48 protein-coding genes, 1 rRNA gene and 3 pseudogenes (1 of these 52 running past the window's edge) are annotated in these 45,888 nt (G+C 40.6%); 38 read left to right on the top strand and 14 right to left on the bottom strand.

The window, feature by feature from the left end; genetic code table 11:
• Positions 1 to 607 carry the end of an ABC transporter ATP-binding protein gene (locus IC619_RS11875; protein ID WP_191140249.1) on the top strand. The gene continues 1,133 nt to the left of window position 1, outside the view, so 607 of the gene's 1,740 nt are visible here — the last part of the coding sequence; its start codon lies beyond the left edge, outside the window; its stop codon occupies positions 605 to 607.
• A gap of 426 nt (positions 608 to 1,033) precedes the next feature.
• Here the strand turns inward: IC619_RS11875 and IC619_RS11880 are convergent, their stop codons facing one another.
• Complete coding sequence (locus IC619_RS11880) at positions 1,034 to 2,389, bottom strand: helix-turn-helix domain-containing protein (RefSeq protein ID WP_191140248.1); 1,356 nt, start codon at positions 2,387 to 2,389, stop codon at positions 1,034 to 1,036.
• Positions 2,390 to 2,653: 264 nt separating this feature from the next.
• On the opposite strand from IC619_RS11880, the gene IC619_RS11885 reads away from it, so the two are divergent.
• Genes IC619_RS11885 through IC619_RS11895 form a run of 3 tightly spaced genes read left to right on the top strand, consistent with a single transcriptional unit; the run spans position 2,654 to position 3,767 of the window.
• Positions 2,654 to 2,812 carry a hypothetical protein gene (locus IC619_RS11885; RefSeq protein ID WP_191140247.1) on the top strand — a complete coding sequence of 53 codons (159 nt, stop codon included), beginning with the start codon at positions 2,654 to 2,656 and terminating at the stop codon, positions 2,810 to 2,812.
• Positions 2,813 to 2,829: 17 nt separating this feature from the next.
• Complete coding sequence (locus tag IC619_RS11890; RefSeq protein ID WP_191140246.1) at positions 2,830 to 3,072, top strand: hypothetical protein; 243 nt, start codon at positions 2,830 to 2,832, stop codon at positions 3,070 to 3,072.
• A gap of 2 nt (positions 3,073 to 3,074) precedes the next feature.
• Complete coding sequence (locus IC619_RS11895; protein WP_191140245.1) at positions 3,075 to 3,767, top strand: hypothetical protein; 693 nt, start codon at positions 3,075 to 3,077, stop codon at positions 3,765 to 3,767.
• A 144-nt stretch (positions 3,768 to 3,911) separates the two neighbouring features.
• Here the strand turns inward: IC619_RS11895 and IC619_RS11900 are convergent, their stop codons facing one another.
• A complete protein-coding gene (locus IC619_RS11900; RefSeq protein ID WP_191140244.1) occupies positions 3,912 to 4,886 on the bottom strand; it encodes an NAD(P)-dependent alcohol dehydrogenase in 975 nt (324 codons plus the stop codon).
• A gap of 148 nt (positions 4,887 to 5,034) precedes the next feature.
• On the opposite strand from IC619_RS11900, the gene IC619_RS11905 reads away from it, so the two are divergent.
• The 5 genes from IC619_RS11905 to queF all read left to right on the top strand — a co-directional run bounded on the left by IC619_RS11905 (position 5,035) and on the right by queF (position 8,105).
• On the top strand, positions 5,035 to 5,649 hold the full coding sequence (locus IC619_RS11905) for a TetR/AcrR family transcriptional regulator (RefSeq protein WP_191140243.1): 615 nt from the start codon (positions 5,035 to 5,037) through the stop codon (positions 5,647 to 5,649).
• A 162-nt stretch (positions 5,650 to 5,811) separates the two neighbouring features.
• Entirely contained in the window at positions 5,812 to 6,504 is a 693-nt protein-coding gene (locus IC619_RS11910) for a 7-carboxy-7-deazaguanine synthase QueE (RefSeq protein ID WP_191140242.1), read from the top strand.
• A gap of 18 nt (positions 6,505 to 6,522) precedes the next feature.
• On the top strand, positions 6,523 to 7,203 hold the full coding sequence (gene queC / locus IC619_RS11915) for a 7-cyano-7-deazaguanine synthase QueC (protein WP_191140241.1): 681 nt from the start codon (positions 6,523 to 6,525) through the stop codon (positions 7,201 to 7,203).
• Positions 7,204 to 7,218: 15 nt separating this feature from the next.
• Complete coding sequence (locus tag IC619_RS11920; RefSeq protein ID WP_191140240.1) at positions 7,219 to 7,611, top strand: 6-pyruvoyl trahydropterin synthase family protein; 393 nt, start codon at positions 7,219 to 7,221, stop codon at positions 7,609 to 7,611.
• Complete coding sequence (gene queF / locus IC619_RS11925) at positions 7,611 to 8,105, top strand: preQ(1) synthase (RefSeq protein ID WP_191140239.1); 495 nt, start codon at positions 7,611 to 7,613, stop codon at positions 8,103 to 8,105. The genes IC619_RS11920 and queF overlap by 1 nt, the downstream gene beginning before the upstream one ends.
• Before the next feature lie 179 nt (positions 8,106 to 8,284).
• Here the strand turns inward: queF and IC619_RS11930 are convergent, their stop codons facing one another.
• Positions 8,285 to 8,725, bottom strand: coding sequence for a hypothetical protein (locus IC619_RS11930; protein ID WP_191140238.1), 441 nt, complete (start codon positions 8,723 to 8,725; stop codon positions 8,285 to 8,287).
• A 224-nt stretch (positions 8,726 to 8,949) separates the two neighbouring features.
• On the opposite strand from IC619_RS11930, the gene IC619_RS11935 reads away from it, so the two are divergent.
• A complete protein-coding gene (locus IC619_RS11935) occupies positions 8,950 to 9,948 on the top strand; it encodes a Gfo/Idh/MocA family protein (protein WP_191140237.1) in 999 nt (332 codons plus the stop codon).
• Positions 9,949 to 10,032: 84 nt separating this feature from the next.
• On the opposite strand, the gene IC619_RS11940 is transcribed toward IC619_RS11935, so the two are convergent.
• Together IC619_RS11940 and IC619_RS11945 are read right to left on the bottom strand one after the other, a co-directional pair.
• Positions 10,033 to 11,097 (bottom strand): cytochrome D1 domain-containing protein, encoded by a 1,065-nt coding sequence (locus tag IC619_RS11940; RefSeq protein ID WP_191140236.1) that lies wholly within the window; start codon positions 11,095 to 11,097, stop codon positions 10,033 to 10,035.
• A 175-nt stretch (positions 11,098 to 11,272) separates the two neighbouring features.
• A complete protein-coding gene (locus IC619_RS11945) occupies positions 11,273 to 12,004 on the bottom strand; it encodes a hypothetical protein (RefSeq protein ID WP_191140235.1) in 732 nt (243 codons plus the stop codon).
• Positions 12,005 to 12,283: 279 nt separating this feature from the next.
• Here IC619_RS11945 and IC619_RS11950 point away from each other — a divergent pair, with 279 nt between their 5' ends.
• The 5 genes and pseudogenes from IC619_RS11950 to IC619_RS11970 all read left to right on the top strand — a co-directional run bounded on the left by IC619_RS11950 (position 12,284) and on the right by IC619_RS11970 (position 16,552).
• Positions 12,284 to 13,780 carry a lytic polysaccharide monooxygenase gene (locus tag IC619_RS11950; RefSeq protein ID WP_191140234.1) on the top strand — a complete coding sequence of 499 codons (1,497 nt, stop codon included), beginning with the start codon at positions 12,284 to 12,286 and terminating at the stop codon, positions 13,778 to 13,780.
• A 187-nt stretch (positions 13,781 to 13,967) separates the two neighbouring features.
• The gene (locus IC619_RS11955; protein ID WP_191140233.1) at positions 13,968 to 15,014 is read left to right on the top strand and encodes a DUF6687 family protein; all 1,047 of its coding nucleotides are present in this window, start codon (positions 13,968 to 13,970) and stop codon (positions 15,012 to 15,014) included.
• Between the two features lie 191 nt (positions 15,015 to 15,205).
• Positions 15,206 to 15,550, top strand: a complete 345-nt coding sequence (gene tnpA, locus IC619_RS11960; protein ID WP_191140395.1) for an IS200/IS605 family transposase — start codon at positions 15,206 to 15,208, stop codon at positions 15,548 to 15,550.
• A 12-nt stretch (positions 15,551 to 15,562) separates the two neighbouring features.
• A pseudogene (locus tag IC619_RS11965) lies at positions 15,563 to 15,912 on the top strand (helix-turn-helix domain-containing protein); the annotation flags it as partial.
• Positions 15,913 to 16,072: 160 nt separating this feature from the next.
• A complete protein-coding gene (locus tag IC619_RS11970; RefSeq protein ID WP_191140231.1) occupies positions 16,073 to 16,552 on the top strand; it encodes a hypothetical protein in 480 nt (159 codons plus the stop codon).
• Positions 16,553 to 16,879: 327 nt separating this feature from the next.
• On the opposite strand, the pseudogene IC619_RS11975 reads toward IC619_RS11970, so the two are convergent.
• Together IC619_RS11975 and IC619_RS11980 are read right to left on the bottom strand one after the other, a co-directional pair.
• Positions 16,880 to 18,156, bottom strand: a pseudogene (locus tag IC619_RS11975) (heavy metal translocating P-type ATPase); the annotation flags it as partial.
• Positions 18,157 to 18,218: 62 nt separating this feature from the next.
• A pseudogene (locus IC619_RS11980) lies at positions 18,219 to 18,426 on the bottom strand (IS3-like element IS655 family transposase); the annotation flags it as partial.
• Between the two features lie 80 nt (positions 18,427 to 18,506).
• On the opposite strand from IC619_RS11980, the gene IC619_RS17370 reads away from it, so the two are divergent.
• From IC619_RS17370 to IC619_RS12000, 4 genes are read left to right on the top strand one after another with little or no spacing between them, the layout of a single operon-like run.
• On the top strand, positions 18,507 to 18,584 hold the full coding sequence (locus tag IC619_RS17370) for an XkdX family protein (protein WP_191140394.1): 78 nt from the start codon (positions 18,507 to 18,509) through the stop codon (positions 18,582 to 18,584).
• Positions 18,585 to 18,623: 39 nt separating this feature from the next.
• Entirely contained in the window at positions 18,624 to 19,061 is a 438-nt protein-coding gene (locus IC619_RS11990; protein ID WP_191140230.1) for a phage holin family protein, read from the top strand.
• A 44-nt stretch (positions 19,062 to 19,105) separates the two neighbouring features.
• A complete protein-coding gene (locus IC619_RS11995) occupies positions 19,106 to 19,501 on the top strand; it encodes a peptidoglycan recognition protein family protein (RefSeq protein WP_191140229.1) in 396 nt (131 codons plus the stop codon).
• Positions 19,482 to 19,658, top strand: coding sequence for a peptidoglycan-binding domain-containing protein (locus IC619_RS12000; protein ID WP_347239792.1), 177 nt, complete (start codon positions 19,482 to 19,484; stop codon positions 19,656 to 19,658). The genes IC619_RS11995 and IC619_RS12000 overlap by 20 nt, the downstream gene beginning before the upstream one ends.
• 247 nt (positions 19,659 to 19,905) lie before the next feature.
• Here the strand turns inward: IC619_RS12000 and IC619_RS12005 are convergent, their stop codons facing one another.
• Positions 19,906 to 20,466: a DDE-type integrase/transposase/recombinase gene (locus IC619_RS12005; protein ID WP_191140228.1), complete on the bottom strand. Its 561-nt coding sequence runs from the start codon at positions 20,464 to 20,466 to the stop codon at positions 19,906 to 19,908.
• 507 nt (positions 20,467 to 20,973) lie between these two features.
• Here IC619_RS12005 and IC619_RS12010 point away from each other — a divergent pair.
• The gene (locus IC619_RS12010; RefSeq protein WP_191140227.1) at positions 20,974 to 22,401 is read left to right on the top strand and encodes an RtcB family protein; all 1,428 of its coding nucleotides are present in this window, start codon (positions 20,974 to 20,976) and stop codon (positions 22,399 to 22,401) included.
• Between the two features lie 151 nt (positions 22,402 to 22,552).
• On the opposite strand, the gene IC619_RS12015 is transcribed toward IC619_RS12010, so the two are convergent.
• The 3 genes from IC619_RS12015 to IC619_RS12025 are packed head-to-tail and all read right to left on the bottom strand — an operon-like array spanning position 22,553 to position 24,234.
• Positions 22,553 to 23,365, bottom strand: coding sequence for a DUF4097 family beta strand repeat-containing protein (locus tag IC619_RS12015; RefSeq protein WP_191140226.1), 813 nt, complete (start codon positions 23,363 to 23,365; stop codon positions 22,553 to 22,555).
• The gene (locus IC619_RS12020) at positions 23,358 to 23,918 is read right to left on the bottom strand and encodes an HAAS signaling domain-containing protein (protein ID WP_191140225.1); all 561 of its coding nucleotides are present in this window, start codon (positions 23,916 to 23,918) and stop codon (positions 23,358 to 23,360) included. The genes IC619_RS12015 and IC619_RS12020 overlap by 8 nt, the downstream gene beginning before the upstream one ends.
• Positions 23,911 to 24,234 carry a PadR family transcriptional regulator gene (locus IC619_RS12025; protein WP_191140224.1) on the bottom strand — a complete coding sequence of 108 codons (324 nt, stop codon included), beginning with the start codon at positions 24,232 to 24,234 and terminating at the stop codon, positions 23,911 to 23,913. Before IC619_RS12025 ends, IC619_RS12020 begins: the two co-directional genes overlap by 8 nt.
• A gap of 232 nt (positions 24,235 to 24,466) precedes the next feature.
• On the opposite strand from IC619_RS12025, the gene IC619_RS12030 reads away from it, so the two are divergent.
• Both IC619_RS12030 and IC619_RS12035 read left to right on the top strand, forming a co-directional pair.
• Positions 24,467 to 24,910, top strand: a complete 444-nt coding sequence (locus IC619_RS12030) for a BrxA/BrxB family bacilliredoxin (RefSeq protein WP_191140223.1) — start codon at positions 24,467 to 24,469, stop codon at positions 24,908 to 24,910.
• Positions 24,911 to 25,015: 105 nt separating this feature from the next.
• Positions 25,016 to 25,846: a hypothetical protein gene (locus IC619_RS12035; RefSeq protein WP_213260906.1), complete on the top strand. Its 831-nt coding sequence runs from the start codon at positions 25,016 to 25,018 to the stop codon at positions 25,844 to 25,846.
• A 29-nt stretch (positions 25,847 to 25,875) separates the two neighbouring features.
• Here IC619_RS12035 and IC619_RS12040 read toward each other — a convergent pair whose 3' ends face one another.
• A complete protein-coding gene (locus IC619_RS12040; protein WP_191140221.1) occupies positions 25,876 to 26,601 on the bottom strand; it encodes an alpha/beta hydrolase in 726 nt (241 codons plus the stop codon).
• A 228-nt stretch (positions 26,602 to 26,829) separates the two neighbouring features.
• Here IC619_RS12040 and IC619_RS12045 point away from each other — a divergent pair, with 228 nt between their 5' ends.
• From IC619_RS12045 to IC619_RS12090, 10 genes are all read left to right on the top strand, one after another.
• Positions 26,830 to 28,788, top strand: coding sequence for an AMP-binding protein (locus tag IC619_RS12045; RefSeq protein ID WP_347239793.1), 1,959 nt, complete (start codon positions 26,830 to 26,832; stop codon positions 28,786 to 28,788).
• A gap of 348 nt (positions 28,789 to 29,136) precedes the next feature.
• On the top strand, positions 29,137 to 29,844 hold the full coding sequence (locus IC619_RS12050; protein WP_191140220.1) for a sigma-70 family RNA polymerase sigma factor: 708 nt from the start codon (positions 29,137 to 29,139) through the stop codon (positions 29,842 to 29,844).
• A 24-nt stretch (positions 29,845 to 29,868) separates the two neighbouring features.
• The gene (locus IC619_RS12055; protein WP_191140219.1) at positions 29,869 to 31,017 is read left to right on the top strand and encodes an anti-sigma factor domain-containing protein; all 1,149 of its coding nucleotides are present in this window, start codon (positions 29,869 to 29,871) and stop codon (positions 31,015 to 31,017) included.
• 95 nt (positions 31,018 to 31,112) lie between these two features.
• The gene (locus IC619_RS17375) at positions 31,113 to 31,340 is read left to right on the top strand and encodes an AbrB/MazE/SpoVT family DNA-binding domain-containing protein (RefSeq protein WP_224749774.1); all 228 of its coding nucleotides are present in this window, start codon (positions 31,113 to 31,115) and stop codon (positions 31,338 to 31,340) included.
• 143 nt (positions 31,341 to 31,483) lie between these two features.
• Positions 31,484 to 32,257: an enoyl-CoA hydratase-related protein gene (locus IC619_RS12065; protein WP_191140217.1), complete on the top strand. Its 774-nt coding sequence runs from the start codon at positions 31,484 to 31,486 to the stop codon at positions 32,255 to 32,257.
• Between the two features lie 14 nt (positions 32,258 to 32,271).
• Positions 32,272 to 33,063: an enoyl-CoA hydratase/isomerase family protein gene (locus IC619_RS12070; RefSeq protein WP_191140216.1), complete on the top strand. Its 792-nt coding sequence runs from the start codon at positions 32,272 to 32,274 to the stop codon at positions 33,061 to 33,063.
• A gap of 310 nt (positions 33,064 to 33,373) precedes the next feature.
• The gene (locus IC619_RS12075; RefSeq protein WP_249669844.1) at positions 33,374 to 34,513 is read left to right on the top strand and encodes a Leu/Phe/Val dehydrogenase; all 1,140 of its coding nucleotides are present in this window, start codon (positions 33,374 to 33,376) and stop codon (positions 34,511 to 34,513) included.
• 20 nt (positions 34,514 to 34,533) lie between these two features.
• Positions 34,534 to 35,601, top strand: a complete 1,068-nt coding sequence (pdhA, locus tag IC619_RS12080) for a pyruvate dehydrogenase (acetyl-transferring) E1 component subunit alpha (RefSeq protein ID WP_191140215.1) — start codon at positions 34,534 to 34,536, stop codon at positions 35,599 to 35,601.
• A complete protein-coding gene (locus IC619_RS12085; RefSeq protein WP_191140214.1) occupies positions 35,602 to 36,579 on the top strand; it encodes an alpha-ketoacid dehydrogenase subunit beta in 978 nt (325 codons plus the stop codon).
• Positions 36,580 to 36,594: 15 nt separating this feature from the next.
• Positions 36,595 to 37,722, top strand: coding sequence for a 2-oxo acid dehydrogenase subunit E2 (locus IC619_RS12090; RefSeq protein WP_191140213.1), 1,128 nt, complete (start codon positions 36,595 to 36,597; stop codon positions 37,720 to 37,722).
• A 12-nt stretch (positions 37,723 to 37,734) separates the two neighbouring features.
• On the opposite strand, the gene IC619_RS12095 is transcribed toward IC619_RS12090, so the two are convergent.
• Positions 37,735 to 38,556: a CPBP family intramembrane glutamic endopeptidase gene (locus tag IC619_RS12095; protein ID WP_191140212.1), complete on the bottom strand. Its 822-nt coding sequence runs from the start codon at positions 38,554 to 38,556 to the stop codon at positions 37,735 to 37,737.
• A gap of 142 nt (positions 38,557 to 38,698) precedes the next feature.
• On the bottom strand, positions 38,699 to 40,654 hold the full coding sequence (locus IC619_RS12100; protein WP_191140211.1) for an alkaline phosphatase D family protein: 1,956 nt from the start codon (positions 40,652 to 40,654) through the stop codon (positions 38,699 to 38,701).
• A 354-nt stretch (positions 40,655 to 41,008) separates the two neighbouring features.
• Here IC619_RS12100 and IC619_RS12105 point away from each other — a divergent pair, with 354 nt between their 5' ends.
• From IC619_RS12105 to IC619_RS12130, 6 genes are all read left to right on the top strand, one after another.
• Positions 41,009 to 41,743 carry an SDR family NAD(P)-dependent oxidoreductase gene (locus tag IC619_RS12105; protein ID WP_191140210.1) on the top strand — a complete coding sequence of 245 codons (735 nt, stop codon included), beginning with the start codon at positions 41,009 to 41,011 and terminating at the stop codon, positions 41,741 to 41,743.
• A complete protein-coding gene (locus IC619_RS12110; RefSeq protein WP_191140209.1) occupies positions 41,740 to 42,777 on the top strand; it encodes an S-adenosylmethionine:tRNA ribosyltransferase-isomerase in 1,038 nt (345 codons plus the stop codon). Before IC619_RS12105 ends, IC619_RS12110 begins: the two co-directional genes overlap by 4 nt.
• 11 nt (positions 42,778 to 42,788) lie before the next feature.
• Positions 42,789 to 43,136, top strand: coding sequence for a VOC family protein (locus IC619_RS12115; RefSeq protein WP_191140208.1), 348 nt, complete (start codon positions 42,789 to 42,791; stop codon positions 43,134 to 43,136).
• A 68-nt stretch (positions 43,137 to 43,204) separates the two neighbouring features.
• The gene (locus IC619_RS12120; protein WP_191140207.1) at positions 43,205 to 44,557 is read left to right on the top strand and encodes a cytochrome ubiquinol oxidase subunit I; all 1,353 of its coding nucleotides are present in this window, start codon (positions 43,205 to 43,207) and stop codon (positions 44,555 to 44,557) included.
• Between the two features lies 1 nt (position 44,558).
• Complete coding sequence (locus IC619_RS12125) at positions 44,559 to 45,581, top strand: cytochrome d ubiquinol oxidase subunit II (RefSeq protein WP_347239794.1); 1,023 nt, start codon at positions 44,559 to 44,561, stop codon at positions 45,579 to 45,581.
• A gap of 183 nt (positions 45,582 to 45,764) precedes the next feature.
• Positions 45,765 to 45,888: ribosomal RNA gene (locus IC619_RS12130) — 23S ribosomal RNA — on the top strand; the annotation flags it as partial.

The raw sequence follows: 45,888 nt of genomic DNA on the forward strand, positions 1-45,888 counted from the left end.
ACTTTTCGAACTTATTCTTCGATTTTATGAACCGAGTAGCGGGCGAATTTTGCTTTATGGAAATGATCTGTCATCCTATTCCAGTCAAGAAATTCGGTGTGGAATAACGATTGTCACCCAAGAACCCTTTATCTGGAATCGATCGATCCGTGATAACTTAAGATATGTGAAACCGGAAGTAACTGATCAAGAATTGATACATGCTTGTCAAATTGCTCAATTATCTGATTTCTTGACACGATTACCATATGGATTGGATACGATTTTGGGTGAGAAAGGTGTTAAGTTATCAGGGGGAGAGAAACAACGAATAGGAATTGCTAGAGCCATTTTACGTGACCCAACGATTTTGCTAATGGATGAACCGACATCGGCATTAGATGCTAAAACGGAAGCATTGTTTCAAGAGCAACTGAAGCAAACTTTTCATGGTAAAACCATACTGGTCATTGCACACCGCCTTGCCACAGTAAAAGATGCTGATCGGATAATCGTTGTCAAAGATGGGAGAATCGATGATATCGGGAGTCATCAAGAATTGATGAGGCGTGGTGGAGAATACAGCCAGCTTTACAATGAGCAATTTGGAGAAAAAGAAGCGCCCTAAGTGTGTTGATAGATATTGAGGAGAGTCGACACCCTTCACTTTTTGTGAGGGGTTTTTGGTGTGTAAGAGGGGCTATTGTGTGGAAAGGCATTATAATCACCCATATGCTCCATACGTTACAATTGCTTAATGGAAAAGTTCTATTGCGTGAATGGAACACAAATGGGTGATTTACTATATTCTAGCTTTCTGGGGGATCACCAGCTACAAATGAGCGAACATTATTTCTCTTCAATCTTTACACCTCCTTCCGAGTTGTGTAGTAGGGTTACAAGGCGCATGTGTATCTTTTAAGTTTACAATCACTTCATTTATTCAAATTGTATAAACCAATTAAACACTAACAATCATACATTAATGTAGGAGCATTGGCGATATAATAGACTTTAAGTTTCTGGAGGATCACCACCTACAAATAAGCGAACATTATTTCTCTTCAATCTTTACACCCCCTTCCAAGTCATGCATGAGGGATACTAGGTGCTTGTGCATATTTTGTAGGTATTTCTTATGTATCCCTGTATGGTCCATCTGCTCAATACAATAGCATATTTTCCAGGTTAAATCACGCTCTTGAATGGTCATCTTACGTGTTTTTATTGTTTCTAATGCAGTTTGATAATGGGAGAGTGCATTGTCCAAATCCAATTTATAGACATAGCAATCAGCTAGGGCGATATGCGTTTGAATTAAGCGGGTCTCATCTTTACGTCTACTTCCATATTTAACGGCTACTTTAAGCTGTTTGATCGCTTCACTTATATGGTCATTTCGAAGTTTGATTCGTCCTAATTCTGTGTAGGCATCGATTAAAAGGCTTGAATTTGTAATCGCTTCCCTCATCTCTAGGGCGGAATTAATTGCAATCATGGCATCCGAATACTGCCCAAGATAATCATAAATTTGACCTGCTGAAATCCATAGTTCAAACGCACGATCGGTAAGTTCGTTCCGCCTGGCCTTTTCGATTCCTTCTAATACAAAATCAATCGCTTCATTGTGTAAATTCATTTTAATTAGTAAGGACGCACGCTTATCATACATATTGACAATAAGTCGCATATCGTCGATTTGGTCCATGTATTGCCAGACTTCGACAAGTGTTTTTAGTGCCTCACCATGACGTTCCAATTTTTCGAGACAGAATACCTTCAGTATAGGCAGGTTATACTGTGTAAACTCTCTTCCATCATTCTTAACAAAGGCATTAGTCCCCATTTCAATCTGAGTTAGTGCCTGTTCATATTCATTTTCATAAAAATAGGACCTTCCTAATTCGTAATACGTAGATGATTCAATATTGTAATAATTCCAATCCGGATTGAGTCCAATGGCTCGGATGGCTTGTTGCAATGCGGTTTTGGCTTTGAACCAGCTTTGTAGTCGGATGAGACATTTGCCCCGTATATATTGTGCAGTTGGAAAGAGGGGATCGGTTTTGGAAAGGGAAAGCTCGTCCAACATTTTTAGTCCTTTTTTGGCCCCACTTTTGGCGTGGACAATGATGCTTTCAATTGCCCGTAGTTTAGCCTGTTTGAGTTCGAACTCCGTATCAATCTTTTGAATGGATTCAAACATTTTCTCCATATCGATGTTTAGTTTCTGACAGTAGGTTTCAATAGATGCTTGACTAACGGTAACGACACCTCGTTCTATATTGCTGATGGTAGCGGCAGATAGTCCTTTCTCCATCAGGCTTCCAATCTTGTAGCCTTTTTCTCCCCGGATCGCACGAATGTATTTTCCCATTTCCACCCGATCTAAGTGGTCGAATGCCGACATGAATATCACCTCGATCACAGTATATAATAAATATTCATTATTTTCATATGTTGTTTTGGAGTAAATTTGACCACTTCACTGAAAAACATTCGATTCAGATGAAATATCACCAGAAAGGAGTAAGTGGATTCAAAATCGCATAGAAAAACACCGAAATAGGCCCATTTATCGTAAAAATATAAATATTGTACATCTAATTGATGCAACATACAATGACTTCAAGAGCACATCACTACTAAATTTAAGGAAATGAGGTGGTGTATGATGACCGAAAAGGTGGAGTTTACAGATGTTTATCCTGTGGTGACGCTATACTTTCCCAATCACGAGCAAGTAAGCATCCCTTTCTTAGCATGTATGGTGGTAGAGATTGAGGAAGGAAGGCATATCATTGCGGGGAAAGTGTATGATATTTTTGCTTAAACAAGAGGTGATTACACATGGAGATTAAGTTTTGGTATGACCAGTACGAGCAGAAATTAGTCGTGTGTCATCTGAAGACGGGGAATTACAAGGAGATTACTAAACAAGCGAAAATGGATACATTTCTACGCGCGCATGCGATTACATTAGAAGAATGTCAGTATCCAGTAGAAACAATGGATTGTATAGGTTTATTTCAGAAAAAAAGCACATTTCAGATGATAAAAGAGTGGATGACCCATAAAAATAGGAGTGAATAAAGGTGTTAGAGATCGGCAGAGAAGCATTGCATCAGCTGTATGTGGTAGAAGAGCAAAGTATACGCGCTTGTGCTAGTAAGTTGTATTGCCAGCCCAGTAAGGTGAGAAAATATTTGGAACTGAATCAAATTCCTATCCAAAAGAAAAAAGGGGGGCGAGTGAGGGTAGAAGAGCGGCTCAAAGCAGAACTGCACATGGATGATACCCAGTTCAAAGAATACCTGCTGCATCTACGCTTTTTTCAAATGCTTACTTATGCGCAGCTCGCAAAGCGATTTAAGTGCTCATCTGCTTCTGCCCAGATGGTGTATAAGCGATATGGGATTGAGACGAAGCAGCGATATAATCGGCTCCTAACGGAATCGCGGTTGTACGAGCTATATGTACTGAAAAACAAGACGATTATCGAATGTGCGGATATCCTGGATTGCTCACATACATTAGTCCGCTATTACCTGCTGAAGTACAAGATCCCCTCACGATCAGCAGGTGCCAAGCGAATCGAAGTACATATCAAGAGTCGCTTAGGCATGAGTGACCTCCAGTTACGCCAATACCTGACGGAGTTGGCAAAGACTTATACCATGGATGAGCTAGTGCACCAATTAGCGCATAGTAAAAGCAGTATCCGATTGATGTACAAGCGCTTGGGGATCAAGAAGAATTGGAAAAAAAAGAAGACCTCAAAAGAGTAGTGGATGCCGTAAGCTGTACATATAGGCATGAAAATTGCCACCTATTTCATTTTTTTGATTACGCATGTTTTTACAAACGAGTATTTGCTCTCCTCATCTTAAAATGAATCAGGTGGAGTAACGTCTCCACCTGATTCAACGCGTCTAAACCATAGTTATGACTACCTTTCCGCGCGCGCGCCCCGTTTCAAGATAGCGAATGGCATCTGCAGTTTGACTTAAGGGATAACGTTTATCAATCACAGGGGTAACTTTGCCAGCTTCAACAAGCTCTTTTATAAATTGAAGGTCTTCTTTGTTCATACTCGCCATCATCATGCCTATTTTCTTATGACTTGTTCGTGAAATCCATTTTCCCATCCACATGACTTGAAAGGCCAGAAACAGATTTGTAATGCCAACTACTGTACAAATTCCATGAGGTCGCAATGACCTTGCTAAGTCTAATACGGAACGATTTCCAACTGCATCGTAGATCAAATCATATTGCACGCCTGTTCGAGTAAAATCCTCCTTTGTATAATCAATGACATGTTTAGCGCCAATTGAGCTTACAAGCTCTAGGTTTTGCGTACTACACACCCCCGTCACCTCTGCTCCAAATGCTTTTGCAATTTGTACAGCGAACGTGCCTACCCCACCAGATGCTCCATTCACCAAGACTTTTTGTCCAGCTTGAATTTGTCCTTCATGACGAAGTCCTTGTAAGGCAGTCAAGGCAGCGACGGGAACGGCTGCTGATTCTATAAAAGACAAGTTGCTTGGTTTTAAAACTAATGCATGCTCAGGCACAGTCACATATTCAGCAAATCCTCCCGATCCTACCTCACATATATCTCCAAACACGCCATCCCCTGGTTTAAACTGTGTGACGTTTTTTCCTACTGCGATCACACGTCCTGCTATATCTGCACCTGGTCGTGTGTTTTTTGGTTTGAAAAGCCCGTTTCCTAGACGCGTAATAAAAGGGTCAGCTCTCATCTTGTGCCAATCAAGTGGATTGGCAGAAGCGACATACACTTGCACCAGTACTTCTTCTTCATTTGGAATCGGTTGTTCCACATCTTTTAACTGCAAAACATCGGGTGAACCGTATTTCGTATACACAATAGCTTTCATAGCGTTCTCCCTTTATGAATGACATAATGTTTTGGAGACTTGAACTTAACCTGCTCTAATGTATACTATACAGTGTAGTATAAAAATGTTCAATATATTTACACTATACTGTATAGTATATTAAAATAAAGAAAAGTGAGCTGATGCTATGCGTGAAGAGAAAAAAACAACGGATAAATCCAAAAAGCGTGAAGAAATTATGGATGGAGCAATTAAAGCATTTGAAATAGAAGGATATGAAAAAGCATCGATGGATCGAATTGCTCATCACGCAGGAACGACTAAACGAACGGTTTATAATCATTTCGCTAGCAAAGGAGAACTGTTTCAAGCGGTTTTTGAAAGATTTCTATCGGAACAGAGTGTTTTAAGAGCGATCAAATACGATTCGGATCAATCACTAACCGAACAGCTTGTGAGGTTTGTTGATGCTGAATTGTATCTGAGTACCGACTCTAGTCGACTGGCAATAAGTCAGGTACTGATCACACAATTTATGCAAGATCCTCATGTTGCGCTGGAAGCAAGAGCGAAATATGGTTCTTCTCATACCCATTTTGTGACTTGGATAGAAGCCGCGATTGAAGATGAACGAATTGAAGCAACGGATCCCAATTTAGCGGCCCTCATCTTTTATTCCATGATCGAAGGCGGTCTCACTTGGCCCATTCTTTGCCAAACAGAGAAGCCACCCGTATCTTTCAAAGATGAATTAATCAAAACCTTTTTATGTCGTTTTGAAAAATCTCCCGTTTCTGGTTAAGCAGTAACCAATTAGGTCATAACGAGACACCCAATAGAGAAATTTCTACATCCTTCTTCATTTGAAGGGTGTTTTTTGTTAAAATCATAAGGTTAGTTATAGCGAGTGATGACAGCGACTACTTTAATATAGATGAGTTCGTGTTAGAAATGAGGTGAAATCATGTCCGAAAAGATACCGATGGTTGAAGTGTTTCAAACCGTAGAAGGGGAAGGGACGAATGCTGGGTATCCGACTACTTTCGTACGGGTGTTCAACTGTAACTTGCGCTGTACGTGGTGTGATACACCTTATAGTTATGCGCCTGCGAAGCCAGAATACCTGGCGACGATTCCGGAAATTGTAGAGCAGGTAAAGCAGTATCCCAGTCGTTATATTTGCCTGACTGGTGGGGAGCCGCTTATTCATGGAGAAAAGTCAGCGAAACTGATCGAAGCTTTGGCAGCTATTCCTTATGTAAAAGATATTCATATCGAGACCAATGGAGCGATTCATCTGAAGCCATTTCAGGAAATGCGTGAGCAATATGATGATATCGCGCAAAAGGTTCGCTTTGTCATTGACTATAAATTGCCGGCTAGTGGCGAGAATGACAAGATGATCCATGAAAACTTTGATATACTACAAGCTCAAGATGAGATTAAATTTGTGATAGCAGACGATGCAGATTTTCTGTTTGCCAAACAAATTGTTGCACAATATATTCAAAAAGGGACCCCGCTCTTTAGTCCGGTCTGGGAAACGATGCCACCAGCTAAGTTAGTCGAACGCTTACTTGAGCATCAGCTGATGGATGTAAAGTTAAATCTACAAATTCACAAGGTGATTTGGGATCCAGACCAAAGAGGTGTGTAAAAAGGAGGAAATCTCGCAATGAAAAAAGCAGTCATCGTATTAAGTGGCGGTTTAGATAGCACGACATGTATGGGAATGGCACAAGCGGAAGGCTTTGAGCTGTACCCGATCACTTTCCATTATAATCAGAGGCATGATCGTGAAGTGGAGCAAGCCCAAAAAGTAGCAGCACATTATGGTGTGACGGATAAGCACCGGATTGTAGATGTCTCTTTTTTGGGGCAGATCGGTGGTAGTGCCTTAACGGATCAAAATATAGAGGTGCGTACTTCTGGTGTAGCAGAAGACATTCCAGAAACGTATGTACCCGCTCGTAACTTGATCTTTTTATCCTTAGCGGCTGCATATGCCGAGGTGATCGGGGCTACTTCCATTTACACAGGCGTGAACGCGGTAGATTATAGTGGCTATCCCGATTGTCGCCCTGAATTTATTGAATCGATGACGGAAACGATTAATCGGGCGACGAAGATGGGGGTTACCTCTGCCGATCAACTAAAAATCGAGACCCCGCTTATTTTTTTAACAAAAGGACAAATTATTGAAGAAGGATTAAAATTAGGAGTCCCGTATGCACTGACCACATCATGCTATCTCGGGGAAGAAGAAGCATGCGGGAAGTGTGATAGTTGTGTGCTACGCCTCAAAGGATTTGAAGAAAATCAAACGGAAGACCCCATTCCATATCAAACCAGATAAGCCAGGTGAAGACGAATGCTTGGGAAATATACCTTAGTGAAACATTTTTGGATGTCATGCGCGCACAGTGTACCAGGTGCGGGCAAATGCGAACGAATTCATGGTCATAATTACAAAGTCACGTTTTGTGTAGAAGGCACTAAGTTAGATGAAAATCAGATGTTGATTGACTTCCGCTATGTAAAGCATGCATTAGAAAAAAAGTACGACCATCATCTATTAAATGATTTTCCAGAGTTTGACCCAAAGCGTGGTGGGCATGCACCGTCTACGGAAAAAGTAGCAGAAGTTTTTTTCCGTACGATTGACGAGCTGTGTCAGCAGAAAGAAAATCAACCGATTTTAAAGTGGATTGAAGTACAGGAAACAGACGAAGCATATGCACGTTTTGAACGGGAGGTATTATGATGTCAAAAGAACAAGAACAAGCAGCACTCGGGCTACACACATTAGGTAGTGACACCCCATACACATTTGAATATGATCCATCAATCCTTGAGGTGTTTGATAATCGGCACCCGGATACGGATTACTATGTCAAGTTTAACTGTCCAGAGTTTACCAGTCTCTGCCCAATCACATCCCAGCCCGACTTTGCGACGATCTATATCAGCTATGTTCCTGATATGAAATTGGTCGAAAGCAAATCGCTTAAACTATATCTATTTAGCTATCGCAACCATGGGGATTTTCATGAGAATTGTATTGTTACGATTATGAAAGACCTTATCGAAAAAATGGATCCTAAATATATTGAGGTGACGGGTAAATTTCTGCCTCGTGGCGGGATTAGTATCGACCCTTATGCCAATTATGGAAAGAAAGGCACTAAGTGGGAAAGGATTGCTGAGCAGCGCTTAGCACAGCATGATCTGATTTTAGAAAAAGTGGATAACCGATAGGTGAGAAGGGCAGTGCTACAGCGCTGTCCTTCTCTTGTGTTTGTAGGGAAGAGGATAAGCTTCACTGGTGAATCCATATCAAATCATAAGCTATATCGATATACACTTTATGAATAAATAGTCCTTTTCTTTTTTTGCATTAAAATAGGCCCGACTATGGGGTCTACGGTTTGTTCAAATTATGGTGTGATCAAAAGCGCAGTCATATCGGTGGTCGATGTAGCAGTAAAGTTTGCTATAGAGGCGCCGCCGCCTAGCCATTGAATCGTTGCTATGATTTGATAAGTGGCTGTAACGGCTCCTGGCTTATCCACTACGGAGAAACTGGGAAAAAAGTTTGTATTTGAATTATTAGGTGTTTGGATCGCCGTGGATTGCGTGACTTGACGTACCGTGGTGGTAATTCCACCAGCGAATCTTTGTAGTTGAAATAATATATTAAAATCTAGATTGTTATCAGAATTTACCTTTGTATTTAAAAACACAGTGGCATTGATCTGCACTTCTTGCGTACTTGAAACTGAAAAGGTTGGAAGCGTCGCAAGTGTAGTTGTTTGGCTCAGATTTGTATTTAATGTCACAGATGAATCATCAGAAAATAAACCATCTAAAGAAGCCATATAATCACCTCCTTATGCTTTTAATCTATTATATGCCCTTTATCCCTATGAAGTTCCTTTCTACAATTCTTTTTTCACAGAAATATATACGGATAAGCAAGATGATGGCTATTTATATGAATGTGACTAAGGTGTGTTCATCTACCTATTAAGGCAAATACGAAATGTAACACGTAATTATGGTATCCTGTTCTTATTTGTAATATAAAATTGAGGTGACTCGTTTGCAGAATGTAAAACTTTGCTTTATCGGTGCGGGCTTTCATGCGACAACGAATATCTTTCCAGCGGTTGTAGCCGCGGGTGCAGAGATTGGAGCAGTGGCTACGCGCAATATCGAAAATGCGGCATCTACACTGAAACAATTTGGAAGTGGAGGTACGGCTTATGGTGATTACCATAAGATGCTAGCTCATGAGGCATGTGACGGTGTGGTGGTAATCGCACAACCTCAAGACCAACTGGCCATTGTGTTGGATTGCATAGCCGCTGGGAAAAATGTGTATGTGGAAAAACCACTTGGAATGAATGAAAGCGATGCGAAGCAAGCAGCCCGAGCAGCTGAACAAGCTAGAGTGGTGCTGATGGTTGGATTTATGAAGCGATATGCGCCGATCTATACACAACTGGCTGCTCTGGTGAATGAAAGAACATTGGGAGAGGTACGTTCGTTTCAAGCTACTTTTGCTGTAGATAGTACGCCATTTTGTGCGGATGATGAAGCTTTTTTAAAACTGGCTGCGATTCACTTTGTGGATTTAATCCGTTTTTTATTTGGTGAAGTGGCTACTGTAACCGGTGTGGCTAACAGTAGAGACAACCATATTTCACAAAGCTTATCTGTACAGTTTGAAAATGGGATTATTGGGAGTATTTACTTTGCGGGGATGACTGCGTGGTCTCGAGAAAGTGAGCATATCACGGTAACATTTGATCATGGATTTGCCATCGCCGCTGAGATGAACAAGCTTACTGTTCATCCCACGCTTCAGCAGGAACAAGGGCAGTTGCCATGGCAATCATTAGCCGAAGTAGATACCGTTTATACGCCTTCAGGGACAGTGATGTCAGGCGCTTACCGTGATTTATACTTACGCGGGTATATAGGAGAGATACAGCACTTTATGAACTGCTGTAAGCAAGGACATTCACCTTCGTCTAGCGGTAGGGATAATGTACACACAATGGCTTTATGTGATCAGATATTATCGCGTCTAAAGTAAGTGTCAAACCCCTATTTTTAAATAAGTACCCAGCTTGCTTCTGGTGGAATGATGTAAACCACTAATTATCCGTACATGTTCAGTTTATTGTATCCATTTCCAATTCAAACAAGGTGTGATCGTAATAGCGGAGGGGTTACTCCCTACTTGAACAGTTGCGATGATCGACTGCGTTTTAACTTCAATGACCGATACAATCCCTCTCTGATTTAAATCACTCATTACATAAACAAATTGACTATCCGGTGTAATGACTAAATCTGAGGGGGAATTATCAACCTGAAGCAGAGCAATAACAGCATGTGTTTTGACATCCATGACGATAACACTAGCGGAAGCCCCGTCCAGTATGTATCCAAATTGCCCATTCGGAGTAATCGCTATTTTGGCGGTTCCTATCCCAACTGGAACTCTTGCTATGAGCGTATGCGTTTTCACGTCAATGATAGATGCTATACCTGTATTTACATCTGTCACATATACCAATTGGCTGTCTGGCGTAAAGACAACATTTTCAATCCCTCCTCCGAGTGTTAGGGTAGCGATGACGGATTGCGCTTTTGTATCAATCACCGTGATACCTTCGTCTATAGAGGCCACATACACAAATCTTCCATTGGGCGTAACGGCTAACCTTATTGGAGCATCTTCTGTCTTTATCGTCGCTATAATACGATTTGACTTCGTATCGATCACTGATACCGTATTTTCATCACTAATTCCACCTGGTGCATAGATGAATTTCCCATCAGGTGTAAGGGCAAATGATTCTGCTATATCCAAATTAATGGCTATATTAGCAATCGATCGATTTTTTTTGCTATCTATTACGTTGATTTCTTCCTCTGTAAACACATAAACAAATTGACTATCGGGTGAAATGACCAAATACCGTGGTTGATAGTCCAACTTAATTGTAGCTACTTGGGCATTCGATTTCACGTCAATGACAGCAATAGACTGCTGATCAGATAGGATATTCACATCACCTATATAAGCATATTGTCCGTTAGGTGTAATGGCAATCGTCTGAGGCGATGTATTCATTCTGATCGTTGAAATAACAGCATGTGTGCTCGTATCGAGCACCGATATAGTGCCGGGTGGACCTTCTGCAAATCCACTATTTGCTACATAAACATAGGACATTTGATAGCCTCCAATACATAGGGTTCTAACATCTTATGCATGGTGGAGATGTCCTCATTTATTATCCTAAGTTCAGATGGCTAAAGTATGTTATAGAAGTGAGTACGATCTAATTCATAAATAAGCCCCCTTATCATTGTATAAGGGGGCCCTTGTATCGAGAAAGGAAAACGTATTAGGAACTTTTTTTCTCTACTTTGTCGCCTTTTGGTCCTTTTCCTTTTTTATTCGGATGGATTTTATGCAATTCAGCTTTCAATGCTTCTTTCTCAATGCCATACTTCTCCATAACGGCTTCTTTATCCTGAGTCGTATTCATTTCGGTAATGACATCCGTCAGAGAGTTGCCACTGATTGTACCAATCGCCGCTGCCGTACTTAACTTTTTAATTCCAATTTTGTTTTCTTCCATCAATGCTTTTGTTTCTGTTTCACTCTTATTCAAATAAGATGTTAGATTTTTCAATGCAACTTCTTTGTGAGCCCCTTTTCCTTTTTTATTCGGATGGATTTTATCCAATTCAGCTTTTAATGCGTCTTTCTCAATACCATACTTTTCCTTAAAGGCTTCTTTATCCTGTGTCACTTTCATATCGGCAATGACATCCGTTAGAGATGTACCACTGATTGTACTCATTGCCGCTGCTGTACTTAATTTTTTAATCCCGATTTCGTTTTCTTCCATCAATGCTTTTGTTTCTGCTTCACTTTTATTCAAGTAGGAAGCTAGTTTCTTCAATGCTTTATCTTGCTTTTCGCCGCGTTTCATTAAATTTTGATCTTGTGCCTCGACTTGTGAGCTGTTCATGGAATTGGATGAGTCAGCGAAAGTCATTGAAGTTCCCCCGAATACCAATCCTGCTACACCTAAACTAGTTACCAATGCAATGAATTTTTTCTTTACCATTTTAATTCACATCCTTTGTTTGAATTGATATCAGCTTACCCCCTATTGATGACTTATTTATGACTTCAATATGATAAAACTCGGTAAAATGGTCATTTGAATGGTAACCCACTTTATTCCTGTAATAGGAGGTGGCTTGGCAACTTTTTGGGGGTGGAAAAAGCAAGGGATATCAAGTGATTTAAGGAGTTTCCATATCTTACATCCTTTTTTCTTCATCATTTATGTTAGGATACTTGGCAAGTACCACATTCTTGAACATAAAGAAAGGGAGATTGGATGCATTTCTTAAAGTTCAGAGGAATCAGTACGATCAAAGGTATGTTTTTTGCTTTATTTGTGAGCCTATGTTGGTGGATTCAAGCCGATGATGTGCTCGCACATGGTTATATTGAAAGCCCAGCTAGTCGATCCTATACAGGAAGTTTAATGAAGGATCAACTGGGTTATCAACAAGCGTTAGATTTATATGGCTCTGCAATTAAGTGTCCACAATGTGTAGAAGGGCCTAAGGGTTTTCCACAAGGCGGGCCTGCTGATGGTGAAATTGCATCAGCTGGTGGTGGCTTCGGTCAAATCGATCGCAAGCTGGATTTACAGACTGCAGACCGTTGGAGTAAGCAAAATATATCGACAGGTATGCATACATTCAGATGGAAATACACAGCACCACACAAAACTTCAAAATGGCATTACTATATTACCAAAGATGGTTGGAATCCCAATGAACCATTAAAAAAGTCAGATCTTGAGTTAATGGCCACGGTTGATCATGATGGGAGTGCTGCTAGCAACAACCTCTCGCATCAAATAGAAATTCCCAAAGGGAAGAGTGGATACCACATTATACTAGGTGTCTGGGACGTAGCAGATACATCAAACGCTTTTTATCAAGTGATTGATGCCAATATAAGTGATCAAGGAACCCCTGATCGAACAGACACTGAAGCGCCTACTACACCTACGGGGGTAAAAACAACAAAGACAGAGTCTGGTCAAATTTCATTGCAATGGACAGCAGCAAAAGACAATGTTGGTATTCAAGCATACGAAATTTATCGTGATGGAAAGAAAGTGGGGTCATCGTCTGCTCCCACATTCACCGATAAAGGTTTAAAAGCAAATACGTCCTATACGTATACCATCAAAGCAGTCGATCAGGCAGGTAATGCTTCACAGGCCAGTGAAGCATTGACAGTAAGTACCCAAAAGGAAACAACAGCAAGAGATGTTGAAGCGCCTACTGGACTACACACCATGAAAGTAACATCAGATTCGGTCAATCTGATGTGGACGGCAGCAACTGGTGATATAAAAGCATATAGCGTATACCGTGATAATCAGAAGATTGCAACGACTACAGATGCACAATACACCGATACAGGATTGCAAGCAGATCAAACGTACACTTATTATGTGAAAGCAGTAAGTACGTCTGGTGAGCAATCAGCAAACAGCAATGAGATTTCAGTAAAGACAGTTGCTAAATCAGAGAATACACCATCTGCATGGCAAGCCGGTCAAGTTTACGTAAAAGGTGACCAAGTTCTCTACCAAGGAAATCGGTATGAGGCGCTCTGGTGGACGAAAGATGTAAAACCATCTACCTTAGAGGGATGGAAAATACTCGATGATGGAGCTGTCCTGACATGGAGCAAGGACTCAGCTTATCAGGGGGGGAGTATCGTTCTTCACCAAGGCGATCGTTATCGTGCCAAATGGTGGACTAGAGGAGATGTTCCTGGACAGCATGCGGTTTGGGAGAAAGTTGAATAGAAGGAATCTATCGTTCAAGGGCCTGTCGCGTTCGCGGCAGGCCCTTGAACGATAGATTGAATTTGGATCTGGTATTTGGTTGGCATGCCCTACCCAATCAAATTTTTAGAACTTAATATACATATATGTTTAATAAATTTAAAAATAGGGAAAGGCCTACCCATATTGATGAAAAGGATGGGATAGGATGAATTTTTATTTGATCGGTAGTCAAACGGAACGACCACATAGTCAGCAAACTATTTTTGTCGATGGTTCGCCGGATCAAACCTTTCGTGAAGGTATTGATATAGAGCTAAGTCACTGGATTCCCAATCGAACGCCGGCTAAATACAAGGCAGATACCTCAACAGAGATTTGTATCCAATTTATCGAGCAGGAACCATTAGGAGAGTGGGATCTCGCGATTAATAATCATCTCGATGTGGACGGTATTTTGTCATTATTTGTACTCGTGCATCGGGATACGGCACGCATACATAAGAAGACTTTGATTGAAGCTGCTGCGATGGGGGATTTTTGGGCGTGGGGAAGTCGACAGGCACAAATCTTGTTTCAGGGATTAACGCTTTTTATGAATGAATTACGCGTGAATCAAGCGGATATTCAAGTCATTTATGAAAGGTGCTTTGCAAAAACATTGGAACTCTTGGCGGATGATGGTGCACAGTTTGCAGCCGAACTTGCTCATTTGGAGGATGTGATTGAGCAGATTGAAACGGGTGTAATTCAGCGCAAGGTCTATCATGAGCGATTTGTTCATTATCATGTACCGTTTGACGTTGCAAAGGGTAAGTTGGATTCGTTCTTACATATTCCAAGCTTTAATGCCCCGTTACAGCTGGATGTGTCGCTTCCTCCTCAAGCACGCTATCAATATGATTCAGATAAAGTCCATTTGGTATCTATAGCTACGGAGGAAGGTTACCACTATGATCTATGGTATCCGGGCTACATGTGGGCGGATACCCCTACTTCATGGCGAGCACCAGGTTTTCACTTCACCGGTAGTACCAATGGCTATTACTTCGGATATGCGCCGTTAGAAGAGGTGGTTAAAAGATTAAGTGAGCTAGAAACGGGAGCCGGCGTCTGGGAAATCGCAAGTCAACTTACGCCCTTTTCCAGTATAGCAGGACGTAATTACCCCGTGGTGGTGTCATACAAGGATGGATTAAGTGAGATTTTGCCACAAGTGGTGGCTGAAATATTGTCTACTTCCTTTAGCGATTAGGGAATAAATTAGGTAACTACTGTAGGTGTCATCGCCACAAACTATCATTTTTTCCGAAATTCACCACCCGCTTCAAGTGAGCTAAGTGGGTGGTGAATTTCGGTTCGGCGTTAGCCGAAAGGCATTTATTTTGAATATTTATTTTTTTCTTTACAATCAGTCATTTCAAATGAATTTAGACAGTATTCAGCCTGAATGATCATCTTGTATTGGTCATTAAATATCGTCGCAAGGTAATCAATCAGGCGCAGATGTTTCAAGATATAGGTGAGAAATACAATACCACACTGTTAGAATGGAACCACGATCACGATCATGTTCATGCGTTGTTCAAAGCACACTCCAAAACTGGGCTTTCGAAATTCATAAATGCATACAAAAGTGCCAGTTCCCGCATCATCAAAAAAGAGTTTCCTCCTGTTAGAAAGCAGTTGTGGAAAGTGAATTTCGGGTCAAGAAGCTTCTGCCTGATCACTACAGGAAGTGCTCCGATTCATGTAGTGAAACAGTATATTGAGAATCAAGGAAAAAAGTGAGGTGAAACTTAAATGCACAAAGCATTTAAGTTCCGACTGTATCCAACCAAGGAACAAGCCACATGCATAAACAAATCAATTGGATGTAGTCGCTTTGTATTTAACCACTTCTTAGCAGAATGGCATGAAACATACAAAAAGACAGGGAAAGGGCTCACCTACCATGCATGTGCAAAGTTACTCACTGCTTTAAAAACGCAGTTCGAATGGTTAAATGAAGTAGATGCCCATGCTTTGCAATCTTCACTTTGGAATCTCGATGATGCTTTTAAACGTTTTTTTAAAAACAAAATGATGCACCTCGTTTCAAAAGCAAGAGAAACCGTGTGCAGTCTTACACAACCAAGATTGAAAAGAAAAATCAACTTCCAGAAGTGAGTATTTACATCATTACATTTTATTTGATTTTAGAAAAAAAGATTTTACTGTGATCAAAATCACATCATGATGTGATTAAACCTGTTAATCTGAATCAGGTGAAAAAGTATATTTGTCACTATACATACTAAGAGGAGATTATGAATGAAAAAAAATATTTCAAAGTTCATTAGTGTATTTGCTGTGATTACGTTATTGTTGACTAGTGTTCCAGGATTTACACAAAATGAAGCTCTAGCTGAAGAGCATGATTATGCAGATTATTCCACAGCAATTATTGAGCCAGGTATGTACAAGGCTTTTGCTGAAAAATCAATAAAACTTACGGAAGGGGATGTCGTCACAATCACTTATGCAAATCCCGGTACGCGTAGCTTCCGTGTGTATCTAGGAAGAGGAGAGAACACTGCTGAAAAACCGTATTATGCATACCGAAGTGTGACAGATAAATATGTCCCAAGAGGGTCAGAGCATGATTTATATAATTTCACTGTACCAAAAACTGGAACATATAAAGTATTTATTCAATGTGTTCAAAGTGAGCGGAATTTATACCCTCGTAACGACGATTGCTATGGCATCATTAATGTGAAGAAATATGTAAATATAGAAGATTTTTCTTGATAAAAGATTGAACAATTTTTAATGGGAGTATAAGGAGTAACTGCCGGAAAATTTGGTCCAGGCGCCCTATATTGACATCTGAAGGGATTATTGTAGAGCGTCAAATCGATTTCGATCTATTCAATCAAGACTTTCATAACCAGACTGATTTTTCATTACAGAAACGATTGTTTTTAAGATAAAAAAACTAAGTTACCTTACAACCAAAGGCTAACTTAGTTTTTTTGTATTTAAGCTGGTAAGGAAGCTATGATTCGTTTTCTAATTTGATGGCTAGCTTTCGTAATCTCTTGATTATACGTCACAAAATGATAATTGTTTTATCTTTTAACGTTTGACACGATGTAAACGAAGTGCGTTTAGTACAACGGATACTGAGCTAAATGCCATTGCTGCTCCACTACCCATGGTGCCAGAAATCCGATTGCTGCAATGGGGATACCGATTGAATTATAGGCAAGTGCCCAGAATAGGTTTTGTTTGATATTGCGCATCGTTTTGCGACTGATATGAATAGCATCACCGATGTGATTGAGATCACCTTGCATCAATGTCACATCGGCGGCTTCGATTGCGACATCAGTTCCTGTTCCTATCGCCATGCCAATATCAGCTGTAACGAGTGAAGGAGCATCATTGATTCCATCTCCAACCATGGCAACTTTTCTATGTTGGGTTTGTAGTTTTTTGATCTCTTTTGCTTTTTCTTCGGGTAACACTTCAGCGAGGATCTTATCGACACCAACGGCTTCTCCGATTGTACGTGCTGTGCGTGTATTGTCACCTGTGATCATGATGACTTCAAGACCTAAAGATTTTAGATGACTAATGGCCGCTTTCGATGTTTCTTTAACGGTATCTGCTACGGCAACCAGCCCTTGATATTTTTGATCGGTGGCCACGAGCATGGCTGTCTTTCCCGTGCTTTCCAGATCAGCCATGATTGGAAGGGCAGTTTCAATGGGGATCTGATATTGATCCATCAGTTTACGTGTGCCAATGAGTATTTCATTTCCATTCACTTGAGCGCGAACACCGTAGCCCGGAAAAGCTTGGAAATCGATCGCATCTACTAATGTTAAGTTTTTAGCGGTTATACCATTTACAATTGCTTCTGCAAGTGGATGTTCTGAATTCTTCTCAGTGGAACCTACATTGATCAAAAATTCATCTTCATCGACACCGACACCGTCCGCGAGGATAATATTTGTTAACTGTGGTTTTCCCTTTGTAATAGTTCCCGTTTTATCTAAAACGACTGTATCAAAACTTTGTGTCGCTTCAATATGTTCGCCGCTCTTAAATAAAATCCTCCATTCTGTTGCACGCCCAGATCCAGCCATGATAGAGGTGGGAGTCGCTAATCCAAGCGCACATGGACATGCGATAACCAGTACAGCGACTGCTTTTTCTAATGATCCAGCAAATTCACCAGGCGTAGCTAAGAAATACCAGATTAGAAAAGTAAAAATGGCGATTCTTATGGCAATAGGAACGAAAATACCTGAAATTTTATCTGCAATCCGTTGTATAGGTGCTTTGGAGCTTTGTGTATCGGAGACAACCTTGATGATCTGTGCAAGTGTTGTGTCTTTGCCCACTTTCATGAAAGATTTGAGTGATCACTTTCGTGATCTCTGTATCTTTTTTTTTGCTGAACTTGTTGTTCATAATAATACGTACTTCTAGGAATTTGTAGGACGGCGCACATTGCTGATATCGAGTATTTGTGTCATTATTTCGGATCACTTTTACTTTCGTCCCATAATCAGCACGGCTTGCTTTAAAATGTCATTCTCCATTGCTAATTGTTGGTTTTCCTTCCTTAGCTGAATGAGCTCAATTTCTTCAGATGTTCGATTATCTTTTTCTTTTAGCCATGATAGATTCCTCGTTTCATTTATTGAATCAAGTCTACCTGACCTTAATTTTATTGTCCAATCAAGTGTAGTCTATCCAAGCGGAGCTACAGAATGCAGTAGCTAAGGGATATATCACGCAAGAAGAGTTTGAAACCATTATTGCCCTGTGAGCGATAGTGGTTTTTTATTCCCTTGAAAGGAGGTAGCTCATGAAAGATATGATCCAATCATTATCAGACCACATTCTCGTAAAGGTGTTGATTGCTTTGGGTGATGTAATATCCAGTTTCTTATTTGGTGAGTGGACACAGTTATTAACTATATTAGGTGTATTTTTAGTGATTGATTTTACAACAGGTTGGATAGCGGCCATTCATTTAAAACAACTCAGTAGTAAGATTGGGGCAATCGGAATCTTAAAGAAGCTAGGTATGGTTCTCGTTGTAGCTATGGCGCACTGGATGGATACGTTACTAGGAACAGATAACATATTCCGTGATGGATGTATCTGGTTCTATCTAGCTAATGAAGGGTTAAGTATAACGGAGAATCTGACCCGTTCAGGTGTACCTGTACCATCAGTAATCCGGAAGGCCTTATCTATTATTGAAAGTAAGAGTGAGAAGGCTGATCAATTGGATAAGTGAGCCGTGGGAAACCATGGTTTTTTCTATTACAAGGAGGCTTAAACATGGAATTTACCCAACTTCCAAATCTTAAAGATTGCCGAAGATCATTAACACGAAAAGGTAGCTATAAAAATTATGGTGCATCTGTTAAGACACATATTGCGATTCATCACAGTTTAACAAGGCGTAGCTTAGGTGATGCTAATGCTGAAACCTTTGCAAAGTATCATGTGAATAATTTAGGTTGGCCCGGCATCGGCTACCACTTTGTCATCGAATCAGATGGAGTATATGGACTTAATACAAATCAAGCTGTATTAGAGTTTCAACGTGCGTTTGGACTAGCTATAGATGGTGTTGTGGGTAATGAAACTAGAAATACACTTAACAATCCACCGTATAAACGATTATTAAAGAGAGATAGTGAAGGGGGATCTCGTGAAGATCGTTCAGCGTAAACTTGGTGGGATTGCTATAGATGGGATGTTTGAAGCAAATACGGAGGCAAAGGTGCGAGAGTTTCAGAAAACACAAGGATTAAAAGTAGATGGAATAGTTGGAAGGATGACGTGGGGAAAGTTGTTTAAAGCAGGTATGTTGATTATCCGAAAATAGGATTTTTCTCGCTTGCTTATTTAAATAGAATACGATGAATAGCTACTTTCAATTCAATTGAAAATTCATCTATGAAGAGGAGCCGAGCGAATCGCACAAAGGATAGAGATTTACAGGACAAAATCATAAGTTTTGTGCTTTCAAAGATCCATTTAACGAGTACATATGTAATTAACGCAACAAACGGTTCTGATGCAGAAAATAGTGTGAAAGTAAAAAAGTAGTTTAATTCCCTTAAAAAGAGGTTCTAAGATACCAAATTAAAGAGTTTATGTATAAATTTTATTTCTTCAGAGACAGAGCTCCCCAAGAATTGAATCTGTCTTTTTTTGATCATATGAACGGCCTCTAATCCTTGAGTTAGAAGATAAGTAGTTCGAACAGATTTGAAACCCAACATGAAGCGCATTTTTTTCTTCACAAAACGATGATCTTGTTCGATGATGTTATTTAAGTATTTCTTACGTCGGAGTTCAAAACTTTCAGGAATGAACTCCTCTTTCTTCAGCTGCTCAATGGCTGGATGATATGCAATGCTCTTATCTGTCACGATGACACGAGGAGCGGGATTATGAAGAGAAGATAATACTTTTCGAAAAAAGCGCTTCGTTGCTTTTTGATCCCGTTTCTCTAGTTCAGGTGCATAAGCATGCACGAGATGGGTATGTGCCATCTTAAATCCTCGTTCTTCCATCACTTCAACCACATGACGTAAGCTCAAAGGGTATTTCAGGTACCAGCGCATTGCTTGAAGAATTATATCCGAGGGATAATGTTTCCACTTAAAATCGTTGGTTCTAGGGTTCATTATGCTGACATCCTTCATCAAGTTATTCTTATATTATGAATGATGGGATTAATTTTTGCGCCAGAACCGTATGGGCATATCACTAGATGATGAAGCCATTTTAAACCAGTATTCAAAGAGGTGGTCTATTGAAGTACTGTTCCAGTTTTTAAAAGAAAAGCTTTCTTTGGGTCGATACCGAATTCGTTTAATACGAGCAATTGAGCGAAATTAGTCCCGTTACTTCTCTCCCAGCATATTACAACTAATCTGCACGTGGGATTGCGAAAAATGCGCAACTATAGAGCACAAAAAATAATCGAATGGATCTATTCCAGGCGTGTTTAGGGACTCCTATTCAACAGAACAAAAAATTCTTACTAATTTCACAGGGCCAGTCTGTCTGATGCTATTGGAAATTGCTCTTAGCAAATTTGCTCACCTGAAATTGAAAATTAAGTTTAATCCTATATAATAGAAATACCCTTATACAAATGAAGCATTTAGTGGAGAGCAAGGAGATTCGATATGATAAAAAATCACGGCCATAACCATCGTGAAGTGGAATTAACGCATGGTTCACTTCATGTGTTTGCCAATGACGAAGTATTTCATTCTTTAGAACAAAATGTATATGTGATGGCAGATCATAATTTACAGATTCCCCGTAGTGTTCATATGAGCTATACGCCGGATGCGCATATCGGAATCGGAACGTGTATCGGTACGACTGCCATCTGGAATATGAAAGATGGATTTGTGTCCCCGTCGATTGTGGGCTCCGATATCGGCTGTGGGATGCGTGTTCATCTTACGCCTCTTCATAAGCGTGATATTGAAGACAAGCAATTAAGACGTGAGCTGATCAAAGCGATTGAAAAGTATGTTGCAGTGAATGAACGAGGATTCTCTCACTATAAAAATATTCGGGTGGAAAAGATTTTGACGGAAGGCATTCATGGTTTACCCCCGCAATATGTACCGGACTACTATACACCAAAACAGAGGCGTTCCATAACACATGTGGAACACGACAAGTTTGAAGTGGATCCCACCGATTTTCAAGATTTACCGGATAAAATGTGGGCTAGAGCGTGGGCACAAGTGGGTACATTAGGAGGCGGAAACCACTTTATTGAAATCCAACACATTCGAATTGCCGAGGAAAAGCGGGATATCGCTGAGAAATGGGGCTTATTTGATGGTCAAGTCGTGGTGATGATTCACTCTGGCTCCCGTGCATGGGGTGGGATGCTCGGACCACGTTATACCAAAGACTTTAAAGCATCGATGCATCTATGGGGAGTGGGGACGCCAGATCCTAACTTGGTTTATGCCCCGATCCAGAGTGAAGCGGGAAAACGATATCTCAATTTGATGTATTCAGCCTTAAACTATGCTGTGGTGAATCGGCACATGATCGCCTATGGTGTTCACCAAGGGATGAAAGATCTATTTGGAGAAGATTTTAAAATGCCGGTCTTGTACGATCTCATGCATAACTATGCGTTGAGTGAGCCGCATCGCAATCAATTGATGTTGGTGCATCGTAAAGGGACGACACGTGCACTACCTGCAGGTCATTACCTTAACCGTGAAGCGTATAAAGAGACAGGGCACCCGGCTCTTATTCCAGGTTCAATGGGAACCGCTTCCTACATCATGGTGGGGGAAGAAGCGGGTGTAAAGAACTTTTACTCAATCTGCCACGGTGCAGGCCGACTTCGTTCTCGTCGTGCTACCAAAGAATTAATTAGTGTCGATCAGTTTGCCAAGTCGATGAAAGTGGGCACAGATGACGAAATCTTGGTCAATCAACGAACACTAGAAAGCATCTTAGATGAATGCCCACAAGCATACAAAGATGTGGATCAAATTATTGACTCTGTTGTAGGCGCGAATTTGGCTTCTGTCGTAGCAGAATGTAAACCGATGGCGGTTATTAAAGGAATTTAGAGAGAATACAAAAAAACTTTGATAAAAATGATTGATAGAGATACCCATAAAAGATGGCATTTATGAATGTTAACAAATAAATGCCATCTTTCTCTTTTTTTATCCATAATAATTTTGAATATTCAATCAAATATCTCTAACATCAAGTTTTTTATTTTTTGGAAACGGTGATACTTCCATTCACAGTAGATAATTCGATTTGCGGATCTCCATTTCCTAAGACTGCACTTTTCTTATATTTATCAAATAAATCAACGCGTCCATTATCTGTTTCTGTGATAAATGTAGCGTGCTCAGGTTCCTCTTCTGTTTGAATACGAATACTACCATTCGTTGAAGTAAGGGTCATCTTTTTATTGATATGTGTTGTTATAACAGAAAGGCTTCCATTTGTTGTTCTTCCACTTAAGATTCCATCGACTTGATTAAGTTCAATACCACCATTGACAGAACGAGCTTCAACGGTATTTGCAACGATATTTTCTAATTGTACACGGCCGTTTACTGCGATTGCATTCACTTCTTGGATTTCTTGATCATGGATTTCGATCCCACTATTTTCGTTGCGAATATGGATCGACTGGTAGAGTTTAGCGGGTAAACCTATTTCGAGATAGGTAGGAGTATGAATAGAGGTGAAGTTAGCCCATCTATTTATGGGATCCACTTTTAATTGAATGTCGAGTGTTGATTGGACTGAGGTGACATCATACCGCTTATTTAAAAATTTATCGCCTTTACCTGATACGAGAATTTGGATGTTGGGTTTGTCTGTCTGGGTGATGGTTACACGAGCTGAATCGGTATTAATTTTAATATGATCAATGTCCTTACTTTCTATCACTTGATCTTCCGAGTAGGACTGATAAGTGTCCGTACTCAGTGCTGTTACCAAAGCTCCTCCTACACCAACCACTATGATACATAGTGCAAAAACGGATAGTATAATTCGCCAGTTACGCATTTTTAACCCCACCCTTTATAAAGGAAATATTAAATCTCAAATAACGAATCAGTAAGCTAAACAATTTTCGAGTTGTGTAAACCATAGCGATAATCATAAACAAACCTAATCCACATAAAATGAATGAGATAAACAAGTCGAAAGTTTGAAAAGGGGCAAGCTCACTAACCAGATTGATTAAAGCGAGCAAAGGGGTGATACATAGTACAAAGCTTAAAAGCCAACCAGAAAAAACAATACCAAACAGGACAATGACTGGGCCTAATATAATAAAAAAATTAAGAAAACTCAGCCCGATAACTGACCATAAGGCACGCATGATGTTACGTGAAGTGGCTTTATTAGCAGCTTGATCAACATGATAAGAGGCTAACAGATCTTTTGCAATCTGGTTTGGAGATCCAAGTGATGATGCAATCTGCTCTTCCGTTTTTCCAGCTTCGGTTCCCAATAAAAAATATTCTTTGTAATCTTGTAAAATGTCTTGTCGTTCGTCTGGAGGTAACACTTTGATTAGTGTGTCTAACTTTTGTAAAAATTGATCCTTATTCATTGTTACCACCTTCTTTAAGAATTTGATTGACACCTTGCGAAAACTGAGTCCATTCAGCTGTTAATGCTTCCAGTCTTTCTTTTCCTAAGGAGGTGAGTTGGTAGTATTTACGAGGCGGCCCTTCGTTGGATTCTTTCAAGTAAGTGGTAAAGTAGGATTCTTTGGTAAGTCGTCGGAGTAAAGGGTATACAGACCCCTCTGAAATTTGGATTTGATCAGATATCATTTGGACCAGTTCATAACCATACCGATCTTTTTGATTTAATAATACAAGGACACAGAGCTCCAAAATCCCCTTTTTAAATTGAATATTCAATTTTCATCACCTAATATTAAATGTGTTTACATGGGATAAATATACATCATCTAAAGATAGTATATCACTTAGTATTAATTATTGCAAGGTACTGATTTTAACATTATACAATAAATAGGCATTGAGGATCAAGGTGGAGTTTATGGAGGCAGTAGTGTTTGAATTGAAACTTTTTCAAGATGTAGACGATTACGCAAGGTTTGGATACAATATGGAATAAGGAGGGATTACAATGTCTCAAAACTTTTACTTTCAACAAATGCAAATGATGGTACAACCGATGCGAGATGAGCTGACACAGCTTGGCATAAAAGAATTAAGAACAACAGAAGAAGTGGATGCTGCATTAAAAGGAGAAGGCGCGAAAGGCACCGCCCTAATTGTAGTGAATTCAGTTTGTGGCTGTGCGGCGGGTCTTGCACGTCCTGGTGTAGCTCACTCTCTTCAAAATGATCAAACACCCGATCATCTTTATACGGTATTTGCCGGACAAGATAAAGAGGCGACCGCACGTGCGCGCGAATATTTTGAAGGACAGCCACCTTCCTCACCTTCATTTGTCCTCATGAAAGACGGTAAACTTGTACATATGGTACATCGTCATGAAATTGAAAACGTAGCACTAGAGGATATTGCTAAAAACTTAACGGATGCTTATGATAAATATTGTAATTAAGGTGTGACTCACCTAGATCCTGAAAGAACCCTTTTTTACGAAAGGGTTCTTTCCATATGAGAGGGGAGGACAAATATAGAGATTATCGCTTTTTTTCTAGTCGCATTGTTTATAGGGATTATTATACTCGTCAATATCTTATATCGGTCTGCACGTAAAAATGTAAAGTCAACTTCTACGATACTCCCTCAGCTTGGTTTACGACAACATGCCACACCAGTCGATAAAGAGCTGTACTTGTTAATGGAGGAAATGGATCATCTACTGGAGGATATTAGGATCACAGATGTTCAAACCAAAATCATGGAGGATTATCAGCTGAGCTTACAAGAATGGGAAAGTAGTTGGTTTGAATGGAAACGAACCGTGCTTATGTTTTCAATCATAAAGCCAACATCGATTATTTCACCCCTTATTTTAGACATTTGGCAGACGGTTTTAGATCAAGCGGATGATAAGCAGTGGCTACTCGAACGCTTTCCTTCTCTCGAGCAGGGAAATACAAAGGAACAAGCTTGGTTTGGGTTGTTTTATTTGTGGTTATTTCAACCTACCTCGTATAGTAAGCGTATCTGGGAGGAAACGCTACGTAAACCATTGGCTAAGTCGTGGATTCAAGATTTTGAACAGGGTGCGATAGAGGAAATTGAAGAGCGCTATTTTCACTTTATGGAGCGTACGGCGCATATTAAGGTTTGGCGTATTACAGATGCTTTTATTCATATTATAAAAAAACATCTGCGTAGACTCCATCATCACATTAAGAGATACGGGTCGGATCCAGCTAAATTTTATAAACATACACGCAAAAAGATGCGTTCTAGTTTAATGGTGATTTTGTATGAGTCGGTTTATCAATATGAGCAATATCCATCGCCAAGATTGTCTCGTTCTGTAGAGCAATTGACTTTCGTTCAGCGAAAAAAAGAAGAATGAAGCGCCAGTTAAGATGACTGGCGCTTGCTTTAGTACTTAAAGAAAAAGGAGAGGGCAGCTGTCAAATCACGTTGCCAAAAACCCCAAGTATGATCACCTTCAGCTTCTACGTATTGAACATTAGCTCGCTTTTCTTCTAGTAATCGAAATACTTCACGGTTTCTTGTAAGAAAATTTAGCTTGCCCAGGTGGGTAGGTACGGATGTTTCTGATTTGCCAATGGATTGATAGATCTTAAAATGGCTGAGAGAAGAGGATTTTAAAATGGTTTCCTTGGTCTCTTCTGAAAAAGCACCTGACTGTGATAAGATGTTGTGAAATAGCTCAGGATAGGCTAAAGCGATTTGTAGAGATACAGTTGCCCCAAGTGAGGATCCACCGATCACAAATGTACTGGATAGTGGAGAAACCCCATACTGATCCTGTAAAAGGGGAAGAAGTTCATTCACAATCATATGGATATGTGCCTGGTGTTTGCTTCCTTTTGGTGCGTATGTGTCTGTGCGAATTTCTTTATTTATTGGAACGGAAACTAGCATTACCGGTTTTATTTCTTTATTTTGAATCATGGTATGGGCCTGCGTGACGATACGACCTAAATTAAAATAGTCGGTACCATCATGAAGAATAAGTACTGGATAATCTTGATCGGCTTGGAAACCGGGAGGTAAATAAATTAATATCTCTTTTGTTTCATTTAAAGCTGTACTTTGTAATACTTCTTTTTTTATGGTTCTTTGGCTTGTTGTTTGCATTTGATTCATCCCAACGTTTCTTAGACTTGGTGGGTACTTTTAATAGTCTTACCCTTTTTTACATAAGTATATCTTGGTCGCAAGCATTCATTAATTGTATTAACTACTATACAGGAATATGAATCGCGGATGTTGTCGATTTTGGTAAGGTTTATATATACCGTATTACGTAATTGGATTTTTGACCAAATAATAGGAATAGATTTAAAATAAAGGGGATATGAAACTTTGCGAAAGGATGAAGCTCAAATGAATATGGATCAACCCGTGTGGATGCCACAAAGTGCAGATATACAAAGGACTAGATTATATCAATGGATGCAAAAATTAGGTTTTGACTCGTATGATGTATTTTATCAAGCCTCGATTCGTGATATTGATTGGTTGTGGAATGAAGCGGTAACCGATTTGGGCATAGAATGGCTGACTCCTTATCAACATGTAAGAAAAATAGGTCGCAGGGTACCATGGACAGAATGGTTTGTCGGTGGTGAACTAAACATCACTTCGAGTTGTTTAGATCCCGTGCTACAGCATCAGCAGGCGCTGATTTGGGAAGGGGAGGATGGAGAAGTTGTATCTTACACCTACGCTAAATTAGCAAAAGAGGTGGATCGTTTTGCCCGAGGGCTCCGATCAATTGGAATTGAACGAGGGGACCGGATTGCGATTTATCTACCTATGATTGCTGAAAACGTAGTTGCCATGTTAGCGATTGCCAAAATCGGAGCGATATTTACTCCTTGTTTCTCTGGATATGGAGCAGATGCGGTTGCAACCAGAATCCAATCATGTGAAGCCAAAGTATTAATTACTGCGGATGGATTTATGCGTCGCGGGAAAATCGTAAAGATGAAAGAGGAAGCAGATCGTGCTGTGATCAGCTCACCTTCAATTGAAAAAGTGATCGTAGTGAAACGCTTAAATCGCGCCTGTCCGTGGCATGATAAAAGAGACATTGACTGGGAGCAACTTTCGCAAGATTTGAAACCGCTTTCGGCCACTGTAATGAATGCCTCCGATCCATTTATGATCATCTATACATCGGGTACGACTGGAAAGCCGAAAGGAACCGTACACACACACGCTGGTTTTCCGATTAAAGCAGCGTTTGATGCTGCTTATGGGTTTGATTTCAAACCGAAAGATATCTTGTTCTGGTTTACAGATATGGGATGGATGATGGGGCCTTGGATGGTATTTGCTTCATTGCTAAACAAAGGTACGATGCTCATATTTGAGGGAACACCTGATTATCCGACGCCTGCACGATTGTGGGATCTATGTGAAAAACATGGTGTAACCCATTTAGGAATTTCTCCTACTTTAATTCGATCACTAATGAAACAAGATGAAGCTTATCTACAACTACACGACTTAAGTAAGGTCCGGGTATTGGGTTCTACAGGAGAGACATGGAATCCTGATCCCTGGTTTTGGTTATTTGAGCGGGTAGGTCAAAAGCGCATTCCGATTATTAATTACTCAGGAGGGACAGAAATATCGGGTGGAATCTTAGGTAATACACTGATTCAACCGATTGTGCCTTGTGGTTTTTCAGGTCCTTTACCCGGTATGGATGTAGATGTTTGGGACGAATCAGGTAATGCTGTAACGGATCAAGTAGGAGAACTAGTCATTAAACAGCCATGGGTGGGGATGACAAATAGTTTCTGGAAAGCAGACGAGCGCTATGTGGACACATACTGGAAGCGATGGCCAGAAATCTGGGTGCATGGAGATTGGGTGGTTAAGGCAAGTACGGGATATTGGTATGTTACCGGGCGATCAGATGATACATTAAAAATAGCGGGTAAGCGTCTTGGACCAGCCGAAATGGAGTCTGTCTTAGTCGATTATCCGATTGTATTGGAAGCCGCAACGATCGGTGTCCCAGATCGGGAGAAAGGGGAGGTAGCGGTTTGCTTTGTAGTGATAAAGGAAAGCAAACAAGCGCATCTTGAATTACAATCCACTTTAATACAGTTTGTTGCTGAGCGACTTGGAAAAGCACTTAAACCCAAACAAGTTTATATTATTCCAGAGCTCCCTAAAACAAGAAATGGAAAAGTCCTGCGGAGAGTGCTTAAAAATGCTTATCTCGGAAATGATATGGGTGATTTGTCTTCACTTGAAAAAATATCTACCATAGACTACGTGCAACAAATAAGCCCGTATCGAACTTAACAACTTAATCGTATACGCAGATCATACACCTTTCTTATTCCTAGGTCGAAACGAACCTAGGAATATTTTTATGTGGAATTCAGCCTTTTCATCATTAGGGTGGGTTAAGCCCCTCACTTCTATAAGTAGGGCTTTTATCAGGTGGAGTAGAGTCACCACCTGGTTCCCCGATGTTTCAGCCTTGTCTGAAACGCGTTCACTTACATATTAGTCTTATTTTTTTGTATAAATTATATTTTTTTGCGGACGTTGCGCTAAGAACGTGTTACTATATATAAATGTTGTTGAAGTGGACACAAAAAAGGAAATGTATACGAATAATTAATTAGGGAGAGGTGTCGGTTTTGCATGCTTCAGGGAATCGACTTAGATACACGCGTCAGACAAGTACAAGAGACTAACTTGCCTGAACATCGAAATGAGCTTTTAAAAGAACTAGAACCAAATGTTCGCAGAATCGCATCACGCATATGCAAGCGTATCATTACAGAGCAAGATGATGAGTACATGATTTGTTACAATGCTTTAAATGAAGCAATTGAGGATTTCGATGAAAAACATCAGTCTACTTTCTTCACATTTGCAAATCAGGTCGCTCAGAGACGATTGATCGACTACTTTAGACAGGAAAGAAAGCATCGGCAGTTGACATCATTAACACCTACAGATGAGTTGGGGGACGTTGATAGTCATCCAGAAATGATAGGAAGATCATTTGCCCAACATGATGAAGAAAATTTGTCAGCATTACGTCAAATGGAAGTACAAGAATATAGTGCTTCATTGGCAAAGTATGGACTAAACATGTCGCAATTAGTAAAAAAAGCACCAAAGCATGTAGATACACGAAATCATTTACGACAAGTTGCCAATCTCCTTGCAAAAGACATGCATACATTCGAAAAATTATGCCTCAAAAAAAGAATTCCTAAAGAACGTGTGCAAGCTTTGGGAGTAAATCGGCGTACACTAAGTCGTCACCGTGTCTATATTATTGCTTTAACGATTTTAATTAAAGAAGACTTTTTTTACATTCGACATTACATTGGCATTTGATCATTGAGAAAGGAGCGCTCATCGTTGAAAGCCAAAGGAATCATCATGGAGATCAAGGGTAAGCATTATATCGTGCTCACTCCAGATGGTAATTTTGTAACTGTGCCCAGACAGAGGTTTGCGCAGCTTGGTGAAGAAATTGAAATCGTACAAGAAGAGCGGCGAAAATTCCCGCGACCTTCACTTGTATTTAAAGGCCTTTCTATTGCTACGGCAGTTATGATCGGGTTATTCCTCATTATTCCTGGATTTTTTTCAAATGAACAAGTACATGCGAGTAGCTATATTTACCTAGATGTACAACCAAGCATTGAAATTGAAATAGATGATGAGAATCAGATCCGCAATGTGAAGCCACTAAACAAAGAAGCGGAGCAAATTTTAAAAAAGATAGATTGGAAAGATGATGGAGTAGAAGATTTTGCCATCGTATTTCTGAAGACATATAAAGAGACTGGAAAGGTACTTGCACGTGATCAAGTCGTGGTGTCAGGCATTAGTGACGCGGATGAAAAGAAACCAGACTTAGATGAAGTACAGTCTTCTATCCAGAAAAAAATTGAAAATGAAAAAGAATTAGGTCTTAGTGTGCATACATTAAACGCCCCTACAGACTTAAAAAAAGGTGCAAAAGAAACGGGTATTTCACCTACAACCTATCTCATGTATGTGATGGCAAAAAAAGAAGGAAAAGTGAAGTCCATTGAAGAGATTGATGATAAATCGATTGCGGAGTGGACTGCTGATAGTGAACAAATCTCTGAAGTGATTAAAAACCCACCTTCCTCAGAGCATGAGTGGGAAGAGTTGATTTCCAAGGATGAAATTGAAGAAACAGCCAAAGAGATTAAAAATGAGCAAAAAGCAGGTGTAACAGATCTTCCAAACCAAGATGCTTCTGAGGATCCTAAGCCGGAAGAGCCCAATACATCTGAAGAAGTAAAAACAGATGTGAAGCAGAAAGAGAATACGACAGAGCCTGCAAATGATCCGGTGGTTGAACCAGGTGAGTCCAATCAACCTCATACAGAGGAGCCAAAAACAGAGGAACCGAAAGAACGCGAACCGGAAGGTACGATTGATCCTGTAAAACCAACACCTACAGAGCCTGAGGAGATTAAAGAAAAACCCAATCAGAGTGATCAGACGATTTCAGACGACCCTATTCTTTAAAATTTCTCCCTTTGCTTAGTTGACATCTCCCCGTACAGCTTTTAGCAGAAAGAGAGGAATTGAGTCAGGTGAAAGGGATAGGGATAATTCGTCACATGGATGGTTTAGGTCGAATTGTGCTTCCAAAACAAATAAGGGAGTTTCTAGATCTTTATTCACAAGATGGGGTGGAAATCTATCTAGATCGACAAGAAATAATCATTGAAAAATATATGCCTAGAAAATGTGTCTTGTGCGATCAAAATGCGTATCTGATCGCATATAAAGAAAAAATTCTTTGTCAGGTATGCATTGAAGACATAGCAGGATATGTAAAAAACTAAGGGACAACGGGTGTTGTTTCTTTTTTTATCACAAAACTGACAAACAACCGCTTGTTTGGTAAAATGGAGATGTGTGCTCTGAATAAAAATATTATTTAAAAAAGTATCCTGAAAACGCTTACTTCAAGTGGGAGGGAGATCGCTTGAAAGATCACTTTGTCAAATTTGAAAAACAGGGAGCAGTGGGTCATGTTCGGCTCAATAGACCTGATGTCTTGAATGCACTTCACTCTGATTTGATAAGAGAATTAGCGGATGTGATGGACAGATTTGACCAGGACGAAGAAATTCGTGTGATCATCCTGACGGGTAATGAAAAAGCATTTGCAGCCGGTGCAGATATTGAAGAGTTACGGGCTGCTACACCCACAGACTTCATGCGAAACGCTTTTTTTGCAGATTGGGGACGAATACGGCAAATATCAAAGCCAATCATTGCAGCTGTAAGTGGCTTTGCTCTAGGTGGTGGCTGTGAGTTAGCGATGTGTTGTGATTTGATTGTTGCCTCCGAAACTGCAAAGTTTGGTCAACCAGAGATTAATCTTGGGGTTATTCCGGGAGCAGGTGGTACGCAGAGACTTACACGTGCACTAGGTGAAAAACGTGCCTTACAGTTGATTTTGACTGGGGAAATGCTTTCGGCTGAAGAAGCTTTACATGCCGGTTTGATCAATAAAGTTGTACCGGTTGATGATCTGGCAGCGGAAGCGAATCAATTGGCGTTGAAAATCGCTGCAAGACCACCACTCGCTGTACAGCTTGCCAAAAAAGCGGTTTACAAAGCAAATGATCTCACACTAGAAGAAGGACTACAGTTTGAGCAACATGCTTTTTATTTGTTATTTGCAACTGAAGACCAAACAGAAGGCATGGATGCTTTTGTTGAAAAAAGAAAAGCGACATTTCAAGGGAAATAATAGGAGGTTTTACCATGTCAGCAGAAGTTGTAAAGTTAAGTAAACAAGATGGCGTAGGGATTCTTACCTTAAATCGTCCAGAAGTATTTAATGCGATTAATCAAGATTTACTTAGTACTTTATCAGAAAAATTGACGGAAATTGAAAATGATGATGAGATTCGTGCTGTGGTACTCACAGGTGAAGGAAAGGCATTTTGTTCTGGTCAAGATTTAAAGGATGTTTCCATTTTACAGAGTGGTGAAGAGATTTCACTGGGGGGTCCAGTAAGAGAAAGATATAACCCACTTGTGATGCAAATGGTCAATTTACGTAAACCAATCATTGCAGCTGTAAATGGTATTGCAGCAGGCGCTGGATTTAGTTTAGCTTTAGCTTGTGACATGCGATTTGTAGCAGCTGAAAGTAAAATGGTGCAAGCGTTTGTACGGATTGGTTTAGCGCCAGATACAGGCTCTAGCTACTTCTTGCCACGTCTTGTCGGTGTCGGTAAAGCCATGGAACTGATGTTTACAGGTAAAGATATTACGGCAGAAGAAGCTTTACAGTTGGGAATTGCTAATCAAGTATTGCCACAAGACCAATTGTTGCCCGCTACACTTGCATTTGCTAAAAAGCTAGCACAAGGACCTACTAAGGCCATTGGACTTACAAAGCAGGCCGTATATCGTGGTGCCGAGCTTAATGTTGCAGACGCTTTAGAGTATGAAGCTGTTGTGCAAGATGAAGCTGGGAAGACACATGATTTCCTTGAAGGAGTACAAGCTTTTGCCGAAAAACGTTTCCCAAAATATCGCGGGAAATAGGGGAACGCCCTTTTTTAGCTGACATAAGATATAGGTAAAGTGAGTCGTGTCGATTAACCTAAATGAGGAAGTGTGCTTCACGTAGCCAAAACCTGAAGGTCAGACCGACAGGGAGTTTGGTGCAGCGGTCTTTTCAGTTGGTTTGCAAGATGAAAGTGCATGGAGAAGATAATACACGATGCTAAAATAGAAAAATCATGCAAATCGACAAGCCGGAGGCAAGGTCAACAAATGGGAGTGTTATTTTGTGATAACACTCCTTAAAACGCTATGTTCGTCTCTATCTTTGAAAATGATGGGGGAGTTGCATATGAGTAGTGTAGATGTGAATGATGTGGCTAAGAACGAAAGTCAAGAAGCCACAATGCGAGATATTTTTGCACAAATGGATATTTATGGCCATGAACAAGTGATTTTTTGTCGGCATGCACCTACTGGACTTAAAGCGATTATTGGAATTCATAACACAACGATGGGCCCTGCTTTAGGTGGATGTCGAATGATTCCCTATCGCACTACCTCAGAAGCCTTGGAAGATGTTTTACGTCTTTCAAAAGGAATGACTTATAAGTGTGGATTAGCAGACGTCGACTTTGGTGGGGGCAAAATGGTGATTATTGGTGATCCACTTACAGATAAATCACCTGAATTGTTTCGAACGGTGGGACGCTTTGTAGGCGGGTTAAGTGGACGATTTTTTACGGGTACCGATATGGGAACAGAACCAGAAGATTTTATCTATGCGAAGAGAGAATCTAACTCTTTTGTGGGATTACCCAGCACACATGGCGGTAGTGGAGATACATCCATTCCGACGGCACTAGGTGTATTACAGGGGATTCGTGCAACTGTAAGACATTTATGGGGTCAGGATGATCTAGTAGGGCGTACAATTGCGATCCAAGGCATCGGAAAAGTAGGTATTAAACTCTTAGATGCACTGATCGCCGAAGGTGCTGTTTGTATTATTGCTGATTTGAATCAGCAAAAATGTAAAGAACTAAAAGAGAAATATAAGGATCATCTACGTATTAGCAAAGTTGAACATATTCATCGTGAGAGCTGTGATATTTTCTCTCCATGTGCACGAGGCGGAGTCATTAATGACCGGTCTATTCATGAATTGAATTGTCATTCAATTGTGGGTTCTGCGAATAATCAATTAGATGAGCTTTATCATGGAGATCTTTTATTTGAAAAAGGGATACTATATGCTCCTGACTATCTTGTAAATGCTGGGGGCCTCATACAGGTGGCGGATGAATTAGAAGGATACGATGAAGCGAGAGTAATGGCTAAAACAACAGCAATTTATGAGATGCTCCTACAAATTTATGAGCGTTCTCATCAAGAAAAAATTTCGACTACACGAGCTGCTGATCGTTTGGTAAACGAAAAAATGGAAAAAGTAGCGGATTTACGTCGGATTTTATTGGGATTCGATCGTTAAGATCATAGGGGGGATCGCATTTGCTCGGGCAATTAGAGAAGGATTGGATACAATATGTGTCGATAGAGGGTCAACTAACAGAGGCAGGTGCAGCAATCTGGGAAGAAATGTCGGATCGAGATAAAAAGCAGTTTTATCAATGGATGGTGTATATCCGTTCATTTGATCGCAGAGCCATTTTGTTACAAAGACAAGGGCGTATTGGGACCTATGCACCTTTGGAAGGACAGGAAGCTGCCCAAGTAGGGAGTGCGTATGCACTGACAGCCCAAGACTTTGTATTTCCTAGTTATCGCGAACATGGTGTTGCTTTAGTTCAAGGAATGCCTCTTACCCAAATTTTCTTATATTGGATGGGGCGTGTTGAAGGCTGTAAAGCTCCAACTGATGTTCGTGTCTTACCACCAGCGGTTCCGATTGCAACCCAAATTCCACATGCGGTGGGCGCAGCTTGGGCTTCAAAATTAAAAAAAGAGAAAGAGATTGCGATTGCTTACTTTGGTGACGGTGCCACATCTGAAGGGGATTTTCATGAAGCCTGTAACTTTTCAGGTGTTTTTCAAGTCCCTGTTATTTTATTTTGTCAAAATAATGGGTATGCCATCAGTGTCCCATTTTCAAGACAATCTGCTTCCGAAACAGTAGCTGAAAAAGCGAAGGCTTACAATTTTCCGGGATATCGTGTAGATGGTAATGATGTATTAGCCGTATATGATGTGACCAAACGAGCTATCGAGCGAGCTCGGCGAGGTGAGGGGCCTACACTCATAGAAGCGGTCACCTATAGAAAAGGATCACATACGACTGCTGATGATGCTAGACGCTATCGCCCCCAAGCAGAGGTAGACGAATGGATCAAAGAGCGTGATCCTATCGCACGCTACCGCAAGCTACTTGTTCTTGATGGATTATTGGATGAAAGAGAGGATGAAGATTGGAGGAAAGAATGTGACGAAAAGATAGATCAAGCGATTCGTGAAGCTGAATCACTCACACCTCTTCCACCGGAGCATGTATTTACGCATCTTTTTGCTCAGTTATCCAAGCAAGAAAAAGCACAACAAGCAGAACTAAGGGAGGAAAGATGAATGTCCCCATCTACAATGGTACAGGCAATTCAAAGTGGCTTATATGAGGCACTTGCTCAGCATGATGAAGTGATCGTATTAGGGGAAGATGTGGGTAAAAACGGAGGCGTTTTTCGTGCTACGGAGGGTTTATGGGCGCAATTTGGTGATGAGCGTGTCATCGATACGCCTTTATCTGAAGCTGCGATCATAGGGGCTTCCATCGGTATGGCGATTAATGGTTTAAAACCGGTTGCAGAAATACAATTTATGGGTTTTATATATCCGGCGATGGAGCAAATTGTTACGCATATGGCTCGATTACGGACTCGTACGCAAGGGGCGTATCCAGCCACTGTAGTCGTGCGTGTGCCATATGGGGGCGGGATTCGAGCACCCGAATTACATTGTGACTCAACCGAAAGCTTGTTTACACATATTCCAGGTATAAAGGTGGTAACCCCTTCGACACCAAAAGATGCAAAAGGATTACTGCTGGCAGCGATTCGGGACCCAGATCCTGTTCTTTTTCTTGAGCCCATGCAACTTTACAGGTCGATTAAAGAAGAGATACCGGCGGGATGGTATGAAATTCCGATAGGTGAAGCTAGACGAGTTTGTGAAGGTGATGATTTGACGTTGATTAGCTGGGGAACGATGGTGCCAGTAACAGAAGCGGCTGCAAAGCAAGCTTTACAACTTGGCATATCTTGTGAAGTGATTGATCTGAGGAGCTTATCTCCAATAGATGAAGAAACCATCATTCAGTCTGTGAAAAAAACAGGTCGGGCCATGATTATACATGAAGCACCTAAAACAGCGGGGTTAGGTGCTGAGATCACCTCGATTATAAATGAACAAGCTTTTTTATACTTAGAAGCGCCAGTCAAGCGTGTAACCGGTTATGATGCACCAGTGCCGATGTATGCTTTAGAAGATACGTATCGCCCTCATCAGGAGCGGGTTTTGAAAGCCATTCAGGAAGTGATGTCATTTTAGTGGGGAGGAATGAGTGTGACTGTTCTTTTTCGATTACCGGATGTAGGCGAAGGAGTAGCTGAGGCTGAAGTCGTAAAATGGCTGGTTCAGGTAGGGGAACCCATTACCGAAAATCAACCGGTAGTAGAAGTCCAAACAGATAAAGCGATTGTAGAATTACCATCACCAGCGACGGGCGCTCTGACTAAGCAAGAATATGCGGAAGGAGAGATTGTACCGGTGGGGGCAATTCTTTATGAGATTGATGGACAGAGCCTGACAGAAGAAAAGGATGAATCAAACGTTTTAAATGAAATACTCCCAAAACGTGTACTGGCTGCACCTTCTACAAGACGCAAGGCTCGTGAGAGGGGTATTCCATTAGAGGAAGTGAAGGGGACTGGACCTGCGGGCCGCGTGCTAGATCAAGATCTCGATCACTGGCTTAATCAGCAAAATACGGAGGAGGATATTGTGGATGCAACCATCAAACTTTCTCCAACTAGACGTGTGATTGCTCAGCGCTTACAACAGTCTATCCAGCAAAAGCCACATGTTACGCATTTTGCGACTGTAAATGTAAATGGACTTGTCGACTATCGAAACAAACAAAGCCAAGATCAAAATAAATTATCTTACTTACCCATACTCTTGAAAATCATGGGAAAGACCTTGCAAATGCATCCTCTTTTTAATGCGCACTACGATGAACAAGAGCAGAAAGTGATACCCCATCCCTCTGTGTCAATCGGATTAGCCACAGATACTGAGAATGGATTACTAGTACCTGTACTTCACCAAGTGGAGACGAAAAATATGGATCAATTGTCTACGGAAGCAAGGGCATTAATCGAAAGTGCCAAAAGTGGAAAGTGTACATCTGCACAACTTTCGGGCAGCACTTTTACAGTTAGTAACACGGGCCCCTTGGGAGGTGCTTGGGCAACACCTATTATAAACCCACCTGAAGTAGCCATTGCGGCACTTCATCCGATAGAGCGCGTACCGGTTGTAGAAGGGGAGCAATTAGGGATCGGATGGCGTATGAATGTTTCGCTCAGCTTTGATCATCGTGTACTTGATGGTGCTGATGCGATCCGTTTTACCAATACGCTCGAATACTATACAGAAGATCCAACAAGACTTTTACGTGAATGGGTCTAATTGCATAACCGCCTAGCAAAGCTGCTGGCGGTTATTTTGTTTCAACCAGATCAAGAGGATAAGTCCACTCCATAAAAGCAGTGTGTATAACCCTGATTCTCCTGTTACATAAGTCCAATTGGATTGTTTATTGTAAAATAAGATATCGAAAAAGGAGCGTATATGGTTAATGCCGGCATGGAGAAAAATGACAGGCCATAAACTCTGGCTATACGCACGCATGTAGCCCATGAAGATGGATAAGATGAAAACGGCAATCGTAAATAGTGCTGTGTTTAAAATGAAATGTCCAGAAGTGTAGTATCCACCCATAAAGATAAAAGGGAGATGAAATAGTGTCCAAATCAAAGCGGTATATAACACAGTGCGATTAAGGCCTAGTTTCGGTTGTAAACGAGCTTGTAGATATCCCCTCCAACCTACTTCTTCAAACAAAGAGAATAAAAGCGGAGTTAAGAAAAAGGCCGGATGGAAAAAGGTTTTAAGTAATAGGATGAATCGTCCGGAATGGTCGGCGATACCATTTGGGAACTGAGAAGCTGGAGGAAGCTGGATAAAGCCAGTAACCCAAGCCAAGAGAAAACTAATGATGAGTAAGCCGATGATGATTAGAGAAACGAAATACCATCGATAATGACCAATACGAGACAAACCTAATTCACGAAAGCGATGTGGGCGTTTACTAAAAAGGAGAAACGGGATTAAAACCAAGAATGGCATCATTTGTCCCAGCATTTTTAGAAAGGGGATTTCGGATAAAAACAGGATGAAAGTAAGTCCAATGACAAGTAGTGCATATAAAGTAACGTTTCGATAAGTAGAATCTTTAAACATATTTATTCAACTCCGTTTGCTTGAGATAGCTCAAGTATAGCGGTGTAGTTGAAATTTACTGATCGATTTAGATGACAAAAGATAAGATTTACCTTACAGTTTTGCAAGAAAGAAGAGCTGAGATGACCTCAGCTCTTCAGGCTTATTTTAAGTTGATTTTAGCTTGATTAACAGGAACTTCGCATTTGAAAATGGTTTCTTTATCTTGTGGCTGCTCTTTTTTGATATTCCCGACACTATATGCTTTCCATACCGCTTTATCTGCGGTAAGCGTCATCGTACAATACCCATGTTTCGTGCTATTAAAGCACTTGATCCACGGATTTTCGTGATAAATATCAGTGGAGAGAATTTTGTCGATAATAGAATCAATTAAACCTGGGAGTGAGAAAGATTTTTGGCTGTTTATCGCTTGTGATTTGCTTTGTGCTTGGGCCACTTTTTGATACACGTTCTTCTCTTTTAAGATTTCTTTAATCGCTTCATCCGATAAGGGACTAGAATGAGTCGTTTCAGGTGATTGAGGTGTCACATCATCGCGGGCTTGTACCGACCAAGGCATTGCATTTGATAAGGCATTATACATAGCCTCTTTAAAGTTTAATGAGGTGACAGCTCCCACCATAAACTCTACACCAACGGCTTCACTATCTTTATCTTCTTTGTAGTTTTGCTTGATTAAATTCGCTTCGAAGGTGTGTAAATCTCCCGTCAGCGTGATCCAGTTTTGAATTCCAGCATCTTTTAATTCTTTGGTGATGAAATCGCGTTCCCAGCTAAATCCATCCCAGGCATCTAAATTGGCGTATCTACCTAGCATATATAACGGCGTGAATTGTACTGCATTGGCCCATATCTTCCACGTTTGATTAGACGTTTTCATCTTGTCTAAGAACCACGTTCTTTGACCGCTAATTTCTTCACCTAAAATCGATTGTTTAGGGTTAAATATATTGGCGCATCCTTTGGTGAAATTATTATCCTCTCCACATGGTGGGCTGCTACGGTATAAGCGCTGGTCAGTCAAGACGATCTCTGCTAAATTGCCGATTTTAACAGAGCGATAAATCTGGAAGTCCGTATAGTTTTTACGAAGATCTAAATGTACACGAGCGGGAATGTATTCAAACCAAGCTTGATTGGCGGCAAAGCGACGTGTGGGGTTTGACTGCTCATCTTCTCCAGGTGCAATAGCAGGATAGTAGGCATTGTCAGCAAATTCATGGTCATCCCATGTTGCGATCATCGCATGATTCTCATGTAGTTTTTGTAGATTGATATCTTTGCGAAGACTGCGGTAAATGGTACGATAATCGGCCAGTGTTTGGGCTAAAAATCCGCCGCTAGGTAGCTTGATCTTGCGATCTTTGAGTGGGTTTTGCCATGAAGGATCACCTACAGCTTCATAAATATAGTCACCTAAGTGAATGACAAAATCCAACTCTTCTTCAGCGATATGATGGAAAGCGTGGTAATAGCCATTGGTGTAATCTTGACAGCTTACATAGGCAAACTTTACGGCTTCAATGGCATGATTTTCTTTGGGTAGGGTTTTAAAGTGACCGGTCTGACTGACGTGACCGGATTGTGTAATAAACCGATAGTAGTAATGTTTACTTGAATCAAGGTATCCATCTAAATCTACTTTGACCACATGGTCGAACTGTTCCCAAATGGGGGTGTATCCACTTATTTGAACATTTTGAAAGGATGAGTCGCTTGCAACTTCGACTTTAACAAATTGACCGTTTTCAATGAAGCTGGTAATAGCTGGATCTAAGGAAGAAGTTGAGGAATCAAGCCATTCGACAAGATCGTGATTAAATTGGGTAAGACGAATGCCATTACTTACCTGTGGATCAACCCGTGTCCATAATATAGCACCTGTTGAAGTCGGGTCACCGCTTGCAACTGAGAGTGAAAAGCCTTCTCCGATCGGATAGTGTGGTAAATACGATGGCTCTATCGCGCTTGCAGATTCTGCAAACACTTTGGATATAAGTCCACCGCCCAAGCTGTGCGTTACTAAAAAAGCAGAGCCTGCTAACAAAGATTTTAAAAATATTCGTCTTTCGTGATTAAAGTTTGATTGTGGCATTATGATAATCTCCTATTTGATATGTATAAATAACGAATTAACTCTATTTATTATACAAAAATATGTATTTTAACTCTATCTATATTTTAAACAATCATCATTTTTTTATATATTCTTAATAAACACGATGGTGGATAGAAAAATGAGCAGAAAAAAGATAGGGTTTTTATTGGAGGATGTATAAAAATAATTATTAGAATGTTTGAATTATATCATGTTCTTTAAAATAGTTACCATGATTGCAGCAACAGAGCCAATCGCATTTAATTTACATACTTTATAAACATATATGTTTATAAAGTATGTAAAGGGGTATTTCTATATTGTCAACACAAACATGAGGAGGAATAAACGATGAATGAATCTCAAGTGGTTATGATTACAGGTGCTACCAAAGGCTTAGGTAAAGCACTAACATGGGCATTTGCAAAAGCAGGTGCAAAATTAGCGGTTTCAGCTAGAGGGCAAGATGGTTTGGATGAACTCGCTAGTCAGTTAAAAAGACAAGGGGTTGAAGTGTTAGCTGTTCAAGGAGATATGGCAAATAATCGTGACGTTGACCGTTTTGTAGCAATGACAGAGAAGAAATTTGGACAAATTGACGTGTTAATTAACAATGCTTCTATTTTCGGTCCTAGCCCCTCCCCCTATCTGCTGGACTTTCCCGAAGAAGACTTTCTAGAAGTCCTGCGTATCAATAGCATGAATCCATTTCTTGTGACCAAAAGGGTGTTAACAGGGATGCTAATTAGAGAACAAGGCGTCATCATCAATGTTACTTCAGAAGCGGGACGAACTGGTTTCGCTGGATGGGGAGCTTACGGAATTTCTAAGTTTGCACTGGAAGGGCTGACTCAAACTTGGGCAGATGAGCTAGATGAAACTGGTATTCGTATTTATATGGTGGATCCCGGTGAAATGGATACAGATATGCATGCGCTTGCGGTACCAGACTGTGATTATGAACTAAATGATCCCCAAGCCATTACGCCCGTTTTTTTATACTTAGCCTCTAAGGAAGCCAAATACTTAAGTGGTGAGCGGATTGAAGCAACCAAGTGGTTAGCAGAAAGAAGGGATGCAAAATGACAGCCCCTATCTTATTCCACTTGCCAAATGACCGGAATGCTACTGCACCACCCGAACGAAGAGGGATAAGGCGTGATCAAGTTGGACTTATGGTTTCAGATCGGAAAACAGGAGATAGTCAGCACACACGCTTTGATCGATTAATCGATTTTCTAAACCGAGGAGATACCATTGTCTTAAATGCGAGTCGAACGATTCCTGCTGTGTTGTATGGAGAGTGGAGACGAGATCAATCTGTGCTGGTGGCGCGATTAGAAGTTCGTTTAGCCAAGCAATTAAGTGAACAAATATGGGAAGTACTACCAGTAAAAAAGGGGATGAGAGTAGGTGATGAATGGATTTTTTCATCACAATTAAAAGCAGAAGTAATCGCTACAGACGCTACTTCCCCTCTAGTAACCGTGAAATTTTCACTAGAGAAGGAAGCATTCTATGAGCAAATTTATCGCTTGGGAGAGCCGATTCGCTATGAATATATCAAAAAGCCGTGGAGTTTAGATTATTATCAAACCGTTTTTGCTACAACACCTGGATCAGTCGAACTTCCCTCCGCTGGGCGTGCATTTAGCTGGGAGCTACTAATTGCCTTGCGAAAAAAAGGAATAAACATTGTTTTTCTTACCCTTCATACCGGATTAAGCTATTACTTAGACGATTCATATGTGATGAAACCAGAACGAAATTGTGAAGATTATGAAGTGGCAGAAGAGGCAATTGCGACGATAGCACAGACAAAAAAAGAAGGTGGAAAAGTAATTGCTGTTGGGACAACAGTTGTCCGTGCACTCGAAAGTGTGGTCGAAGAGAGTGGTCAGCTTCAAGCTCAAAAAGGAAGAACTTGTGTAAAAATCGATGCCCATACAAAACTTGCGGTTGTGGATGGATTGATTACCGGATTTCATGAGCCAGAAGCTTCTCATCTTGACCTACTTAATGCTTTCACAGGATCAAAACAATTATCCAAAATGTATAAAGAGGCACTTACGCATCAATATTTATGGCATGAATTTGGTGATATCCATCTGCTGATGTAGGAGGGGAAATGATGCACCATGTGGGGATTGAAGTGCGAAATTTGGATCGATCTATCTCGTTTTATCAGAAGTGGTTTCACTATCAAGTTGAAGGGAGATTTATTTTGCAAGATGAGTCTATCGTGTTTTTAAAGTACCAGGATTCAATAATAGAATTAGTCGAAAACGCAAACTTAAACAGTCATCGATCTGATCTTCACATGGCGTTTTCCATCGAAGATATTGAATCCCTTCTAGTTGATATGAAAAAAGAAGATGTGCGCATCATAGAAGATGTGATTACACTCAAAAATGGATGGAAAAACGCATTTATTCAGGGACCGGATGCGGAATGGATTGAGCTGATTCAGTTTACTTAAAATGATTCACATATTTTGGGTGGGAAGTCACAAACTAAGTGTAGGATAAACTTGAGGGGTGCACTGTTATGGATACCGTTACTTTATCACGTGCTTTTTTTGGGACTTCACTCGCCTTCCATATCATTTTTGCTACACTGGGCATTGGAATATCTTTCATGGTGTTTCTGAGCGAGGTGATGCATCAATTAAAAAAGGATAACGATTATGCGATCATGGCCAAGCGTTGGACGAAAAGTGTGGCGATATTGCTGGGCGTGGCGATACCAAGTGGGACAATTGTTGCGGTACAACTATCGCTTCTATGGCCCGGGTTTATGAAAATTGTGGGAGAAGTGATTTCTGTTCCGTTTCAAGTTGAGATTTTTGCCTTTTTTCTAGAGGCATTAGCTTTATCTATTTATGTTTATGCGGCTGACCGGTTACCTCCCAACATGAGAATTTTATCTGTATTTCTTGTGTTTTTAGGGGCAATCGGATCGGCGATTTTAATTACATCAGCCAATACCTGGATGAATACACCGGCTGGCTTTGACATGGCAGCTGATGGAACCATCTATAATGTGGATCCATGGAAAGCTTTTTTTAACCCTAGTTTTTTGCAAACTTCTTATCATGTGAGTGTGAGTGCATTGATGGTCGGTGCATTTGCAGTTGCATCCGTTGCTGCTTACCGCCTTCTTAAGCGAGATTCGCCACCACAAGCAAAATCACTTCACTATAAAGCACTTACGCTGTCACTTGTAGTTGCTTTTTTCATGTCCTTGCTAACAGCTTTATCGGGTCATGGTTCGGGACAAAACCTTCAGCAACATAATCCCGAAAAATTGGCAGCAGCCGAAGGATTATTTGAAACCCAACGTTATGCACCGCTTGCTATCGGAGGATACGTTGATCCTGAAACCCACAAAGTCAAATATGGTATTGAAATTCCCTATTTGCTTAGTTTTATTGCTGGAAATCGTTTTGATACTGAAGTGAAAGGTCTATATGAATTTCCCGAGGAAACGTGGCCACCTTTTTACGTACATACCTTATTTAATGTCATGGTGGGAATTGGTACGCTCTTACTGTTATTGGCAGGATTAGGGCTTTATTATCGCTGGAAAAAGAAACGACATTATCCCAAGTGGTTATTGCGAAGTTTTATATTTTCTGGGCCACTTGCGATGCTAGGCATTGAGTTCGGCTGGATTTTCAGCTGTAGTGGACGACAACCATGGACAATCTATGGATATCAGACGACAGCAGAAGCTGCTACACGTGCAGCGCATGTTGGATTTCTACTGATCTTATTTGCAATCGTTTATGCTGTGTTAAGTGTACTGGTCACGATCGTTATGATCTCTTACTTCAAGCGTCATCCAGTAATGGACGATATTGAACAGTTTTCTAAATCACAGGTTGTAAAGGGGGGATAATGTGGTAAAGCCAATTGAGCCTTCCATCGCGATTCTCGTCGTTTGGATTTTGATTTACATATACAGTATGGCTGGTTCCGTCGACTTCGGTGCCAGCTTCTGGGCTATGATCTATCGTAATCATGAAACACAAGCAGGAAACATGGCCAATCGCTTTCTTTCACCGACTTGGGAGATTACAAATACGATTCTGGTCTTAATGGTAGTAGCCGTTGTCGCTTTTTTTCCACAAGCTGCTTTTATGTTTGGAACCATCTTATTAGTTCCTCTCAGTTTGATTCTTATTTTGATTTTATTTCGTAGTTCATTTATGGTTTTTTCCTACTCAGTGGAAGGGTTTCAGAGGACATTAAAGTGGGTTTCAGGTTTGACGGGTCTGCTTGTACCTGTACTATTAATCAGTGCGCTTCCGATCACAGAAGGTGGGTTTGTTACAATTCAAGGAGGATATGAAACCCTACAAATGACAAAGTGGTTAAGTAGTCCCTCAGTATACATTTATATGTTATTTGGACTGACCTCTGAGTTATTTCTTTCGTCATTGTTTTTGGCTGATTATGCACGCGAATCAGAGGAACGAGATGCTTATCAAATTTATCGGAAACAAGCGATTTTGTTTGGTCCCTTATCGCTCTTGATGGCTGCATTGACGGTACCGCTTATGGAACCGGAAGCGGCTTGGTTGATTTCTAATCTTGAAGCGAATCGGGGTTGGTTTCTCTTTTCGGTTGTCTTATTTGTAATCGGTTATTCGGCACTGTGGTGGTCGAAGACGGGTAAACCGAGGGTAGCTGTGGTATTTGTTGCATCTCAATATGCGGTTGCTACTTTTGCATATGGGAAATCACATCTTCCTTATATGATTTATCCTTATCTTAAAGTAGATGATGCCTTTACGAACTTGGATACTTTCTATTCTCTCCTTAGTGTGTTAATCGTGGGTATGGCTATTTTGCTACCTGGCTTTCTCATTTTTTGGCGGCTGTTCTTAAAGGATCGCAGATATTTACAAAAAAAAGAGTAAAAAGGTATTGCGTGTCATATTATGATGTGTTATATTATTTCTTGTCGCCGCAAGCGACGCTGAAATGAATCGCACCTTGAAAATTAGATATGGAAACAAGCTGTATGAAATACACTTGGTCTTTTTTAAATGTCAAGTATATATTCACCGGAGAAGTAATCTTAAGAGTAATCAAACCATTTAGGTTAAGCTACTAAGAGCACACGGAGGATGCCTTGGCGCCAGGAGCCGACGAAGGACGGGACGAACACCGATATGCCTCGGGGAGCTGTAAGTGAGCTGTGATCCGAGGGTTTCCGAATGGGGC

The organism is Polycladospora coralii, from assembly GCF_014773435.2.
Classification (GTDB): Bacteria; Bacillota; Bacilli; order Thermoactinomycetales; family Thermoactinomycetaceae; genus Polycladospora; species Polycladospora coralii.

Bases quoted from the DNA above. Each gene is read 5' to 3' on its own strand.
- IC619_RS11880 (WP_191140248.1), bottom strand. From the start codon at position 2,389: ATGTCGGCATTCGACCACTTAGATCGGGTGGAAATGGGAAAATACATT.
- IC619_RS11885 (WP_191140247.1), top strand. From the start codon at position 2,654: ATGACCGAAAAGGTGGAGTTTACAGATGTTTATCCTGTGGTGACGCTA.
- IC619_RS11890 (WP_191140246.1), top strand. From the start codon at position 2,830: ATGGAGATTAAGTTTTGGTATGACCAGTACGAGCAGAAATTAGTCGTG.
- IC619_RS11900 (WP_191140244.1), bottom strand. From the start codon at position 4,886: ATGAAAGCTATTGTGTATACGAAATACGGTTCACCCGATGTTTTGCAG.
- IC619_RS11905 (WP_191140243.1), top strand. From the start codon at position 5,035: ATGCGTGAAGAGAAAAAAACAACGGATAAATCCAAAAAGCGTGAAGAA.
- IC619_RS11910 (WP_191140242.1), top strand. From the start codon at position 5,812: ATGTCCGAAAAGATACCGATGGTTGAAGTGTTTCAAACCGTAGAAGGG.
- queC (WP_191140241.1), top strand. From the start codon at position 6,523: ATGAAAAAAGCAGTCATCGTATTAAGTGGCGGTTTAGATAGCACGACA.
- IC619_RS11920 (WP_191140240.1), top strand. From the start codon at position 7,219: ATGCTTGGGAAATATACCTTAGTGAAACATTTTTGGATGTCATGCGCG.
- queF (WP_191140239.1), top strand. From the start codon at position 7,611: ATGTCAAAAGAACAAGAACAAGCAGCACTCGGGCTACACACATTAGGT.
- IC619_RS11930 (WP_191140238.1), bottom strand. From the start codon at position 8,725: ATGGCTTCTTTAGATGGTTTATTTTCTGATGATTCATCTGTGACATTA.
- IC619_RS11940 (WP_191140236.1), bottom strand. From the start codon at position 11,097: ATGTCCTATGTTTATGTAGCAAATAGTGGATTTGCAGAAGGTCCACCC.
- IC619_RS11945 (WP_191140235.1), bottom strand. From the start codon at position 12,004: ATGGTAAAGAAAAAATTCATTGCATTGGTAACTAGTTTAGGTGTAGCA.
- IC619_RS11950 (WP_191140234.1), top strand. From the start codon at position 12,284: ATGCATTTCTTAAAGTTCAGAGGAATCAGTACGATCAAAGGTATGTTT.
- IC619_RS11955 (WP_191140233.1), top strand. From the start codon at position 13,968: ATGAATTTTTATTTGATCGGTAGTCAAACGGAACGACCACATAGTCAG.
- IC619_RS11970 (WP_191140231.1), top strand. From the start codon at position 16,073: ATGAAAAAAAATATTTCAAAGTTCATTAGTGTATTTGCTGTGATTACG.
- IC619_RS11990 (WP_191140230.1), top strand. From the start codon at position 18,624: ATGAAAGATATGATCCAATCATTATCAGACCACATTCTCGTAAAGGTG.
- IC619_RS11995 (WP_191140229.1), top strand. From the start codon at position 19,106: ATGGAATTTACCCAACTTCCAAATCTTAAAGATTGCCGAAGATCATTA.
- IC619_RS12005 (WP_191140228.1), bottom strand. From the start codon at position 20,466: ATGAACCCTAGAACCAACGATTTTAAGTGGAAACATTATCCCTCGGAT.
- IC619_RS12010 (WP_191140227.1), top strand. From the start codon at position 20,974: ATGATAAAAAATCACGGCCATAACCATCGTGAAGTGGAATTAACGCAT.
- IC619_RS12015 (WP_191140226.1), bottom strand. From the start codon at position 23,365: ATGCGTAACTGGCGAATTATACTATCCGTTTTTGCACTATGTATCATA.
- IC619_RS12020 (WP_191140225.1), bottom strand. From the start codon at position 23,918: ATGAATAAGGATCAATTTTTACAAAAGTTAGACACACTAATCAAAGTG.
- IC619_RS12030 (WP_191140223.1), top strand. From the start codon at position 24,467: ATGTCTCAAAACTTTTACTTTCAACAAATGCAAATGATGGTACAACCG.
- IC619_RS12040 (WP_191140221.1), bottom strand. From the start codon at position 26,601: ATGCAAACAACAAGCCAAAGAACCATAAAAAAAGAAGTATTACAAAGT.
- IC619_RS12050 (WP_191140220.1), top strand. From the start codon at position 29,137: ATGCTTCAGGGAATCGACTTAGATACACGCGTCAGACAAGTACAAGAG.
- IC619_RS17375 (WP_224749774.1), top strand. From the start codon at position 31,113: ATGGATGGTTTAGGTCGAATTGTGCTTCCAAAACAAATAAGGGAGTTT.
- IC619_RS12070 (WP_191140216.1), top strand. From the start codon at position 32,272: ATGTCAGCAGAAGTTGTAAAGTTAAGTAAACAAGATGGCGTAGGGATT.
- IC619_RS12075 (WP_249669844.1), top strand. From the start codon at position 33,374: ATGAGTAGTGTAGATGTGAATGATGTGGCTAAGAACGAAAGTCAAGAA.
- IC619_RS12085 (WP_191140214.1), top strand. From the start codon at position 35,602: ATGTCCCCATCTACAATGGTACAGGCAATTCAAAGTGGCTTATATGAG.
- IC619_RS12095 (WP_191140212.1), bottom strand. From the start codon at position 38,556: ATGTTTAAAGATTCTACTTATCGAAACGTTACTTTATATGCACTACTT.
- IC619_RS12100 (WP_191140211.1), bottom strand. From the start codon at position 40,654: ATGCCACAATCAAACTTTAATCACGAAAGACGAATATTTTTAAAATCT.
- IC619_RS12105 (WP_191140210.1), top strand. From the start codon at position 41,009: ATGAATGAATCTCAAGTGGTTATGATTACAGGTGCTACCAAAGGCTTA.
- IC619_RS12110 (WP_191140209.1), top strand. From the start codon at position 41,740: ATGACAGCCCCTATCTTATTCCACTTGCCAAATGACCGGAATGCTACT.
- IC619_RS12115 (WP_191140208.1), top strand. From the start codon at position 42,789: ATGCACCATGTGGGGATTGAAGTGCGAAATTTGGATCGATCTATCTCG.
- IC619_RS12120 (WP_191140207.1), top strand. From the start codon at position 43,205: ATGGATACCGTTACTTTATCACGTGCTTTTTTTGGGACTTCACTCGCC.